This window comes from Nitrosovibrio sp. Nv4 (assembly GCF_900215485.1).
Lineage (GTDB): Bacteria > Pseudomonadota > Gammaproteobacteria > Burkholderiales > Nitrosomonadaceae > Nitrosospira.
The window spans coordinates 1,152,986-1,210,538 of the sequence record NZ_OCMZ01000001.1 but is presented as its reverse complement, the minus strand read 5'-3'; the positions used below and the strand labels follow the sequence as shown (position 1 = coordinate 1,210,538).

The following is a 57,553-nucleotide window of genomic DNA, read 5'->3' as shown; positions in this document are numbered from 1 at the left end:
GATCCCGTCAGAGCATTGCTGGACTGTCACCGACTGCGTATTGCAGCGATGCCCTTGGGAATTACTCGCATAGAAGCTGCTTCTGACTCCATACAGGTGCAATTCATCCCCAACCCGCCGGTAGACGCCGCAAGACTCGTCGCGCTACTCCAGCGCAGCCGGGACTACCAACTCTCAGGCCCCGATCGCCTGAAAATACAGACACGGATTGCGGGGGTTGGAGAGCGAGTGACGCGAATAAAAAGCCTGATCACCGAATTGAGTGCCTAAAAAGTCAATTGGATGAGGCTGTGCAACACCGGTATGCCTTGCTATTATGCATTTCCCATGCATATCGGTTCCTGCGGGTTTTGCTGCTCCTGAAAAATTCCATTTTCAATCGCTGCTTTTCAGGACAATCATCCTGAATTTGGGCCATGACTTGTCCGTTAATCTACCTTTCAGTACCGGAAAATCTATCTTGGCGTGGTTAAAGAGTATTAAAAGCAAAATTGTTGTGTTCGCCATCACGGCCACGCTTATTCCGTCATTGGGGCTGGGGCTGCTATCGTTTCGGCAGAATGAGGCGCAGATCAGCGACAATGTAACCCTCGAGCTTCGCACGCTGACAAATTATGCAAACCGGGAAATGGAACTCTGGATCGATAAGCGTGTGCACGAAGTGCACGTCACGTCCACGTCCAGCGCAGTCATAGATGGACTATCGGCAATTGAGCCGCTGGGAACGGATATGGTCGGCGAAGATCCGCGCGCCCTGGCACACTACCTGAGATCGGTACAGGAAAAACTCGACACCATACTGGAACTCACGGTCGTCAACGCGGCGGGGCAAGTCGTAGCGAGTAGTGCGGAAACCCCGGCTATGATGACGCTTCCGGATGATTGGCCGCAGAGCTCCCTCACAGAAGGACTTGTGGCCGTACCGGTTCACTGGAACAAGCAATACGCCACCGCGACGGTTAGCATCGCGATTCCGGTATTGTCATACGACAACATATTAATGGGCGCGTTAGTGGCCGTCCTGGATCTACGCACCCTGCAACCCGATCTGAAGAGTGCAACAAAATCGCCGCCGGGCGAAGTGCTTTTGCTCGATCCGGACGGCAGGACCCTTGTCAGCAGCCATGCTGATGCAGACGAGCTGATGCAACTGGATGCGTCCTCGCTGCAGCGTCTGCTCGCCCAGCCGGGCGAGTCCCTTGTCTTTGATGGCCTGACGCATCGCGAAGTCATCGGATTGGCCGATGTATCAGCCGAACTAGGCATCACGATATTGGCGGAACGTGATTACGCGGCAGTCTATGGCGCATGGATAGAACTGCGCAATATGTTCCTGGCGCTGGTAAGCGCACTGGTTCTGGTAATGGCAGCAGTGGCCTTCCAGATGGGCCGCTCGATTGTTGTGCCTTTGCAGCGGCTGATCCGCGCGGCGGACCGCATCGCCAGTGGCGATCTTGAGGTGCGCCTCTCCGCAACGCGGCACGATGAACTTGGTCATCTTACGCAGGTATTCGACCAGATGGCGGATAGGCTGCGCCGGAGTCACGCGGACATCATGGCCGCCAATGAAGCCATGCAGCAACAAAATCAGGTGCTGGAAACGCTCTCCATCACCGATAGCCTTACCGGTCTGCACAATCGCAGCAAACTTGATGCAATTCTGAACGACGAGCTCGCGCGGTTTAGACGCACCCAGCGGCAATTTGCGTTGCTAATGCTGGATATCGATCACTTCAAGACACTTAACGACACCTACGGCCATGTGGTCGGCGATGAGATTCTGGCTGCTGTCGCCCGAATACTTCTTCAGTCTATTCGCAGTATTGACTATGCAGCGCGGTATGGGGGCGACGAATTTATTATTATTCTGGTCGAAACCTCGGCGGAGCTGGCACTGAAAACTGCGGAGCGCATTCGCTCCCATGTAGAAAGCATGTGCTACAGCGTGAGCGATTCGACAATCACGGTAACGGTGAGTATCGGCGTTGTGCAGTGTCAACCCGACGATATAACACCAACGGCGGTTTTCACTCGCGCTGACCATGCTCTCTACGAAGCGAAACGAGCCGGCCGCAATCGAGCGTGTCGCGCTCCATAGGGCGATCATCGGGAAGCGCGTCAATGGCCTACCAGCTGCGCCTCCACCAATGAACTGAAAACCCATCCCGATCGCCCGTCAGCCGTAAGGATTTGCAGCCAGTCGCCTCTGTAGGCCTCCGCGAGTACCGTCGAATCTTTTTTCAGCATCCCGAGCACCGCGGCACGTAGGCCTGGCTTCTGGCGAAGATTGCTGTTGGCTCTGGCACGCAGCGGGATCGGGACCTGGAACGAAACAGTCACCTGCTGCGGATCTGAAGCTTTGCGGGCGCGATTATTCCTTATCATGTCGATAAACTCGCGAGCCTGCGCGGCATAGTCCATGGCAGCAGCATAATTATCCTGCGCATATGCCGTCGCCGCCGCATTCAACAGGAGCTGTGCCTGAGTATGCAATACCTGCTCGGAACCCGTGGGCGGGGAAGACTTCAAGTTCTCCATAACCATTTCAACCTCCGCAATAGTCGAGGCAGCGGCAGGGCGGGTAGCCAGGCGCCGAAGTTTCACCTTGGCGTGTGCGGCCTGACTGGTGCTTTCCTGCAGCGCCTTCGCCTGATCCTGCTGCCGAGCCTCCTGACTTCGGATATAAGTATCCTTCTCCGCCAGCAACTTCTGCAGGCGTTCGATTTCATGTTGCTGCGCCTCCTTTTCAGTCAGCAGCTTTGCGTATTCAATTTCACGCTGCCCCTCCGTGCGGGATTCCGAGAGCGTGTCCTCAGCCTCAGCTTCCAATTGATGGGCTTTCGGAAGAATATTGCATCCCATCATATTCAAACCAAGGAGCACCAGAACCAGCCGACCCAGCATTTGTTCCGGCCGGATCTTTGGCGTTCTGTAGAGCTTGATCGATTGTTTCAATGGTCCCATTACCTTGTTCTCCCGATCCTGATATCCATGCTATTAGAATGCCTATTATGCCCGCAGTTCAGGTTTACGTGATGCACGTTATCATTCCTGGCGTTCGATTCAGCGATTACTTCAGCCAACGCTGGTGTAGCGCGTCTGCCTCGCTCTGCCAGCGTGAGAAAGGCCGAGGCTGCGATTATATATTCCGGTATTTTGGAGCATATGAATTCTTTAAGAAACCGGCTTGAACCCGGATAACGCCCTTGAGCGATGCTAACCAACCCGGTATGGAAGTTAATGCCAATTGCTGGCAAAATACGGGGTTGTCTCAAAAATACCGGCTTTCACACAAATGTCCTCCCCCGCAACGTTGCTGCGGTGGTAAACCACTGGAACTGGGCAAACAGACATACAAAGCAGATGCTCCATCTGCTTTCTGCCAAGCGGAAAGACAACTCTGCTGATCAGGTTGTCCTCAGTCACTTCTTGCCCGGACTGGAAGCATTCTTAACAATAAATTGGAACCGTTACATGAACCTCATCATACAAGGGCTGGAGATCGAGAACAGGGATTTACGAGAGTTGGCGAAGCTCGCGGGCGCTAACGGAATCGAACGAATTACAGGTCAGGCTTTCCGGCTGAGAAACGCAAGCCGGCGGGACGAGGTCCCCGAATACTGCGTGGACGCGGGACTGGATTTCGCGTTCGTTGAGCAAACGGTGCGGCTGTCCGATTTTGGCCTGGTTGCAATGGATATGGATTCCACCCTGCTTGCGATCGAGTCCATTGACGAAATAGCCGACATGCAGGGTGTAAAACCGCAAGTGGCGGAAATCACACAAAGAACGATGCGCGGCGAAATTGTCTTCGCGGAAAGTTTGAGGCAGCGTACGGCTCTGCTGCAAGGTCTTGCTGAGGATGCGCTACAGCGGGTATACGATGAACGGGTTCGATTGAGTCCCGGTGCAGAAAAAATGCTGCAACAGATGAAGTCGGCCGGCCTCAAAACAATGGTTATTTCCGGGGGTTTCACCTTCTTCACGGATAGAATCAAGACAAAACTGAGTTTGGACTACGCAGCGGCCAACACATTCGAAGTTGCGAATGGCAGACTTACCGGAAAGGTACTGGGGGAAATAATAGGTTCCAGCGGAAAAGCGGAAGTGTTAAAAAAAGTGCGCGAGGAACTGGGACTGAAACGGGAACAGGTAATCGCTATCGGCGACGGCGCCAACGATCTCAAAATGCTGGAGGAAGCTGGTGTCAGCATCGCCTATCATGCCAAACCCATCGTGCAGGAGAACGCCACCTATGCGATTAATCATGTCGGCCTGGACGGGGTGGTAAACCTGTTTGGCTAATCCACACGGCATCTGATCTTCTGGGTCTCAGTCCCGATGCGAATGGTAACTCGCATCGGACATCCCGACCTTCGGTAGCAGCCTCTGCAATACCCAGTATCCGAACTAATAACTAAACGCGGCTTCAACAAGATAGGTTCGTTGCGGATAGGGATGAAAGACAAACGCCTTATCATTGTTCAGGTTGGTAATGCCAAATGAGACCCGGCTTCTCAAGCCGTTTTGCAGCCTAAAGCGGTAGCTGGTCTTGAAGTCCATGAAAAAGAAGTCGCTCTGAGAGCCAAACACGTTATTCACATGATCCTTATTATCGATATCATTGAAGGAATCGCTGGTATAGCGGCCCGAAAGCGATATATCCCATGCTTCAGTGGCATGATAAGTGGTAAAGAAATTTGCTCGCCAGTGGGGTAAGCGGATGCGTTGCTTACCAGTCAAATCAACATCGGCTGGCGCACCTGTCGACTCTCTGAAGCTGATCACCGGCCCTTTTTCGACTTTCGCATTCATCCAGGTGCCATTAAAACTTAAGTCGAATTTTGAACCAAGAATGCGCCGCTGGTCGTAGATCAACTCCACGCCAGTCGTACTGATCTCGCCTATATTCTGAAATGCGCTTGTCGTAAGTACACCCGAGGCCGTTCTTACTTGTTGGATGGCATCCTTGATATCATCCCGAAAAGCATTCACGCGAATGTAGCCCTTGGGCAAGCCGTATTCAATCATGAAGTTGTGATGGACGCCATTCTCGGGTTTGAGCAGGGCATTGGCAGTGATGATACTGGTTGGCGAGCTCAGCGATTGATACAGTTCGGCTATCACCGGAAAACGATGAGCGCGGCCGAATGAGTAACGGTATTTCCACAGCCCGGGCTCATAACCCACCGAGACCTTGGGCGAGGTTTCTGCCATGGAGCGGTCTGGCACGCCGACATTTCCAACTACGCCGTTCATTGCCGACCACCATTCCTGACGCACTCCGGCGGTAACATCCCAGCCAGGCAGAAAGCGAAAGGCGGATTGGGCAAAGACTGCATGAGTTGAAGTTTGACCATCATTGTTCCGGTTGGCCTGCAACGCCCCGCGAGCCATGGTGGAGTAGTCGATCAGATCATATTGCCGGAAACTCAGATTGTATTGATCGAAATGGTAGCCAGCCAGAAACGATAGCTTATCGTTGCCAAGCAATACCGGCGCGCTCAGCTTGAGATCATAATTAAGCCAGCTGAATTTCCGAAAGTCCTGAATTTGCCCTGCGCCCGAATTTTCCGGATCACCCTGATTGAAAAATGCTGAGGCACGGATATCCTTCAGGACATCAAAATGACTGATAGTCGTATCGATATTCCAGTTAGGGGTAAGCGCACCACGAAGCTGAAGCCCTAGATTCAGTGTCTCGCGCTTGTCTCGGCTACCGCCAAATCCGCGCTGTTCCACATCGAAACGCGTTCCATCCAGTGACGCGTCACCGGGAACTCCACAGGTAGCGACAGAATTGCAGGTAGGCGGAGGCCCTCCCCAGAACAGCCCTCCGGTTGCATCTCGTACATAGTTGCGTGGGCGGTTCTGGTTGCGCGTGCGATCTTCATAAGCCACTGTAAAGAGGGCTTGAAGATCAGGATTGATGTCGTAACCGAATTTGCCCTTGAACAGGTGAGTGTTTACTTTCTCCGGACCGGTATCGCCATAAATTATGCTGGGGGTTCCGCGGGTATCATTCGTCCGGATACCGCCCATGACGGGAGTTCCTCCCGCAACATCATGCAGCCCCGTATTGTCGATGAAATAGGACTGAGGATGACCCTGCGCTTCGAGTCGGTTGTAAGCCAGGAATACCGTAAATTTGTCCTGAATCCGATTGCCATAGGATATGTATTGTCGATCCCCAATGAACGTTCCTTTATCCGGTCCATAAATCTTGTAAGGCTGAATAAAGAGACTGCTCTCGACATAAAATTCCTGTTTGACGGGCATGCGGGTCTTTATGTTGACCACGCCTCCAATAGAATTGCCGCTATATTCCGCTGAGAAGGGCCCATAAACGACATCGACAGAATCGATTTCATTGGGGCCGACCAGTGACCATCGCGGGGCACCGTTGAAGGATGCCTGAAGGAAATTATGCAGCGGTAAACCGTCCGCGTAAACCATATTGCGGGCGGTGGAAAACATGTCTGCGCCACGGATGCCCAAGACGCCGTTGGGATCGCCTACATAGCGCTGGCGAATCTGCAGGCTGGGCATGTACTTCAGCACCTCTTCCGTAGTTTGTGCATTTTGCCGCTCGATCTGTGTCCGGGTCACCCGGGCAGAAGGCGATGTGTAATGCGAGTCGCGTTCGGGCTCGCCAGTGATAACCATTTCCTTGAATACAGTTTCCTTTGTTTTTTCCGGTATCGGCTTATCCTCGTCTTTATTTGGGCTCTTATCCTTGTTCTTGTTCTCGTCGGCAACTTCACTCGGTATTTTCTCGTTGGCGGAACGTGGAGCCGGAGAAGGAACCAAATTTGGCGTAACCTGACTCAACTGAATCATACTTGGAGTCAACAAGGGAATCGCAGCGTTCGATTGAACAGTTACCCCTTCGATTTGGTCTCGCGACAAAAATGTTTCAATGAGCGAGTGCGGCCCCAAGAGGCCCTTAGCGGTTTTTTCCGGCAGAGGTTTTATCGGCTCTCCTGAGTCTGCCGCCAAGGCTGAAGACGTGCACAGCAAAGCCGCAAGCACGAGTGAGATCGGTTTCATATTATTATTCGGTATCCTCGCTCGTTCCTATCCATAGACAACCAGACAACTCAACCAGACGCCCTACCCCCGCGGGCATTTAAAATACGGATCGATCAACCCGGCGATTTATCGCAGAGCATTGCGGGTCAGCTACGCCCAAGTACGAATCAGCGCCTGGCTGTAACCCGTTCAATTGGCATAGTACGCAGACCTTCTTTCGCCGTATTCCAGACTACCAATATCTTTTTATCATCAATCAGCGGTACGGGATAATCTGTCGCGCCCATGGATGTCATTAAACTCGCGGGCTCGTTCCAGGACTCCCCGCCATTTGTCGAGTACATCATCCGAACTGAATAGGACTGTCCATCAAATTCTCGCCAGGTAAGGAGAACGATCTTGCCCGCTGCAACAACAGAAGCATGATTTGCCTGAGCTGCGGGATTGCCGACGGGCAGCGGCTGCGATTCCCAATCACCATCAATACTCTTATAGAACAGTCCCTGGCGAACCGCACCATTGGTAAACCACACCAGATGCAACTTGCCCCAACGGTCAGCCGCAATGCTTCCCCCATTATGCGGACATGCATTAACCTGCCATTCATCGCGCGTTGCACGTCTCACTCCACCCTTGTCCAGATTCGCAATGGCGAAATCCCGGGTGTTGGTATCGAAAATATTTCGCCATAAGACAACCGGTCCTTCCTTTGTCCAGGTGAGCGCCGTCCGGCAACATTCGCAGGTATGTTCCTTAAAACTGCGGTTCCGGCCGAAACTCGCACCGTTATCGAAGGACTGCGCGGTAAATACCGACACGCCCGAAAACACTTCGCCTCTTTCCTTTGCTGCATCCCGATCGCGTGCATCCAGCCAGGCGACTGCTACCCTGCCCTCGCCATCGATTGCCAGCGAATCAAAACGGTGGCTGGTGAGCTTGCCGTCGTCATTCAGGGTAATGGGTTCGGAAAAGGTCTGACCCGAGTCTGTCGAGCGCGCGAAGCGAACGTTGCCGGCATATTTCTGTGGCAGTGATTGTGTCCAGGTCAGCAGCACCGTGCCGTCGCGCGCAACGGCGATTTTCGGGCGGCTCTCCCCGTCAGACGATATATTTTCCGGTTCGGGTGTGACGACTACCGGCTTCGAAAAACTTCTTCCGTCGTCTTCCGACCGCGAAACCAGCAGCCGCTGATCCTCAACTTTTGCTAACCATAACCGTCCGTTCGCATCCAGCGTTGCTCCCACCGCCAACGTCGACTTTGGAGCCCGGGAAGCCTGGGACGAGTGGGACATCGAATGATCTGGTTCTTCTTTGACTGAATCCGGCTGACCCGCGAGCGCGGCGGCCGAAAAACTCACCAGCAAAATGGTGGCAATACGAAGAATCCGGGGCATCTCCCTCTCCCATCATAATATCGGTCGAGGATAATCCATTTGGAGAGACCTGGGAATGTGACAAATTGTCGCACCTTGCCTGTTACATTGTCTCCAATCCAGCGGTGGCGACTATGACATCGTACTTAACCAGGCGAATTTTCCGTCGTCTCGTTTCCAGATACGCCCTTTTCCAGGCTCGCTTTTATTAAGCCCGATATCAGTGACTCGCCGGATATGCCGTTGAATTATTTGCCGAGAGCGGGCGGATGATATGTCGACATATAATTGAGTTAACTACTGGAATGGGTGCGATCCTCACTTCTTACCCACTTCTGTACCACCAGGCTGCCTACCATATCACCCTCGACATTGACTGTGGTGCGGAATGTATCCAGCAACCGGTCAATGGGCAGCAGGATGGCAATGCCTTCTGCAGGCAGTCCCACGGATTGAAGCACCAGCACCATCGTCACCATGCCGGCGCTGGGGATGCCAGGCGCACCCATGGCGGCAAGCATGGCGGTCAAGAACACGATTATCTGCTGCATGAGGTTGAGCTCTATGCCGGCCAGATTGGCAATAAAAAGGGCGGCGACGGCCTCATACAATGCGGTGCCATCCATGTTGAGTGTAGCGCCCAGCGGCAGGACAAAGCCGGCAATATCGCGTTTGACATGCAGGTGCTGCTCGACGCACCGCAAGGTGACCGGCAACGTGGCGGAACTGGAACTGGTGGCGAAGGCCGTTATCAGCGCCTCGCGCGCGCCGCGCCAGAATTTGAGCGGCGTCATGCCGGTGACCAGATATAGGATCAGCGGTAGTACCACTACGCCATGCAGCAGTGTAGTCCCCACGACCACGGCGATAAATTCAATCAGTGTCGTGAGCAAGACCGGGTCCTGCGTCGCAACCAGTTTCATCAGCAGCGCCATGATGCCCAGCGGGGCCAGCCGCATGATCCAGCCCACCAGCATCAGCATCAGCTCCAGGAACTCCTGTAACAGAGTCAGTATATTGGCGTAGCGCTCGCCACCTACAACCAGGGCAATTCCGAGCAGCAACGCGAAAACCACCACAGCAAGCACGTCGCCCTGCGCAAGCGCCGTTATCGGATTCCGAAACAGCGAATGGAGTAAATGCGAAAAGAACTCTGACATTGGCATTTCAGCCGCTCGAAAGTCCTGCATGGCATCCTGAAACATTGCGAGCTGCAGTCCTTCGCCCGGACGGACAAGGTTAGCAGCGGTCAGCCCCAGCATGATCGCCAGCGCCATGGAAAATATAAAGAAGCCCAATGTTGCTTTCCAGACCTTGTGCATCTGCCTGTGCGCGCGTAAATTTGCGACCCCCACCGCAATGGAGGTAAACACGAGCGGAATCAGCACCATTTTCAACAAGTCAATAAACAACGTTCCTACGAGCTCAGCGATATATAGTCCACCCTGGACGACCGCCGATTCTTTTTCGAGCAGGGACAAGCCCAGACCCAGTAAAAGACCCGCCAGCACACCCCACAGAATTTGCGCATTAAGCGACGTTTTTTTCATTGCCGGATTCTTTATGAAATATTATTTTCTGAGCAAAATGGCGGCGGAAACTCTTATTCTCAATAACGTCACAGATACCACAAGTGAAAAGAGGCGCCGAAGCCAGCATATTCGCGAGTAACAATATCAGATTTCTCAACGATGAAAAGCCGGGTGAAAGCAAGCCTGAAGAGAGACTCAGATTGCCAAAAAGAAAACTCGAAATATTTTTCCGTCAGTTCAGCCATGAACGTTGCTTTCGCCGGCACTCCGCATTTGCAATCATCCTGATGTTCCCGGCATCGTGGTATTCTCAGCAGTTATAATCCGTTATCATGAATGCCGGCATGCCGTTTTCAATTGTCATAGCACCGTTCATTGCGTTTACGGTAGCCCTCGGCTTGATCTGGTATCTGATCAAGGGCAACGTCCTCAAGGTGCTGGACCATCCCAATCCTCGTTCCCTTCATAGCAAAGCTGTTCCTCGAACCGGAGGGTTGGGTTTGATGGCGGGAATACTCGCCTCATGGGCATTTCTCCCCGAGGCGTTGCCATTGTTTATATGGACAAGCGTTACCCTGTTGGTAGCAATATCATTCGCCGATGATATTTTCGGATTGCCGGTCTCGGCCAGATTACTGCTCCATGGAGCGGTTGCTGTCTGGTTCTCAGTAACGGCGCTGTCCGATACCCATGGCTGGATGGTCCTGGCCGTAACCACGGTCGCGATTACCTGGATGCTCAATCTTTATAACTTCATGGACGGTTCAGACGGCCTGGCAGGCGGTATGACTCTGATCGGTTTCAGTTGCTATGGGGTGAGTGCATGGTTAGCCGGGAATGAGCCGTTCGCTCTTATGAGTTTCTGCATCGCCGCGGCCGCCGCTGCTTTTTTGTTGTTCAATTTTCATCCCGCACGTATTTTCATGGGAGATGCGGGTGCAATCCCGCTGGGATTCCTGGCTGCGACAATGGGCATAATGGGCTGGACAAATGGCTTTTGGCCGCTGTGGCTGCCACTACTCGTATTTTCCCCGTTTATTGCCGATGCCTCTGTTACCCTCGCACGGCGCGGCCTGCGCGGGGAGAAAGTGTGGCAGGCGCACCGCGAGCATTACTACCAGCGCATGGTGCAAAGCGGTTTTGGTCATCGCAATACGGCTCTGGTCAGTTATCTTCTCATGTTGGCCGCGAGCACGAGCGCTATATGGGCAATGCGGCAGCATAGTGCAGTTCAGTTTGGAGTCGGTATCGCATGGGGTGGAATTTATTTACTTATGATGTGGGTCTTTGACCGCTATTGGAGGCGCCATTCCGGCAATCCATAACATGCCTGTATATAAACCCAACATACGCGCGGTAATCGCGTTCGTTCATGACCTGGCCGCCGCGATCATCGCGTGGTGGCTGGCTTATTCGTTTCGTTTCAATTTCGAAATACCGCCATTGTACCTTGGGTCATTGAAAGAAATTCTGCCATGGGCGGTTACGTTGCATGCGGTGGCTTTTTTATGGTTCGGCCTGTATCGCGGACTTTGGCACTATGCGAGCCTGCCCGATTTACGGCGCATCCTGTTTGCGATACTGGCATCGGCCGCCGCAGTGCCGCTGGCATTATTCATGTTGGAAATACATACAGGTGTACCGAGAACCGTTTTGCTGCTGGGCCCCATCCTGCTGCTGTTTATCATGGGTGGCAGCCGTCTCGCTTATCGTTTATGGAAGGAACATCGACTCTATGGACAAAAGAAGCCCGAACGCAATCTCGTCCTGGTGCTCGGCGCGGGTGACGCCGCAGTCGGGCTAGTGAAAGAACTGGCACGCAGCGTGCAATGGCAGGTGGTGGGATTATTGGATGATGATCCTGCAAAAACTGGTCTGATGCTGCACGGATTTAAAGTATTGGGCAGAATCAATGAATTGCCCGTTATAGCGAAAGAAACCGGCGTTGCCCATGCCATTATCGCCATGACCTCTTCCGCCTCGGATCGCCGGAAAGCCTACCGTTCTCAACTCGACCGGCGGCGGCCTGACCGCCTTCTCCGTGACCGCCGGCGGGCGCTGCAGATGTGTGCCGCCGCCGGAATAAAGGCCTTGACCGTTCCCTCTTACGACGACTTGATCAGCGGCAAAATTACGGTATCGCAAATTCGCACTGTCGAACCGGAGGATCTGCTGGGTCGAGATCCCGTGGTACTGGATAACGAAGGCTTGCATGACCTGCTAACAGGAAAAACCGTTCTGGTTACTGGCGCTGGCGGTTCAATCGGATCCGAGTTATGCCGCCAGATTGCCAAATTCGGCCCGGGGCGGCTGGTGCTGTTCGAATTAAACGAATTTGCCCTCTACAACATCGAACAGGAATTTCAGGTCAAATTCCCGGATATGCCGATGTCGTTCACGATAGGGGATGTCAAAGATCAGGCACGTTTGGCTCAAGTATTCTCACAATATCGGCCGGCGGTCGTATTTCATGCAGCCGCTTACAAGCATGTGCCGCTCATGGAGCACGAAAACGCCTGGCAAGCCGTAATGAACAATGTTTTTGGAACTTACGCCCTTGCACATGCCGCGATTACGCATGGCGTGGAAAGATTTGTAATGATCTCGACGGATAAAGCGGTAAATCCCACAAATGTCATGGGGGCAAGCAAGCGGCTGGCAGAGATGGTGTGTCAATCGCTACAACAATCGATTTCTTTCCAGCAAGCGGACGATTTGAGTTGCAGAATGCAGCGGCCAGGTTTTGTCATGGTTCGCTTCGGCAACGTGCTGGGCAGCGCGGGCAGCGTAATTCCCAAATTCCGCGAGCAGATCGAAAAGGGCGGCCCGATTACCGTCACTCATTCCGAAATCACGCGCTATTTCATGTCGATACCTGAGGCTGCACAGCTGGTTCTCCAGGCAGGGTTGATGGGAGGAAAAAACGGCGCTGGGGAAATTTTTGTACTGGATATGGGTGAGCCCGTGAAAATAGCCGACCTTGCCAGGGATTTGATCCGGCTCTCCGGCCTGAGTGAGGATGATATTCAAATTGTCTACAATGGGTTGCGGCCCGGGGAGAAACTCTACGAAGAATTATTGGCGGATGATGAAAGCACTTTACCTACACCTCACCCTAAATTACGCATCGCCCAGGCCCGTCCGATCGACAGGGAATGGCTGGCGGAACTGCTGGCGTGGCTGAGCGAGCATCCTGTACTAAGCGATGAGGAAGTAAAACAGGATTTGGCAAGATGGGTGCCGGAATACTCGAATCGGGAATCAATGCATTGAACCCCACGGCTCCTCCCTGTTGTTGATAGCGCTGCCTATCCTCCATCGACGTGGTTCTGGTTCAGGAAAGTCCGGGCAAGGCTGGTGTAAGCGCCGCCTCTTGCCAGCAGTTCCTGATGGCTGCCGACTCCAATGACCCTGCCTTTGTCCAGCAGAACGATGCGATCTGCTTTTTCCAGGGTGGATAAACTGTTGGCGATAACAAGCGACGTGCGCCCTTGCATGAGGGTGTCCAATGCAGCGTTCACATGATGAACAGACTCGTAATCCATCGGTCCGTACGCCTCATCCAGAACGAGGATAGGTGGATTCTTCAGCAATACTCGAGCAATGACGATACGCAACCGCTGTCCGCTCGTAAGTTTTACGCCTTGCTCCCCTACCAGCGTTTGCAATCCCTCGGGCATTTTCCGGATGAATTCGGATGCATGAGCTGCCTGTGCAGCAGCGGTGATCTTCGCTTCTGTTGCGCGACACGTAGCACCATAAGCGATGTTGGCTGCTATCGTGTCATTGAATAGCGTTGTCTCCGCGGATATCACGGCAATATTGGCGCGCAGACTAGCCAACTTGAGGCTCTTCAGATCATGACCATCAAGTAGAATTTTTCCCGATGTCGGGTTCGCAAAACGCGGCACCATATTCGCAAGAGCAGCGGCGCTGCCTCTAAAGCCCACCAGCGCCACCATCTCGTATGGCCGTATGGTCAGGGTGATATCCCGCAACGCTGAGCAGGGTTCGCCGCAGGAACCGATATTGGCTTCGGGGGTGGCTTCGGGGTCAGCGTGAATGTTCTTTTCCCGATCCCGACAAAAACTGACCTGCTCGAATCTCAATTCCCCTTGTGCACGCTCAATAATTATCGTCCCGTTATCCGGTTCAGCCTCCTGATCCAGCAGCGAAAATACGCTTTCCGCAGCTATCAGCCCGGATTGCAGAACTTGCCTCGCGCCAGCAATGCGCCTTACCGGCGCGACCAGCATCAGCATGGCTGCGGTGAGAGAGGCAAAGCCGCCTGCCGTCACCTCATTGGCAAACGCCTGCTGACCTGAAACATATATGATGATGGCCAGCGCAGCCGCAGTGGCAATCTGCGCCAGAGGAACGCAGAGAGACGCTATGGCCATCCGCTTCATCACAAAGCGGGACACTGTGTCCGCTTGCTCCCGCATGCGTTGATGTTCATACTTCTCACCGCCGTGCAGCTTGACTACCAGGTGGTTCTCGACAGAGTCCTGTACCGCACGGGAGAGGCCATCCACTGTTTGTCCAACTTCCAGTCCCATCCCATGCAGGCGCTCCGTGACTATCCGCATGATCAGCAGAATCACGGATACCATCAATAACGTCAGCAGCGACAATTCCCAGTTTAGATAGAGCATCCATCCCAGCAGTCCCAGAACAGTAAACGTGTCTTTGACCATCACGGTGACGAGGTCGGTGAAAGCGCGAGCGACTAGACTGGCGCCGGATGTGATGGTGAAAACGAGGCTGCCGCTCGGATGAGCGACGTAATAACATGAAGGCAATATCAATAACTTGTCGAACATCTCCGTCCGCAAGTCCACCGCCATTTTATTGCCTACCCAGCTGATCGCATAGGCGCCGATGTGGCCCGTTACGCCGCGCACGGCAAACAAGCCAACGGTTCCCAGCAGAACCAGTTGCATCAATTCCAGATTCTTGCCGGCAATAGCGCCATCCAGCATCGGCTGCACCAATGCAGTCAGCATCGGCACTGTTGCCGCCATCGCAATCATGCAGGTTAGTGCAAGTATGAGCGCGTCCCAATAGGGCGCGATATATCTCATCACGCGCTGGCATAACTGGCGGCTGGTGATGGTTCGCATGTCTTGTATGGCTGCGCAAGCAGAATCGGAGGAAAAGAAGCTTATTTCCGGGAATTCCGGAAAACCGTATTATGTCACCTGCCTCCCTGCGCGATAAGGTGTAAGGTGTATAGCGGAGTTGTTACCTGTAAATCCAGTTAACCTCAGTTGAACTGATATTTCATTGTGAACCAGACATTACGCTCGCGAGCCGGCAGTGCGTTAAAGCTCGTGCCTGCCGCGTTGCGGATTGCATATGAAAAGTATTTTTCATCAAATAAGTTATTTACCGCCATGCTCAGCAACAACTTCCTTACCTGATGAGAAACCTTGATATCCACTGTGACGTAATCCGGCATGCGGCGCGTGGCGGTGTTGGCCTGATCGTTATCAAATACCTGTTCGCCCACATAATTCATCATTGCCGCGATGCGCGTTTCAGGTGCAAGACGGAACGTACCCCCCGCCGCAGCGCTATGGCGGGGCACCAGTGGAATGACGTTTCCTGAAATATCCGTGCCGCCGAAATTTCCTTCACGAAAGCGCGCATCGGTGTAGGTATAGTTGCCAAATATATCGATTTTATTCGTAACAGCCCAGGAGCCTTCGATTTCTGCGCCCTGCCGCCGGGTAGGAGGGAGATTCGTATTGGCAAAGAACCTGAATGGGTCTACGTTCATGAAACCGATCTCGTTGTTGAGATTGATCCGGTAAAGCGCTGCGCGTCCGCGCACCGATCCTTTCTGATAATCCAGTCCGATTTCGCCGGTATGAGCGGTTTGCGGCTCAAGTATCCTGATCATGGAATCGAACGCCGGCCCGCCGAATTGATTGTAGTTTTCATCCACCGTGGCTATTCGGAAGCTTCGGCCAAATTTGCCATAGAATGAAAAAGCGGATCCCAGCGGTTGGCGCACTCCCGCATCATACGCATACACAATACGGCTCTGCCGATCACGGGCATGGGCTGCTGAATTGAAACGGTCAGCCGCTCTGTTGTCCACCCATTGCAGCCGCCCTCCCAGTGTGACGACCGTACCCTTGGGCAAGGTCGTGGAATGCTGCAGGTAGACTGCGCGATTCTCCTGCGTTGCCGCCACATCGGTCTGCAACATGTTGGCTGATATCGGGCCTGGTACAGTTTCCATTCCGGTAAAACGTTTGGCAGTATAATCCCACCATTCCAGATTTGCGCCCAGCACCAGTTCATGATTGATGCCGAAAGCCTGAAATGGCAGCTTCATCCGTGGATTGAACAACCACACGTTGGATCGTGAATTGACAAATGTTTTGGAATTGAAGGTATCGATACTGTAGTCGTCGAATAATGCCGTCCGATGGTTGTCTCGAAAAGACAGGTCTGCGGCAAGATCGCCAAATCCAGTGGTACGTTCTCCCCTGAGGGTTACAAATGCTCCCTCGCGAGTGGTGAAATCTCGTGGTGTTGAGGTCCCCTTTCGATCCGATATCAGTTGTGCTTCCGTGCGCGTAGCCGGTAATTCCAGTTTTTGATCATCCACGCCGAACTTCAGCAATGCCCTGCCATTGGTGAACTGATAGCGCAGATCTCCTTGCAGATTCATTTGATGAAGTGAATTGTTAACGCGATAATTATCTGTCTGCAGCGCATTCCCGGTGAGTGCCAGCGCAAGATTCCTTCCTGCCGCGTTTAATGCCCCGGTGAATTCCGTTCCGCCATAGCTGCCAAACGAAAGCCCACCGGTGCCCGACACGCGACCAGGCCCGGCGGCCCGCGTGACTATATTGATTACGCCCCCTGTGGCGCCAGCTCCATAGGTTACCGCGCCGCTACTTCGCAGCACCTCGATGCGCTCAATGGAATCAAGAGGAATTGTCGACCAGCGAATACCCACTAACTCATTTTCGTTCATCCGTTGCCCGTCAAGCAAAACAAGCGTGTTCTGGTTGCCGGTAATGCCGAATCCGCGCATGTCGATCTGCGGATCGGGGCTGCCATCGACGTTGCGGGTATGTATCCCGGCCAGTTGTTGTATTAACTCCGGCAAGGTCGATGCGGCACTGTTCTTGATCTGCTCCGCGCTGATAATGGAAACCCCTATCGGCAGTTTCTCCACACGCTGATTAAAGCGTGTCGCGGTAACAACGATCTCTTCGAGCTGGCTTTTCGGCGAATCATCGACGCTAACGGCCCATGAAGGCACAGGAACAGCAAAAAATGACAAAACAAGTTTGCGGAATAGGCTCACGGTATCAGCTTGTATTTGGGGATGCACATATCCCAGGTGATAAACAAGGAAATACCGCGGGGAATGACTCTGTGAGCGAAAAAGATATCGATCAGGATATCGCCCCACGCGATAAATTCCATATGGATTCAAGGCCGGTATCCGGGCTTGCAGGATTTGACGTATCGCCTTCCCATGAACTGGAGAATTCACAGTGGCCTGTTGATACGCCCACACCTGCTTACCGTTGCGGGGGCAGCCCAGGCATAAGAAACCGCCGACCAAGTCCTCTGCGGAGGACTGTTCGAAGATGTCCTACCTGGTTCCCGTTTAACTCGACCGCGCAAAGCGGTCGAAGCACCTCAAACGTGGCGCGCATTCTACCAGAATCATTGGTGTCAGAGAGCTGAAACCTTTGTGTGAATGTTTCGCCCCCGGAATACCGAATGTGTCGCTATGCGAATAAACATGGCGGAACGCGGCGGATTGCTTGAAACTACATTTGAAAAATCGTGTTCCCAGTTGACTCAACAAGGATTTCCAAACTATAGTGACCCGATGGAATCGGAACTAGACTCTCTTGAAGAGAAAATCAAACAATTCGTGGGCTTGTGCCAGCAACTGCGATCGGAGAATATCGAGCTGCGCCAGCAACTGGCTGGTGTCGTCAGTGAAAATAGACATCTGACGGAAAAAATAAGCACTGCAGCTTCCCGCCTTGAGGCAATTCTGTTGCAAATTCCCGAAAGCGAAGAATGAAGACTCCCCAGACCATTGATGTCGTCATCATGGGACGCGAATTCCGCGTCGCCTGCCCTGACGAAGAGCGCGAGGAGCTGCTGCAGGCGGTGGCTTATCTCGACAAGAAAATGCGCGATATCAGGGACAGCGGCAAGGTGGCCGGCTCCGAACGCGTCGCCGTTATGGCAGCGCTCAATATCACTCATGAATTGCTCACCGCACGAAACAGGGAGGGCTTTGACATGGAAGAATTTAAGCGTAGAATCGATCACATGCAGGCAGCACTTGATGCGGTGATGCCGGAGCAAGATAAGCTGTTTTGATCCGGCATCACGAAATTTTCAAGATCGGCTCGAACAGTTTTCACATTTGCGCGTTATTCTGAGTACACGCGACAATGGGCTAAAGTTGTTCCCTGCGGTGTTTGTTAAGACCTATATTCTTTGAACCAACTTTTTGAGAATTGGTTACAAACCAGAGCGATGCTGTTGTGCGCGTCCTACGCGGAAGCGCCTGATGCATCCGGTAAGTGACCACCTTGGACCTTAAGGTTCAAGATAAATGGTCTGACGGCATTTGCGGGGACTTTATTTGGAATACAAAAAAAGCGGTTATGCCGCTTTTTTTGTTGCCTCTCAGCCACCCAACCAGGAGCGGCTAAAAAGATCTGTGCTTTCAATTTGTGACTGAACTATGCATCATTGAGTCAGCCACACCACCTGCCCCTGGCACAGGTCGATCTTCGCATCCGCGCGGCTTCCGGCCACACCCCAACCTGCTGGGGTAAATTCACGCTCTTTGCCAAATCCATTTTCATGTACTAATCTGTTGATTGAGTCCCATGTCTATAACTTCTATCGGCAGGTTGAATGTCGTTTCAAGGGAAACGTCAATTTTAGGCTAAATCTGGTAAATCGCGGCGAGCCGAAACTGAAATTACGATAATGCACATGCTTGTCCTGCGAATTTTCCTGCGCGCTGCGTTTACTTCTCCGTTTTGAAAGGCATGCCTAACATGATCCCATCCAAATCCCGCATCGATCCTGACGGCAGCCGCCTCCCGATCAAGCTCGACACGACCTCGAATGGAGAGTTTGAACCGGTGCCGCTATCGCCTGTGAATTGCGCAGCGAACCGACTTGCCCATGAGGCGGCAGACAAGAACGCGAAGCGCTTGGCTGTTTCCCGGAGAAACTTTCTCGTCTCCGCCTGCGGTGCGGCTTCGACGCTTCTCGCTTTCAATGCCGCGAACGCCGCAGCGGGCAAGGTGGGAGGATTCTTCAATCTACCCGGGGAAGCTGCGCTCGACTCCGCGCTCGCGGAGGCGCGAATTGGTGGGGGCGAATTTATCTTCGACGTGCAGGGACACTTCGTGGATCCGAACGGCGCGTGGTTGCAGAAGCTTACCCCTGGCGCGAAACCATTGAGCCAAATGCCCAAGACCGGCTGCGCGCTCGCGTCCGAGCCCGGGGCGTACAGCTATCTGCGCTGCCTTGGCCCCGACGAGTTTATAAAAGACGTGTTCCTCGATTCGGATACCGATATGATGGTGCTCTCCTTCGTCCCCTCACGGCCGGATGCCGAGCCACTCACCATCCAGACGGCGGACGCAGTGCGCAAGATCGTCGATCGGATGGAGGGCATGCACCGGCTGCTGCTGCATGGACGGGTGAACCCCAATCAGACGGCTGACTTCGATTCGATGGATGAGCTGAAGGAGCGCTGGGGCGTATCCGCGTGGAAGACTTACACGCAGTTCGGGCCTCAAGGCAAGGGCTATTTTCTATCCGATGAGATCGGGACGCGCTTCATTGAAAAAGCGCGCAAGCTCGGCGTCAATATCATCTGTGTGCACAAGGGCCTGCCTTTCGGTAAACAATCCTACGAACACAGCAAATGCACTGATATCGGCGTCGTCGCCAAGCGCTTTCCCGACGTCGCATTCCTGGTCTATCATTCGGGCTTTGTCACTGGGGTCCCTGAACGCGCTTTTGAGGGCAGGGGTGCGGACGACGGCATCGATACGCTGATCCGCTCGCTCATAGAGAACGATGTGGCGCCAAATAGCAACGTTTACGCCGAACTCGGTAGCACGTGGCGCTACCTGATGCGCGAACCGGAAGCCGCAGCCCATGCATTGGGCAAACTTCTGAAGTACTGTGGAGAGAACAACGTACTCTGGGGAACGGACTCGATCTGGTATGGCTCCCCGCAGGATCAGATCCAGGCTTTTCGCGTGTTTCAGATTGCCCGAGACTTGCGCGACAGACACGGATACCCGGAAATTACCCCACGGATCCGGGCCAAGATTTTTGGACTCAACGCCGCCAGGGTATATGCGATCAGCCCAGACGAGGTACAGAAATACCTCAGGCGCGACGGTATCGCCCAGGAACGGCTTGGCTATCTCGAACACCCCGAACCGCATTTCCTTACCTATGGACCAAAGACGCGGCGCGAGTTTCTGAATCTACCAGGGGCGGGACAGCCCTGAGCCGTTGAGAAATATTCCCACAAAAGTGGGAATCCATGGTTTTGAGAACGTGGATTCCTGCTCCTGCTTTCGCAGAAATAACCAGCAAAATGATAATCGTACCGCTTCTTCGGTTGCACCTGCGCGACTTATTTCGGAACGTTTTTTGATGAATTCATACCACCCACCGCAGCATTAAAGTGTTATCAGCGCCCAGTTCAACCGAAGTACCAAACTTCTCACCCTCCCTTTTCAGAACATTCTTCAACCAGCGGGCGTCCTCCTCAGATGCGCGATAAAGCCTGAAGTGTTTAATCTGCATGGCGGTCATATCCAGACTGATCAGATTACCGCTTGAAGGGTCCGTACTTACGAAATACATTAGAACCAGATCGCCCCGATAAGTCTCATGCCCCGAAATCCCTTCATAGTCGTTCAGGAAATCACCACAGCCGTGAAGAATCAGTTTTCCTTTATAAACCTCGATCCCTTTCACATGGTGGGAAGAGTGGCCATGAACGATATCGACATTCGCTTCATCGATCAATCGATGGGCGAATTCCCGCTGACCGCGTGGAACCTCATAACCCCAGTTGCTGCCCCAGTGGATTGAAGCAATTGCAATGTCACCCTCCAGTTTCACTTGCTCGATGCTATTACCGATATCCCGGATCGTTCCGGCGGATAAGTCCGGTAACAGGTTTACCCCAGGTCTGTCCGGCGCTGCGGCCCAGCTCCAGGGTATGCCGCTTGTTTCCGAACCAAATGAAAAAACCAGCACCCGCCCTTTTCTCGAAACAGCGATCACGGCAGGGGCCCGGGCCTCTTGAATATTGTGACCTGCTCCTGTAGTTTTTATATTTGCCTGCTTCAGTGTCTTCAATGTTTCCGCAAGACCAGGGTACCCCCAATCGAGAACATGATTGTTCGCCAGAGTGCAACAATCTATTTTCGCCGCGGTGATACAAGGAATATTACCTGGATGCATTCGGTAATTGACCGCCTTGTCTTCCGCATCATTACTTCGAGTAACCGCGGTTTCCAGATTAACGATACGTATATCGGGCTTTCGCCGGTCCAGTTCGGCAAGTGCATCCCCCCAGATATAGGAAAATTCCACCGGCTTTGGTATCGGGCCATTTACCTCTTCGGCAAGCTCCACATAACCGATGGCGTTTTTCATGTAGCCCTCGAAAAGGACGGGGCTGCCGGGATGGGGCAAAATCTGATCAATGCCCCTGCCCGTCATAACATCACCGCATAGAAATAAACTGACAATACCAGGAGCCTGCTGCGATTGCGGCCCCGCAGCGTCTTGTTTATCATTCCTCGCGCTGGTCTCGTCTGTGCCGATGTTCACGCCCGCCCCATGAGTCGTCGTCTGCGCCCAAATCGGGCGAAGCGCAAGAGCGAATCCTGTAGCAACCGCAGAAACGATGAATTCGCGCCGTTCCAGTCGATGGTATGCATGTTTGGCGCTATGAGGATGCTTCATGACAGCAATACATTTTGACTGTAAGCTTTATCCAGGTGATTACCACGGGAACGATAGAGAACGTTCTCGCGTTGGCAAATTAACGCCAGGCGTTACCGGGCTCTCGTATTAGCTCAACCACCAGGTTTCCAGCCAGGTAAGGTCATGCCGATATACAAATCGGTGAGCGGGTCAAAACCAGCGTTCCTGTCCAGCATATCCTGCAGCGATCTTGTACTGTGAATTGCTTTCCACCCCGGCGTGGAAAACGTCTCTTCGTTATACACATGCCTGGAAAGCAAGGGATTGGTCAAGGCTTGGGAAAAAGCATCCACTGCTACCATTCGAAGCATCAATGGCGGCAAAGGCGAATCTTCCACGAGGTCTTCCGCAAACAAACCAACGTAGAAATCAATATCCTCCACGCGCCGGTATGTGTTCCTGAGAAAATCGACCACTCGGGAGTCCTCGGAAATATCTGAGAAATCCCGGGGCCGGGATAGCGACACATAATCACGATAATCAGTGTAGGGAGCGAGGTCAGCCAAGCGGCCCTGATCGATAGCGCGAGTTTCGATTTCCCATAAAAACTCGGCAGTGTTGAACGGGCCAAGCCGCGCGGCTCGCTGGCCACTCGTATCGGTAAACGCCCGCCGCAACCCTCCATCGATCAAGAGCCGATTGTTCATGGAGGTCGCCCCCAAAAGGTAGTCTTTGCCATTCCACGTGATCCGATTCGGGACAAGGGAATGCCAGCGATACAGCAAGCTGAATTCCGTTGTAATCCAGTTGGGCTTGTTCCATGGCGCGTCCCAGGCAACTGATGGGTCGACGTGATATCGAAACAAGGGGGAGATATGACTGATATATTCCTCCACCACAATCCTGATGAACAACACAATCACCGTATTTCTTGCAGTCTGAAAAATACGCTCATCATTCCAATCAGGATGACTCTGTTCAATCTCGCCTGCGAGCCTATTATGCTCTCGCAAAAACAGCGTATTCAGCATGGCAACTTGCGGCACGGCATTCGTTCGATCCCCTCCAAGGGCAAAAATTCGAGCACGTAACTCTTCGGGATTGGGCGCCCTCTCCAGAGCACTGTTCAGGCCGAGTGGTTTATCGAGGTCGACGAATTCCTCCTTTATCGTGTCCTTATCAAAGAGGAAAGGCGAAAACTCTTCCTCTCCGATCAATTGCGATTTCAAACGGCCGCGTTCTCCCGCAACTTCGCTTTTAAGCCGAAGGGCGTCCGTTTGTTTTGGCAACCGTCCATAGAGCGGGCACATGTCAATCTGATGGTTGGAGGTATTCTGTAGACGCACCTCCTCCGGCTCATTTGCCTCGGGCATGCGGGTGCGGATAAAACCGTCAGTCAGATACTGGGCAAAAGTTGGGAACAACAATGTCGATTTATCGGAAAGACGCTGTTCTCCATTCTGTTGTTTGAAAAGCCCGAGCAAGTCCCCGGATGTTGGCAGATTCGGGGTCTTTTTTGCACGAAGGTGACGCGCGCTCCACCGCTGATCTGTAAGAGAAGTCCATGAAGTATAGTCATGGACAGTACTCCAGGGATGGGGTCTGTGGCGGCAAACATTCACGGTCCTGTTGATGATCCATTCATTTAATTTCGTGTTTAGCCACGGCCAGTTTTCCGCGATACCCAACGCGAATCTGAGAAGGCGATTCATCAACTTATCAGTTATCATCGTTCCTCCCTCTAACAGGTATACACTGAGGATTTTGAAAAGCTTGCATAATCTCTTCTGCTCAAGGAATTGAAATCGTGTCTCTTTATCGGTGACCTCGGGAATAAACGCTTTGCTGCGGTGCAGCGACTCCGGACTCCACATCCACCTTCCACACAGTCCCAATCTCAGTATAGTAATGATCGGAAAAATATGCGTACCGGTATGAAACCGGATATCTTCCGGGTAAGCAGTGGGATGAACTTTGAAGTTGCCCAACCGCTAGCACGCGGCAAAGTGTGCATGCAGTTTTCAGCGCAATCAGAAGGGGTATCGGCGAGGGGTCTTTTATCATTCGAGCTGTGAGCAGCCGGGGGTTGGCTGTTATTGCCGAGGCTGGCAAGCTCGAGTACTTTGATCACCCGGTTCAAGCGGGCGCAAGAATTCAGTCAGTGCGTAGCACGCGCCGGATTCAACGCGAGTTTTCTATTTGTCAAAGGAGCGTGGACGCTGCAGTCACTCGCCGATTCATTGAGCCAGATTGGCGACCGTGATCGAGTGGACGTTCAGCGCTTTTTGACCGGTTCAGAGGTAGTTACGTTGACGAATTTACGAAAGATATCGTCAAGCTTGTTTCGGTATACATCTAGCCGCGGATCTTTCCTGTATTCGTCTGCAAGTTCCAGTACTGCCTTGTTAAAGCCTTCTTCACTCGAGGACATAGGCAGCGTTACTGATCCGTGAGTGGCGAACTCGTTATTCCAGCACGCACGTGCCGCTGCCCAGAACTCTGATGTCGACTTCCAATAGGCCTGCGCGGGCCCAAAGTCGTAACCTCCGATACGTCGGTACTCATTGAATCCGAACTCGCGGACCAATACCACGTCTTTTCCATCTTCAGCCCGCATTACCTTGGTATTGTCCTGTTCGTGCGTCCAACCCTGCGGCGCGATTGTGTGACGGTTCTCGCTATTGATCAGCTGATAGTCGGTGCGCTTGGTGTATTCGCGCCGGGGCAGCGGCCGCCAGCTGCGCTCCGAGGTCCAGGTCGGTATTCCGTACCTGTGATTCCACTTACCGCTGCCGGAATACCGCGGTGCGTCGTTTACTTCGTAGACCAATTGCGTCCAGGTGCCAGGTATGGCGGCAGCGTCCCGTTCCCGCTGCTCGAAGCGCTGATTGCCAACATAAGTCCAGTGCCTCGGCATCTCGTATACCCAATCCTGGCGCCAGTGCTTGGTTACGTTATCGCCCATCACGAGAATGTGCTGTAATGAGATTTTCTTGCCAGTGTCCTCAACCAGCACAACGGCCTCAAAGCCAATGCTGCGCTTGGGTTGCTTGCGCTCGTAGCCCGGTTTTAGCACTACCGTCTCGTCGAATTTGAATTCAACCTGATACTCGCCCAGCATTGAAAGAATAGCACGACGATCGCAGTCGAACGCACGTTGGCCGGCGGCACAGCCAACAACGGGGCGTTCAACCGTGGGATAAGCTGGTGCAGCAGGTTTTGCGAGGTACGTTTTGCCAGCGCATGCGGTGAGAAGGGGCAGGATAAATAACCACATTGCGATGGCAAACGAATGTTTCATTAAGTATCTCCGTGTGTAAACGAGTCTTGCGTGACCAAAAAAAGTGTAGCCGGAACGTTATTCATCTCATTTTCGTTTGCCGCTGCGCCCGCTGACCCATATTTTATTTCTATCGTTGCGCCTTAAAGCATCTGGACGGTAAATACCGTGATTGATCAAGCCGTCTGGCTAGAGCTGCTGAGGAGGTACGCGTTGCGGCCTGTCCAATGAGAGCAGGCTTCTCATTATAAATGCCAACGGCCGGTATTTCTCATGTATGCGCAACGTGGCTTCTCTGGACCGTATCATTTTCATTCCTGAATAGCTGGGTCGCTGGCTGAAGCTTCCCAAGATCCTTATCCGATAATAATGATTATTATTTACTATGTAAATAGCAATAGCGCCCCTAGTCCCTGGTAGTCGTTCCGTTATACTATTCACGTATGTTGCCTGGATAAAAAGTGTCGACAATATTTTTTATGGATAGATAATACATGCGTTACTGGCTGATGAAGTCGGAGCCATCCGATGTAAGCATTGATGATCTCGCGGCGATGCCTCAACAAGCCGTGGCGTGGTATGGCGTACGCAATTATCAGGCGCGCAATTTCATGCGCGACCAGATGGGCGTCGGTGACAAGGTTTTTTTCTATCATTCCAGCTGCGCTGAGCCGGGAATCGCGGGCCTTGCGGAGGTTAGCAAGCTTGCATACCCTGATGCTACCCAATTCGACGCCAGCAACAAGTATTTCGATCCGAAAGCCACATCGCAGAATCCGCGCTGGTTCAATGTGGATGTGCGGTTTGTCAAAAAAACCCGACTGGTCGGTATCAAGGAACTGCGAGACTACCCCGAACTTGCCACCCTGCGCATTCTGCAAAAGGGAAATCGCCTGTCCATTACACCGATAGACCCGGCGGAATGGAATTTCATCATGAAAATCCTGTAATGACGCTCTTGCGGCGAGCTTCCCTATCAAGTAACTGGCGCGAATCGCTGCAACCACAACATTACGGCAAAGCTTGAAGTGGAGTGGTGGCCGGCTTATCTGCTGTTGGGTACGATTGTAGGTTTCTTCGCCGGGCTGCTGGGTATCGGGGGTGGGCTAATGATGGTTCCGGTGCTCACTTTTATTTTCGGTGCCCAGCATTTCCCTCCAGACCGCATCCTGCACCTTGCCCTGGGCACCACCATGGCTGCAATCATATTCACGGCCGCTTCCAGTCTGCGCGCTCATCATGCTCACGGCGCGGTGAACTGGCAAGTCGTGAAATATATTACTCCAGGAATCATCTTGGGCACGCTGGGGGGTGCGACGCTGGTAAGCATGCTGTCCAGCCAAGTTCTCAGTATCATTTTTGTTGCGTTCATTTATTTCGCCGCGACGCAAATGTTACTTGGAATAAACCCAAAACCCAGTCGTAAGCTTCCGGGTAGATTGGGAATGCTCGGAGCAGGCAGCGTGATCGGTGTGGTTTCCAGTTTTGTCGCGATTGGAGGGGGATTGCTGACAGTACCGTTTCTTTCTATCTGCAACATCAGGTTGCAGCATGCGATCGGCACCTCCGCCGCGGTAGGCTTCCCTATTGCTGTAGCCGGGGCAATCGGCTATATCGTCAATGGTATGGCGCAATCCCAACCGCTGCCGGAATACAGCCTGGGATATATTTATCTACCCGCGTTGGGATGGATCGTGCTGGCCAGTATGCTGACAGCACCCCTGGGTGCGAAAACCACGCATATCATGCAGACCGCGACACTCAGGAAAATTTTTGTGGTGCTGCTTTACTTGCTGGGAACAAGGATGCTGATCGGGCTTTTTTAGGCGCACAAACAGATGGGGGTCCCCGTCGCCCGCCACACGTGGCCATACCGCGCAACGTATTCGCTTATTGCCTGCCCACTAACCGACTAATCGCCGCAGCGCTTCCTGATATTTCTCTCCGGTCTTGGCCAGCACATCGGGAGGCAACGCGGGTGCGGGTGCTTTCTTGTTCCAGTCCTGCGCTTCCAGCCAGTCACGCACAAATTGTTTGTCATAGCTGGGCGGATTTCTTCCCGGCGCATACCGGTCGGCCGGCCAAAAGCGGGAGGAGTCGGGAGTCAAGGCTTCGTCTATGAGATAAAGCCCGCCTGCGGGATCTTGACCGAATTCGAATTTGGTATCCGCGATAATGATGCCTTTTGTCATCGCGTAATCAGCGGCTTCCGAGTAAAGCGCGATGGCCTTGTCGCGCACCTGCGCAGCCAATCCGTTGCCCAGCAGTTTTTCTGCGTCGGTAAATGGGATATTTTCATCATGTGCCCCCCCCGCAGCTTTGGTTGAAGGCGTAAAGATCGCCCCGCCAGGTATCCTGGCAGCTTCCTGCAATCCGGCCGGGAGGGTGATGCCGCAAATCGTGCCGGTGTTTTTATAGTCCTTCCATCCTGAACCGGCAACGTAGCCGCGAACGATGGCTTCGATCAGCAGCGGCTTCAGCCGCTTCACCACAAATGCGCGGCCAGCCACTTGTTCGCGCTCGCCCTCGGCCACCACTGATTCCGGCGCAATGCCGGTCAGGTGGTTAGGGACGATATGAGCAAGTTTTTCAAACCAGAAACCGGATAACGCGGTCAGCAGCATTCCCTTGCCCGGGACCGGCGTTGGCAGAATCACATCGAACGCGGAAAGGCGGTCCGTCTGCACTATCAACAGCTTGTCTTCCTCCACCGCATATATATCGCGTACCTTTCCGCGGTGCAGGAAGCGCAGGCTTTGTATGGTTGTTTCAAACAGTGCGGTTTGAGCAGTCATGGCTTTTTATCTTTTGCGCATGTACTAATTTATTGGCGTCCGGTGTTCCAGCAACTGTTGTTCCAACGATTGTTTGATTTCCAGCGCAAGCTGCAACGCGGCTTCAACCGTTTCCGCGAGCACAGTATAGTGGCCCATTTTTCGTCCGGGCCGGGCATCAAGCTTGCCGTATAAATGCAATTTGACATACGGATGCCGCAGCACCTGTTCCCACTTCGGCTCCCCCCTCTGCCACAGATCGCCCAATAAATTCACCATCACCGCCGCCCCATGCATGGCGGTACTGCCGAGCGGCATGCCACAAAGTATTCGCACCTGTTGTTCGAACTGAGAGGTAACGCAGGCATCAATTGAATAGTGGCCGCTGTTATGCGGGCGGGGCGCAATTTCATTTACCAAGAGCCGGCCGTTGGCAAGAACAAAAAACTCCACGCATAATACACCTCGGTAATCGAGCTTCTCGGCAATGCGGATCGCAATTTCCCGGGCATTTTGAATAATTGCGGGCGATGCCCTGGCGGGAATAATGCTGACATCGAGTATGCCGTTGCGATGCTGATTCTCTGACACGGGAAAAGTGGTCACTTCACCATCGAATCCGCGCGATACGATGACCGACACCTCGCTCTCCAGCGGCAACTGTTTTTCCAGCACGCATGGCTCCCGCTTCATGCCGGCAAGTGCCCTGTCGAGTTCTACTGAGTTATTTACTCTTGTCTGGCCCTTGCCGTCGTAGCCGAACCGGCTTATTTTAAGAATACCTGGAAATAAACCAGGAAACAGTTCAGGTTGCTTATGCGATAACGTTCCGTTCAGATTGTGCGAACTGTTCGAATTTTGCAAATTCTGAATCACCGCATATGGCGCGACCCCGAACCCGTTGGCCGCGAGAAAATTCTTTTCCAGAATGCGATTCTGTGCAACCGCTACACTGTTTGCAGCCGGACTGACCACACAGTATTCAGCAAGTATTCTGAGAGATTCAGCGGGTACGTTCTCGAATTCCGTGGTAACGCCCGCGCAGGTGGACCCCAGCTCACGCAGCGTATCGCTGTCGAGGTAATCGGTACGCAAATGCCGGTCGGCTATGCTGGTGGATGGACTCCTATCGGACGGATCCACTACAGTGACGCGGTAACCCATGCTTTGAGCGGCCATGGTAAACATGCGGCCGAGCTGGCCGCCGCCGAGAAGCCCCAGCATTGCTCCCGGCATGATGCTCATAACCTGGGAAGCGTCATTGCCGCAACCTTCGCTGCCTGAGTTTCGCGAAACCGGGCAAGAAGACTGGCAAGTTTTGTATCTTCTACCGCCAGCAGTGCGACGGCAAACAACCCGGCATTGAATGCTCCCGCCTCGCCTATGGCGAAAGTGGCGACGGGAATACCTTTTGGCATCTGTACAATGGAAAGAAGCGAATCAAGACCTTGAAGCTGCCGCGAGGCAACCGGCACACCCAGCACTGGCAAGGCAGTTTTGGCGGCAATCATTCCCGGCAGGTGCGCCGCGCCGCCCGCGCCGGCAATGATGCATTTGAATCCTCGTTCGACCGCGGTTTCCGCATACTGGAACATGCGGTCCGGCGTGCGATGCGCGGAAACCACCTCAGCCTCATAAGGCACATTGAAATCATTCAATATAGCGGCTGCGTGCTTCATTACTTCCCAGTCGCTATCGCTGCCCATGATGACGCCTACCAGAGGATTGTTCATTCAGCGCCTGCCATGTCAGTCTCGGAGATTGGTTTTTTTGGAAGCCTCCGCCAGATCCTCCAGGTCTTCCAGGTAGGGATAGCGCACATGTCCGTAGCGAATAACCAGCACAGCTAACGCGATAAGCACGATCGATGCCGCAACGCCCATCAAACGGATGTTATCCATTTCCTTGATGTCCACGGTCACATATCGCGCCATGGCCACCATTGCAATGTACAGGGGAAACCGTACCGGCAGTTTGCCTGACTCGAAATACAATCCAACCATGGTCAGGATTTCCAGATAGAGAAACATCAACAGCAGATCCGCCAGCGTAACCCTCCCGTTGTGAACCATCAGCATGGTTTCCTGGTAACCCGCGAATATGGTGGCAAGCGCGATTACGATGAGTCCCGCCCCTTCAAAGAGGTGAAGCGCCCGGCGGGAATAACTAACTGTGCGGGTATGCAACATTGTTTTTGTTGTCAGGAATTGTCAGAGCAAGTAATTGGCGACAATACTACCTCTTCCAGATGACAATTCCAATTTCGGTTTGATCGGATTTTCGATTGAAAATTCTATGACTCATCTGATAGTTCTTTTCTGACTGATCTATTCGACAGATCCCTGCGGACGTTCATCTTTTCAGCGTCACCAGCAATTCCGCATCCACCCAACCGCTATGCGGCACATTCCCTTCAAGTACAGTGAAAGGCTGCGTCGGCTCCCCGAGGTCTGACAATACAAGCGCCGCTCCGCTGAAGTCCTGCGATCGAGTGTAATCGCTCACAGTAATGACTGTATCGAGCCCCGCCGCAAGCGACGCTCTCAGCCCGTTTTCCGAATCTTCTATTGCTATGCATTGTTGTGCCGGCAATCCCAATTGATCAAGAACCCAGTGGTAAATATCCGGTTCAGGCTTTTTTCCACGGACGATATCGCCTGCGCCAATAACTTCAAACCAACCGGGAGAGTCTTCCCCTAATGTAGATTTTAAAAGCGCGGTTACGTTTTCCGGTGTCGTAGTGGTGGCGATGGCTATTTTTATGTTCGCATCGCGCAAGTGCCGGATGAGGCGCGCTACGCCGGGACGCAGTGGAATCCCGCCGCTTTCAAGCAGGCTCACATAGTGCTTCGTTTTAACCTTATGCAAGCCGGCGATCCAGCCATCGAGTCCGCTTCTGCCCAACTCGGCAGGGGTATGGTTTTCCATATAATGACGGATACGCTCTTTGCCACCCGTTATCGCAAGCAGCTCGCCATAAAGCGCTACGTTCCAATTCCAGTCAAGGCCCAATTCTTCGAATGCGGCATTGAATGCAAGACGGTGACCGTCGCGCTCAGTATCAGCCAGTGTGCCGTCAACGTCAAACAGTACCGCTCGAACTGTAGTATTCATTTTATTCCTGTTTCCCGTCCATATACGGACTCATTTGCGTCATTCTGTCCTCTCGCAGAATCATGATCCTCAATTAGACCTTTGACATCCGGCGTGCGACCCGCGCGTCGCAATCGATCCGCGATTGCAATCCAGGCGGGTTTATCTGGAGGCGTTTCTACCAGCAAACAGTCGAATCGCTCTTGGTCCGCCCGTCTTAAAGTTGCATACAGTTGATGGCCATACCCCATTGGTTCAGCGGGCATGGAGAAATACACGATCTCTTCATGTCCTCGCTCCGAGTGCTGGAGACATTGGGCTGACCAGCCCACTATTGCGGCGCGCCAGCCTTTCTCCGCCAACTCGAAAGCGCGCCGCCATATATTGTCCGACGGCCAAAGCTCCAGTGGCGTTAGCGGGGCGTAATGGGAAGAGAGAGCGCCAGGTACACGCACGGTTCGTTTTTCTCCTTCGGGTATCACAATCTTTCCATCCAGTACTTCTGCCAGCGCTGCCAGCGGGATGCCGCCCGGCCGTAATATGGCGGCAGTGTCGCCGTCGAAACTGACAATTGTGCTTTCCAGGCCCACTCTGCACGGCCCGCCGTCCAGAACCATGTCTGCTGCTTCGCCCAATTCCTCGCGCACATGTGCTGCCATTGTGGGACTTATATGGCCAAACCGGTTGGCCGACGGTGCGGCAAGGGCTTTCTCATGCCCCAATGCGTTCAGCAAAGCAAGCGCGACGGGGTGATCCGGCACGCGCAACCCCACCGTATCCTGGCCTCCCGTTACATTTTCCGGTACATGGCGACTACGCGGCAATATCAGTGTCAGCGGACCGGGCCAGAAGTGTTCAGCGAGTTGCCACGCCTGTTCCGGGACTTCTTGCGCCCAGTGAGTCAAGCGGGATGAATCGGCGATATGGACAATGAGCGGATGATCCGCGGGCCGTTTTTTGATTTCGAAGATGCGTTGCACGGCGGACGGGTGAGAGATATCCGCACCAAGGCCGTAAACCGTTTCCGTCGGGAAGGCCACGATACCCCCTGCTTTCAGCAGGGCGGCGGCGGCAACAATCTGGCTATTCATTTCCGCCATCATCTACGTACCATCTGCGCCGACAAGACCGCATGATCGGAAATTTTTGACCAGGGATGACCTTGATGCACCTGTGCCTTTTCCACGTGAAAGCCGCGGACATAGATGCGGTCAAGGCGAAATAGTGGCAACATGGACGGAAAACTTCGCGCCACTCTTCCCCCCGTCAATTCGAACGCTTCGGTCAGCTCAAGCCGTTTAACCAGAATCCCGCTGGCAAGTTCACGCCAATCGTTGAAATCCCCGGCTATCACCAGGGGCGCATGGCGCGGGACGAGGCGCTCGATGTGCTGCTCCAACGCTTGTAACTGCTGCGACTGTCCGCGTTTGAACAGTCCCAGGTGAACGCATATGCAATGCAGATTTTCCGGCCAGTCGGGAAGGCAGATTTCGCAATGGAGCATGCCGCGATTCTCGAAACGATGCGCCGAAACATCTACATTATCCCAGCGCATGATGGGGTAGCGGCTCAAGATCGCATTGCCATGATGTCCTTCATCGTACACGGCATTTTTTCCATAGGCGAAATCCGGCCAGATCGAATCGGCCAGAAACTCATACTGGGGATTGTGTGGCCAGTTCTCGAAACGCGCCGCGTGCCCCTTGTGCTGGCCGACCACCTCCTGCAAAAAAATGATATCGGCATTTATCGAGCGTAAACTGTCGCGCAACTGATGCACCATTACCCGCCGGTTGAAATGAGAAAAGCCTTTGTGAATATTGTAGGTGGCAATATGCAGTCTATCGAGCATATAGTGAACAGCAGGCCTGAGCCAGAAGGTCGCCTGAAAACTTGGAATACTGGCTACCCGAGAATCCCCGTCCCCAAGCAGCAGTGGCGAAATAATGCTTTTTCATTATAGAGAAACCTCCAGCATCCGCTCCAGCGCGAGCTTTGCCAGTACCGCTTCGTCTGCCGGCACTTTGATCTGATTTACCACTTTTCCTGCTACGAGATTTTCCAGCGTCCAGGCAAGATGTTGCGGATCAATGCGAGCCATGGTGGAGCACATGCAGATCGTCGATGCCATGAATTGTACAATCTTGCCTTCGGATTTGAACTCCTCTGCAATACGGCTGACCAGATTCAACTCGGTGCCTACCAGCCAACGGGTTCCGGCCTCCGCCTCGCGGATGGTCCGGATAATATAGTCGGTTGAACCGACGTAATCGGAATTTTTACAGACCTCAAAACTGCATTCGGGATGTGAAATTACCTTTCCGTCTGGGTGCTGATTGCGAAACCGCAGTATGTGCTGTGGCTGGAACATCTGATGGACGGAACAATGTCCTTTCCAGAGCAGAATCCTGGCCTTTCTGATCTGCTCCGGAGTAAGCCCGCCCATCGGTTCATCAAAGTCCCACACCGCCATTTCGTCCACTGGAATTCCAAGCTTATGTCCGCTCCAGCGTCCCAGATGCTGATCCGGAAAAAACAGGACTTTTTCACGGCGCGAAAAGGACCACTGCAAAATCCTTACGGCGTTGCTGGAAGTGCAGACGATGCCACCGTGCTCGCCGCAGAAGGCTTTGAGATCGGCGGCGGAGTTGATGTAGGTGACAGGGGTGACCGCCTCATCGGGATCAAGCACCTCTGACAACTCGCGCCAGGCACGCTCCACCTTGAAACGACTTGCCATGTCGGCCATCGAACAGCCGGCGGAAAGGTCCGGCAGGATAGCAACCTGTTCCGGCTTGGAGAGAATGTCGGCTACTTCAGCCATGAAATGCACGCCGCAGAACACCAGATAATCTGCATCCGTTCCTGAGGCGAGGCGCGAGAGCTGCAAGGAATCGCCGGTAAGGCCGGCGTGTTTGTAAACGTCCGCACGCTGATAATGATGCGCGAGTATTACCGCGCGCTTCCCGAGCGTCGCCTTGGCCTCCACGATGCGTTGCGCGCAGTCGTCATCCTTCAAGGTATCAAAACGTTCAAACGCAATGGCTTCCGCTTGCATGGCTACTCCTGTTTTTCCTTTAAAAACCGTAAGTAAAGTAAAACATCAGACCAAAATACCGGACATTGGTTCGACCGGACCTTCACGCACCCAGGAATCTCAGGAACCTCAAGGAGCCTCTGAACCGTTTCCATCATGCTCATTGCTTCTGATTGTTGCCAGCTTCCTTATCGCCTCCGCATTGCTTGGCGAAAAAACCTTTCCCGCCGCTTCCTGCCAGGGAAGCCAGATATAGCGCAGGTGCTCTCGTGCCGCCACCAGCACCGGGACAGGTTCCGGCACGAGTAAACCAAACACATGCTCGGTATTGCGGGTCACCTCGGGTGCATAGCGCCAGCGCCATTCGTCATAAATTTCGTATTCGTTCTGGATGTTCCAGTCCGTCAACTGATAGCGGCCAGCATCCAGTCCCGTTTCTTCCGCTACTTCCCGCATGGCGGTTTGCACAAGTGTTTCTTCCTGATTCTGGCTCCCCGTTACCGATTGCCAATAACCAGGATGATCGGCCCGTTCCAGCAGCAGAACCTGCATGTCGGGCGTATGGATAATTACCAGAACGGAAACCGGCGTCTTATAGTTATAGATTTTCACGGCGAAGTAGCCACCGAAAGGAATAGAGATTGGAAAACCATTCCGGCTCCCGAACAATGGTTGTTTTTTATCCGGATCTCCGCGCTTCTATGCTCCCCGACTTTTATTTTTTGACGTGCTACATGTGGCGAAGCTTGATGTGCAGTTCCCGTAATTGCTTTTCATCCACTGTGCTAGGTGCATGGGTCAGCAGACATTGTGCACGTTGTGTTTTGGGAAAAGCGATAACCTCACGGATTGATTCCGCGCCCGCCATCATGGTAACGATACGGTCGAGGCCGAATGCAATGCCACCGTGAGGCGGCGCGCCATATTGCAACGCTTCCAGCAAAAAGCCGAATTTTTCGCATGCCTCATCAGCGCCGATATTCAAGGCCCGAAATACTTTCGACTGAACTTCCTGACGGTGAATACGCACCGAGCCTCCGCCGATTTCCGAACCGTTCAGCACCATATCATAGGCCTTGGATAACGCCCTCTCGGGATCGGTCTCAAGCAAATCCTCGTGACCATCGGCAGGCGAAGTAAACGGATGATGTAAAGCCTTCCATCGATTTTCTTCGTCGTCGCGTTCGAACATCGGAAAATCGACTACCCATAAAGGCTTCCAGCCGGACTCCGCAAGCCCGAGATCATGCCCGACCTTGGCGCGTAATGCACCCAATGCCTCATTCACTACCTGGGCCTTGTCGGCCCCGAAAAATATGAGATCGCCATTTTTTGCTTCGGTGCGCTCCAGAATAACCTGCACTACCGTCTCCGGAAGGAATTTCAGTATCGGCGACTGCAAGCCTTCAAGGCCCTTCTCCAAGGCATTCACTTTAATGTACGCAAGCCCCTTCGCACCGTATATCGCTACGAAAATGGTGTAATCGTCGATCTCCTTGCGCGATAACGTCCCACCCCCAGGCACTCGGAGAGCCGCCACACGCCCGTTCGTTTTAAGCGCAGCCTCGCGGAAAACCTTGAATTCCACCCCCTGCATCACGTCGGTAAGCTCGGTCAGAATCAGCTTGACCCGTAAGTCGGGCTTGTCGGAGCCGTAGCGAGACATTGCTTCGGTATGTGTCAGGCGGGGAAACGGATTTGGCAGATCAATATTCATTACGCTTTTGAACACGCCGCAAATCATCTCTTCCATAAGCGCCATGATTTGGGCTTCATTCAGGAAGGATGTCTCGATATCGATCTGCGTGAATTCAGGCTGGCGATCGGCACGCAAATCTTCATCGCGAAAGCATTTGGTAATCTGGTAGTAGCGATCGAACCCGGCAACCATCAATAACTGTTTGAACAATTGCGGCGACTGCGGCAGCGCAAAAAAATGTCCCGTATTGACGCGCGACGGCACCAGATAGTCACGCGCACCTTCCGGCGTCGATTTGGTCAACATCGGTGTTTCCACGTCTATGAAGCCATGCTGGTCAAGAAACACGCGAACTGCCATCGCCACCTTGTAGCGTAGTCTCAAGTTTGCCTGCATCTGTGGGCGCCGCAGATCGAGGAAGCGGTGCTCCAGCCGCACGGCTTCGCTCAGGTTTTCGTCATCCATCAGAAAGGGCGGCGTCAACGAGGTGTTGAGAATTTCGATGGACTGCACCAGCACTTCGATCTCACCGCTGACGAGATTAGGATTAGCTGTACCGGCCGGACGATGCCGCACCTTGCCCATGACTTTAAGCACGAACTCGTTGCGAATTTTCTCCGCGATCTGAAAAGCTGACGCATTGTCGGGGTCGCATACCACTTGCACCAAGCCTTCACGATCGCGCAGATCCACAAAGATGACCCCGCCATGGTCGCGGCGCCGATGCACCCAGCCGTAAAGGGTCACCGCCTGGTTCAGATATTGGGCATTGATGAGGCCGCAGTAGTTAGTGCGCATGACGAGTCTGTAATCAGAAAAGATAAAGTCAGGATTTGTCGCTTGATGCGGAACCGACGGAACCGGTACCGTGCAACAATACTGCCTGGGATGGGCCGGGATTTTTTTTGCCGTTGCCGGGTGTGACGACGCCCATGGAAATAATGTATTTCAGCGCCGCATCTACGCTCATGTCGAGTTCGATCACATCGCTTTTCCGCATCATCAGAAAAAAACCGGAAGTGGGATTAGGTGTGGTCGGCACATAAACGCTTACATACTCCCCCTTGAGATGGTTGACTACATCGCCACCCGGGTACCCTGTCATGAATGCAATAGTCCATGAACCCTCGCGCGGATATTGCACCAGCAGCGCCTTGCGGAAGGCCTCGCCCTGGCTGGAAAACAGCGTGTCGCTGACTTGCTTTACACCGTAATAGATCGATTTCACCACCGGAATGCGCCATAACACGCCTTCCCAGAAAATCACCAGCCGCTGCCCTATGATATTTGTCGTGAGCAGACCCGTGAGGAAAACCACCAGCAACGTCAGCACCACGCCCATGCCGGGAATATACATGCCCACCACGGTTTCAGGATGCAGGCTGGCCGGCAGGAGCAGCAGCGACTGGTCCATCGTGCTGATCAGAAATTTCAACGCCCAGGCGGTGATACCGAGAGGTACCCAGATCAGGAGCCCAGTGATGAAATAACGTTTCATATTCAGCAGTATCCGCCTTTAATCGGTAGGGCAGGCGGGGCAAGCGGCCCCGGCGGCCGGGGGGGTTGGCGTAGCGGTTTCAGCCTTCGCAACCACTGGTGCTTCACTATCCGGCTTCGCTTTCGGCTTCGCACTATTCTTGAAATCGGTTACATACCAACCACTGCCCTTCAATTGAAAGCCCGCAGCGGAGATAAGCTTGGCATAAGCATCGCTGCCGCATGCGGGACAAGCCGCAACCGGCGCATCGTTCACCTTTTGCAGATATTCCTTTTCAAAACTACAGGACCCGCAACGGTATTCATAAATCGGCATGACAGCCCCTCCAATAAAGCAGAATCGAAAAAAATGGAATTATACCTCAACCACTTGCTTAACCGGGAAATATGGGCTGCTAGCGGGATTACAAGATATGGATGCGGCAAGACGCATCGATAAAGATGCCGGGATAGCTGACCTGGGGATTCAGTGTAATGGATGATAAAACATCCGTACAGAGATGTTTGTATCTCTAGATATCAAAAAATAGATGGAGCCTATTCACGCTGATCCTGCACATGGATTGTGTAGTCATCGCGATTGTGAGAGCGATAAGGACTCTCCTCGCAAAACCGAATAAATGCCAGATCTCGAGCGACACTTTCTGAGCTGGCTTCGATATCGTAAGCTGCAAGAACGCCACTGAAATTGGGCCCGTCATTTATTGATGGTTCGACCGGTGCAATAAGGACTTTGTATATCATTCATAGCTCCTTTTTTATGTTTCGTCATCCTGTTGCCTGCCGGTCTCTGCATCAGCGGATAGAGAGTATTCGGCTGCGAAAAAGCAATTAGTCGGTGAGTCGATACGACGGTATCCAAGAAAGATCGTGAGATGAATAATCATTATAGCCATCTCATCAGCCAAATGTTGTACCAGCGCTGTCGTACTTTAGATACACGGTTGAGGACTTCCAGTAAACGAATCAGGAAGCGCCGCCCGAAACTCGGGTGTCGTTCCAGATTGCCGATGGTTGTCTGATCCAGGCGCGGGACTAACAGATTTAGCTTAGACGTTGAAACGAAAATGCATCACATCGCCATCCTTGACCACATACTCCTTCCCTTCCAGCCGCATCTTTCCCGCTTCCTTCGCCCCCTGTTCACCTTTGCAAGCGATGAAATCGTCATAGGCGATGACTTCCGCGCGAATGAAGCCTTTCTCGAAATCGGTATGGATTACCGCAGCTGCCTGTGGAGCAGTGTCACCCTTTGATATGGTCCAGGCACGCACCTCTTTCACGCCAGCGGTGAAATAAGTCTGGAGCCCGAGTAACTGGTAGGCGGCGCGAACCAGACGGTTCAGTCCTGGTTCTTCCAGATTCATGTCGGCAAGAAAAATCTGCTTGTCCTCATCCGGCATTTCTGCAATTTCCGACTCCAGGGCGGCGCAGATCGCGACTACCGGCGCGCCTTCGCGCGCGGCATATTCTTCCACACGCGCCAGTAGCGGATTTTCGGTGAAGCCCTTTTCGTCGACGTTGGCTACATAAATGGCCGGCTTGGCGGTCAGCAGGCAGAGTGGCTTCAATAATTGCTGTTGTTCCCTATCCAGTCCCAGGCTTCTCACAGGTTTACCCTGGTCGAGGTGTGCCAGCGTTGCTTCCAGTAGCGCCACGAACTTGACCGCCTCCTTATCGCCAGACCTGGCTAGCTTGGTTTCGCGTTGCAGCGCCTTTTCCACGGTCGTGAGGTCGGCAAGCGCCAATTCGGTCTGTATGGTCTCGATGTCCGAAACCGGGTCGACATTCCCGGCAACGTGCACGACGTTGTCATTGACGAAGCAGCGCACCATATTGACAATGCCATCGGTCTCGCGAATGGTGGCAAGAAACTTGTTGCCCAATCCTTCGCCTTTTGATGCGCCCGCAACAAGACCGGCGATATCGACGAACTCGACGATAGCGGGCTGTACTTTTTGCGGCTTGACAATCTCCGAGAGCGCAGCCAGACGCTTATCCGGGACTTCGACGATGCCGACGTTAGGCTCGATGGTGCAGAATGGATAGTTTTCAGCGGCTATACCGGCTTTGGTCAGCGCATTGAACAGGGTGGATTTCCCCACATTGGGCAAACCAACGATACCGCATTTCAGACTCATAAGTTTTTTAAACTACAAAGATTAGATTCCAGGACTATGAATGCCCGAAATGTGGAAGATGAGATGAACTGCTGTTCTTTCTCAATGCTTATCGTTCATTCTTTATTTTTTGTATGTAATTTCATCATCGCTGCCTGACAGTTGCCTTCCGCGATGAGTGGCCAGACTTTCAGGCTACTGTGAATGGCCTCGTCTATCAACGCCGCTTCTTCCTTGCGCGGAGGCTGCAATACGTAATTTACCACAGCATTTTTGTCCCCGGGATGACCGATGCCGATGCGCAGGCGCCAGAATTCCCGGGTGGCTAGGTGGGCAGCGATGTCCTTCAAACCGTTGTGTCCACCGAGTCCGCCGTCCAGCTTCAGTCTGGAGACTCCCGGTGGCAAATCCAGTTCATCATGAACCACGAGAATCCGTTCGGGCTGGATTTTATAAAAACGGCACAGAGCCGCAACTGCTTTTCCGCTGGCATTCATGTAAGTCTGGGGATTGAGCAGCCACAGCTCTGAATCGCCCTGGCCGGCGCGCGCGCACAGACCATGAAACCGTGCTTCCGCTTTCAGCGTGATACGCAGCTCATCCGCCAGGCGGAATAACCACCAGGCGCCGGCATTGTGGCGAGTAGCCGCGTATTCCTTGCCCGGGTTGCCAAGACCGACGATGAGTTTCATTGAACGTAACAGAAAGAAGAATACGCTTGCTCAGTAAAGGAAAAGCCCACCGGAACCGATATGACTCCAGCGGGCCCACATGAAAAACCTGCCGGTATTATTTCTTTTTCCCGGCGTCCTTTTTCTCACCTTCCTTTGCCACGCCTTCTTTCTTCTGTACTGTCGTCGGAATATCCGCAGCCGCCACCCCGGCTGCCGCTTCCTCGGCTGCCACTGCCCGCGGAATCACTATGGTTGCCACCGGCAAATCATCGCCCTTGATAAGTGAGGGAATTTCGACGCCTTCGGGCAGCTGCAAGTCGCTCAAGTGGATGGTATTTCCCGCAGCCAGATCAGCCAGATCCACCGAAATGAACTCCGGCAGATCTTTGGGCAGACAGGAAACGTCCAGTTCGGTAAGCACGTGACTGACAATACCGCTGGAAAGTTTTACTCCCGGAGAAATTTCCGCATTTATGAAGTGCAACGGCACTTTCATATGGATTTTTTTATTCGGATCGACGCGCTGAAAATCGATATGCAGCACTTGAAGTTTGAACGGGTGCATTTGTATGTCGCGCAACAGGACCCGTTCTTTCTGCCCCTCTACCTCCATGGACAGGATGGAGGCATGGAAGGCTTCCTGCTTGAGCTGATGATAAAGACTGTTATGATCCAGCTGGATCGCTTGCGCCGGATTTTCTCCGCCATAGATGATTCCCGGCACACTGCCAGAACCACGCAGGCGGCGGCTCGCACCCTTGCCCTGCAATGTGCGCTTTTTGGCGCTGATTTCAATTTGCATCTGTTTTCTCCAAAATGTGGATCATCCGCGACCAGATGACCCGATTAATAAAAGCTTGTGAACTGTGTTCGAATCCAATTGCAATACGTCTCTTTCCTTCTTTTTCTGCATATGTACGAATCTTTTAGAGACCTTACTCCATGAATAAGGAACTCACCGAGTCTTCATTACTGATCCTCAGCATTGTTTCCGCGAGCAGGCTTGCCACGCTCAACTGGTAAATGCGATCGCAGGCTCTCGCGTCCTCTCGCAGCGGAATGGTATCAGTGACCACCAGCTTGTCCAGGGCGGAATTCTCGATCCGCTCCACCGCCTTGCCCGACAATACCGGGTGGGTGCAGTATGCCAGCACGCGCTCCGCCCCCTGCTCCTTCAAAGCCCGGGCAGCTTCACACAAGGTATTGGCGGTATCCACCATGTCATCCATAATTACGCAGGTGCGCCCCTCCACCTCGCCGATTATGTTCATTACCTTCGCCACATTCGCTTTGGGGCGCCGTTTATCTATGATTGCCAGATCGCATTCAAGGCGCTTTGCCATCTGCCTGGCCCGCACTACCCCGCCTACATCGGGAGAAACCACTACCAGATTCTGATAATCGCTTTTCCATAGATCGCCCAACAGAATCGGCATGCTGTAAATGTTATCCACCGGAATATCAAAAAACCCCTGAATCTGGTCTGAATGCAGATCCATCGTCAAAAGCCGGTCTATCCCTACACTCGTCAGCATATTTGCCACGACTTTGGCAGTGATCGGGACCCGTACCGAACGTGGCCTTCTATCCTGACGGGCGTATCCAAAATAAGGCATCGCCGCCGTAATCCGCCCGGCGGACGCCCGTTTCAACGCATCGACCAATACCAGCAATTCGACCAGCGTATCGTTGGTGGGCATGCAGGTGGACTGCAAAACAAATACATCCTTGCCCCGGACATTCTCAAGAATTTCAACCATTACCTCGCCGTCGCTGAAGCGGCCGACCGTTGCGCGTCCTATACGGATATTCAGATGCCGCACAACATCCTGCGCCAGCTTGGGATTGGCGTTACCGGTAAAAACCATCAAGCTATCGTAGGCCATGACTGGGAGCGGTAAGTTTGAAAATATGAATCGGGAGCCGGGGGATTCAAGCGAATGCACGCAAATACAAAGAGCTTAACCACCATCCGGCTGTCTGGCCGGTCTTGAATCTCAAGACCTGAAAATTGGCTGGGGAGGTAGGGATCGAACCTACGAATGCCGGAATCAAAATCCGGTGCCTTACCACTTGGCGACTCCCCAATTACTGTTCCGCAAAATCATGCATGGGATGACGATCCAATCCCTGTGCCACAAAACCATTCATGTCGAATGGAAGCTGCGCCTGCGCTGCTTTTGCTGAATGCTCCGTAGCGAACTCCGCAAACACACAGGCGCCGGAACCCGTCATTGCCGTCATCCGTGAATTGCCGAGCCGTTTGAGCCACTCCAGGTGGCGTGCCACTTCGGGATATGCCCGGCAAACTACCGGCTCAAGATCGTTGTGTCCTCGCTCGACGGAAAAGGGCGGTATTTTGATCGGAATCGTGTTTCGTGTCAATTCCTTACTGGTAAAAACCTGCGCAGTTGAGACGTGTACGGATGGGGTCAGGATCAGATACCACGCGGGAGACAGGGCAATGGGCGAAAGTTTTTCGCCAATGCCCTCAGCAAAGGCATTCTGGCCAAAAATGAACACGGGCACATCCGCCCCCAGTCTGAGCCCCAGCTTTAAAAGCCGGCTCCTTTGCCAGCCCAATCCCCATAAACGATTGAGCGCCAGCAATGTCGTGGCGGCATCGGAACTACCGCCCCCCAGCCCGCCTCCCATTGGAATTCGTTTTTCCAGAAAAATATCCACACCCGCCGAAACGCCGCTTTCCTGTTGCAGCAGTCTGGCCGCACGCACGCACAGGTCCTTGTCTTCAGGCACCCCGGCAGTTGGCGTATGCAACTTGACCGCGCCATCTGTCCGGAGCGCAAAATCAAGTTGATCCGAAAAATCCACCAATCGAAAAACCGTTTGCAATAGGTGATAGCCATCCTCCCTGCGTCCGACCACATGAAGGAACAGGTTAAGCTTTGCCGGCGCGGGGCAAGAGAGTTTCGCCATCGAATTTACATGGGCTTCAGTGAGTTCCAGCATCCCAATCATCTATCACGAGTTTTATCTGAAGGCCGTCGCGTTTAAGCATCAATAACCGGGGGGACGCAGTCCGGGCTTGGGTAGTCTGTACCGGCACAATCGGGGGATAACCGAAATAGCCGATCTCCCATCCATCCTGACGAATAGCCATTACGCGCCCGTCCATGTCCAGGTCTATTGCGGATACCGTAGCGGGCGAGTTCATGCTTTGTACCCAGTATTGCAAACCCATGAGAGGCAACCGCCAACCCAACACCTGGTCGGTCAGGCTTTCCACGTCGGCAGCATAATAACTCTCCTGTTCCGCGGTCGTCAGATACACGCCTTCAGGCCGCCGCTGAATCTGGGCCAAAGTCTGCCCCAATGGTGAAAGCAGAAGAATTTCGTCGCCTCTTTCTGTATGACGCCATTGTACTCCACCGGAAAAACTTTCTTTGCCACCCTTCACCGAGACCCGGCCGACAAGCCCAAAATCGGCCGCCCTTGCATCAGCCATTCCCGCAACAGGCTCAGTGACGAGGGTACGAGCTACATTATTTTTATGCGGAAGGGCTGTACAACCTGAAAAAAAAGGTGGCACACATAAAATGAGACCCCACCAGAGGAAAATAAAGCGATTTCTTAACAGCGGGAACACCTTGACCACGGAATGAAGCGGCGTTATACCAACATGAGAAATGATGTTTCCGACGTGTTGCACTACTTCATGAATTTCTTCATGGTGCTGAGCAACACCTCGTTATCGGGGTGGTTCTTGAGCGCTGACTGCCAAACTTCTGTCGCCTCTTCCTTTGTCCCCTGCACCCATAAGACTTCACCCAGGTGAGCCGCGATTTCCGGATCCGGAGTCAGCCCGAAGGCCTGTTTCAGGTAGCTGAGCCCTTGATTGAGATTGCCCATGCGGTAATGCACCCACCCCAGACTGTCCATAATGTAGGGATCGTTCGGGGAAAGCTTGATGGCCTTTTCAATAAGCTCCAGCGCTTCCGGCAAGCGGTTGCTGTGTTCCGCAAGACCATAGCCCAGCGCATTGTATGCGTGAGCATGATCCGGCCTTAACTGGATCAGCTTACGCAAGTCCTGCTCCATGATGTCGGATTTGCCGATTTTTTCTGCCGCCAAAGCTCGATCATAGAGCAGCTCAGGATAGTCGGGAAGCTTTTTCAGACCACTGCTCAACAGCTCAAATGCTTTCTGGTAACCCCCAGCTTCCCGCAGCAATTGCGCCTCGGCGATTATCAACTGCGCAGTTTGCTGATCATTCGTGACCGGCAGACTGTGCAGGTGCTGCAGGCCTTCGTTCATTTTGCCTATTCTGCTCAGCAGGATGGCGTATTTGATTTGTGCCGGAATATATTGACTACCACTCGTCACTGAGCGATACCAGTCCATCGCTGTATCAATCTGCCGGGTTTTTTCATTGATGCCGCCGAGATAAAAGCGGACCATGCCTGGATCTCTGTAGCCCAACTCCAATGCTCTCTTGAAATTCGACTCGGCCTGGTCATATTCTTGCAATTCCATGGATAGCAACCCCACAGCCACCGCGACATCGGCATTGTTGGGGTTCTCCTCCAGCAATTGCTGGAACTGTTCGCGTGCCTTGCTATAATTCTTTTCCGACAGCAATAACCGGGCATAGGTAATTCGCGTATCGTTGGCTTTAGGATAATCCTCGAGATAGTCTTCAAAAAATTCAAGCGCACTGGCATTGGAGTTCCGCGCCAGTATCCGCCCTTGATAAATTGCCGCTATCTCCCACTCCGGACGAAGCGCCAATGCCCGTTTCATCTCTGTCAGTGCGATATCGAAACGTTCGGCAAACCATGCTGCCTGGGATACCGCAAAATGGGCCTCGGGTAGTTTTGGATAGGGTTGGGCAAGTTGCTTCACCAGTTCGAACGTCGTATTTTTGTTGGTATTGCGTACTAGGAGGCTGTTCAATTGCATAAAAGCCTCATCGATATTATCTCCCGCAGAGGCCAGCAGTTTTTCGAGATGGGGCCGGGCTTCATCCAGTCTGTCGAAATTTACCAGAAGCGCTGCCAGGGTCTGGCGGGCGCCAACCGAATTCGGATCAAGTTCAGCCCAGATTTGCGCCGCTTCAAGTGCCGGCACGGGCTGACGTGCTTGAAGCGCAATTTCCGTGGCACGCTGGGCAACACGCGGATCGCGAGTGGTTTTCGCGAGCTTGAGATAAGTACGAATCGCAATTTCCGTGTCACCACGCTGCAGAGCCGTTTCCCCCAGCAAGAAATCGAACAGCATGGGGCCAGTCAAGTCCTGACTGGGTAATTTTGACTGTCCAGCTCTGGCCTTCTCTACCGGCTTATCCGCTTTGACATCGGATTTGGCAGGAATCTGCGAGCAGGCAGCAAGAAAAAGCAGCGGCAATGCGCCAGGAATTTTAAGACTCATGGGAAGATCCAGACAAGGTTCGAAAAAGGCTGTAAATGGCGGGTTATCCGTCAGTACAGTCCGCATATTAGGTATATTTTACGCTTATCACAAGTGGACAAACCGAACCAGGACGTTGCAAGCACTTTATAGGGACAGTTCTGCAAGTCAAAGTTCCATATGAGTTCTCTTATCACGTTAAGAAACGTGGAAGCCGGATATAAGGAGCGGTTTTGACAAATTCGAGTTTATCGAGGCGTTCCAATGGTTGAACAAATCGGCCCCCCAGCCATCCTGGCCCGCGGCCTGTGCCGCTATTTCGGTACTCGGGTCGCCGTGCATGACATCAACCTGGAACTGAGGCATGGTGAAGTGCTGGGATTTCTCGGCCCCAACGGGGCAGGCAAAACAACAGTCATGCGCATGCTTACCGGCAACCTGGCCCCGAGCGCGGGCAGGGTTGAGATCTGCGGTATAGATTTGCTGCTCAAGCCACGAGACGCCAAAGTCCGGGTCGGGTACCTGCCCGAGATACCGCCACTCTACCGGGAATTAACGGTAAACGAATACCTGCGGCTTGCCGCCAGACTGCATCGGGTGGAAAACGGGAACATTCATTCGGCATTAGCTGGGGTCACGCAACGGTGCGGACTGAGCAATACAGGCGAACAATTGATTGGTTCTCTGTCAAAAGGCTATCAGCAACGGGTAGGAATTGCCCAGGCAATCATTCACGATCCTGATGTCATCGTGCTTGATGAACCGACAGCGGGGCTCGATCCCAACCAGATGCGAGAAATGCGCAGCCTCATTCGTGAACTCGGCGCGGAGCGCAGCGTCATTCTTTCGACGCACATCCTGTCTGAGGTAGAAAGTGTGTGTGATCGGGTCCAAATCATGCATGAGGGGCGAACGGTGTTTGACGATTCCATAGCCCGGCTGAAACAAAAAGGAACAAGTCTGGAGGAGTCATTCGTACGCCTCACCATGAATCATGCAACCGTATAAGTCGGGTTCCCTATAGTTCTCGTGCAGCGCTCACTCGTTTGAAGGCTGAGTGACAACCGGGTTGACAACCAAGCCGGCAAAATCGGATTTATCAGGTCTCCGCGAGAAACAAGGTTTAATTATCATGATCCTAGCCGTTGCACAGAAGGAACTGAAAATATTGTTCAGCTCACCGCTGGCCTGGCTGATACTTGCGCTGGTGCAACTGGTGTTGACATGGGTTTTCCTGGCGCATCTCGATACCTTTCTGGAAATTCAGCCGCAACTGATCAAGATTGCCAACCCGCCCGGCGTGACTGAAACGATTATTGCGCCGTTATTCGCGACGGCTGCGATCGTATTTTTAATGACGACTCCCCTTTTAACCGCGCGTCTCATCGCTGAGGAGCGCCGCAATCACACCCTGCCTTTCCTTATTTCCGCACCGATTTCGATAGCCGAAATCGTGATAGGAAAATTTCTTGGCCTGCTGATTTTCTTGTCCGCCCTGATTGCCCTGGTTGCCGCATTATCACTTTCTCTGCTGGCAGGGGGCCGGCTGGATTTTGGTTTATTGCTGAGCAATATCGCTGGCCTGTTCCTCGTATCCGCCTGTTTCGTCTCACTCGGACTTTATATTTCCTGTCTCAGCGCCCAGCCTGCAACCGCCGGTGCCGGTGCGATGGGCGCGCTGCTCGGGCTATGGGTGATGGATACCTTAGCTGCGGACGAGGATGGCATAGGCATAGCGCGCAACTTTTCTCTACTCGCCCATTATGAAAGTTTCAATCGCGGGTTGATAGACACTTTTGGCCTGGCATACTTCGCACTTTTTACTCTGATCTTTCTGATGTTATCCGTTCGCAGGCTCGATAACGAACGATTGCGTGGCTAATTCTCTGCACATCTCCGATAGTGATCATGATTAACGACAAGCTGCGGTTGCACTGGCTGGTGCGAAACGGCGTGTTTGTGATAATGCTGATATTTCTGGTTGGATTGCCAGGTTATCTGGCATGGGAAACACGCACCCAATGGGATGTCAGCCAGAATGAACGTAATAGTTTAAGTCAGGAAAGCGTAGAGGTGCTGGAGAAGATTGACGGCCCACTCGTGGCAACTGTCTACGCCAGTCAGGATGCGCAGCTTGGGAATATTCCCAAAAAAATCAGAGACTTTCTGTCACCTTATCAGCGTATCAAGCCCGATTTCGACGTCACATTCGTTGATCCCGCCGAACAGCCAAAACTCGCGCAAGAGGCGGGAGTCCAGACTAATGGAGAAATGGTGGTTGAATTGAATGGCAGGCGCGAACACCTCATCAGCTTTAATGAGCATGCGCTAATCAATCTGCTGATGCGGCTGGCCCGTTCCGGCGACAAACTGGTGATGGCTCTCAGCGGCCATGGCGAGCGCAAGCTCGATGGGGCTGCCAGCGCTGACCTGGGCGAATTTGGCAAGCAATTGACAGCCAAGGGTTTCAGGATTCAAGCGCTTAACTTTGCTATTGCCGCGGATGTGCCGCCTGATACGAGCGTGCTGATTATTTCTTCGCCGCAAGTGGACCTCCCGGAAGGCGTCGTGGAGAAACTGCTGGCGTACATCGAGAGCGGTGGCAATCTTTTATGGCTATTGGACCAGGAGCCGCTGCACGGGCTGCAACCGTTGGCCGAGAAACTGGAATTGACCCTCACACCGGGCGTCGTCATCGATCCTCAAGCGCAGCAATTAAAGGCACCTATCACTTTCTCGGTGGGCGCCAATTATGGGCAGCATCCCATCACAAATAATTTCGATTACATTACTGTCTTTCCTTTTGCCCGTCAGATCACTATCAATGACAACGAGGAATGGCGCAGCGTCTCACTGGTGGAAGCCGCCCAAACCGGGTGGGTGGAAACCGGAAAGCTGGATGCGGGCATTGTCTTCGATACCATGTATGATGTGTCAGGGCCTGTCAGTATCGCCGCTGCGCTGAGCCGCAGCTTGCATGAGCGCGAGCAGCGTATTGCTGTCATTGGCAGTGGCTATTTTCTTGCCAATACCTATCTGGGCCATGGCAAGAACCTGGATTTCGGCATTAATCTCGTCAATTGGCTCGCCGGCGATGAAGACCTTATCGCCATTCAACCCCGTGCGACAGTCGACAGCAGCCTGTCCCTGGATGAGTCAACGCTCACCATCATGGCCTGGTGCTTCCTCATCGTTATGCCGCTGATTTTTCTGACCAGTGGGATGATAATATGGCGGAGGCGGAGAAGGAGATAACCCGGTGACGCATCGCCGTAGAAGAGCAATTGTTGCGCTGCGTTCTCCAGCCGTGCAGTGCTTCGGCTGTTAAAATTTCTTGAGCAATCCCTCATCCCCTTATGCCGGACATTTCAGTTGCCTGAATTACCTGAAGTCGAAGTTATCCGCCGAGGCATCGCACCCCAGCTTGAGGGACACTGCATTGCCGCGGTCACGATACGAAATCCGAATTTGCGCTGGCCGGTGCCGCTCGACCTGGGGCAAACACTTTGCGGGCTGAAAATCGGAAAGGTGATGCGGCGCGGAAAATACCTCTTGTTCGACTGTGGCAAAGGCACGCTGATCCTCCATCTTGGCATGTCGGGCAGCCTGCGGTTACTGCCGGCTTCATCTACAGCATCAGCGATAACGGCACCGCAGAAGCATGATCACGTGGACCTGATTCTGGAGAACGGCATGACTCTCCGCTTCAAGGACCCTCGCCGCTTTGGCGCAATGCTGTGGTCACCCGCTGAAGTCTGTTGTCATAAGTTGTTGGCCCAGCTTGGGCCCGAGCCACTCACGGATGCGTTCAATGGAAATCTGCTATACAAAAAAACCCGGGGCCGTAGCGCCAGCATCAAAGAGGTATTGATGAATAGCCGCATTGTAGCCGGCGTCGGAAACATCTACGCCAATGAAGCGCTCTTCCGCGCAGGCATCAATCCCACAACTGCCGCTGGCCGGCTTGGAGTAACCAGATGCGAAAGACTGGCGCGGGCGGTAAAGGAAATACTCAGTCTCGCAATTGAAGCGGGGGGAAGCAGCTTGCGCGATTTCGTTGGCAGCGATGGAAATCCCGGCTATTTCCAGCAGCAATACTGGGTTTACGGTCGAACCGGCCAGCCCTGCCGGAAGTGTGGTACAAAGATTGAGCAAATCAAACAGGGACAGCGTTCAAGCTTTTATTGTCCACATTGTCAAAGATAAGCCAGCGGAGCGTCCGGCACTGGAAGCGTCTGCATATTCATCACGGTTAAGTTCACAAGCAAGAGGATGTACATGAATATTACTTTCATCGGCGGCGGCAATATGGCGCGCGCCTTGATAGGCGGGCTACTGCAACAGGATTACTCGCCTGCGCAGATACGCGTAGCGGAAATAAATGCAGAAACGCGCGAGAAAATAAAACAGGATTTTCGTATAGAAGCCGTGGCCGACCTTGCCCAAGGCGTGGCAAATACTGACGTAATCGTGCTGGCGGTAAAGCCGCAACAACTTGCGATCGTGGCAAGGGAGCTTGCGCCGCTGCTCAAGAATCATCTGGTCATTTCCATCGCTGCCGGTATTCGCGCAAAAGATATCTCCCGCTGGCTTGGCTCCACGCGCATTGTGCGAGCCATGCCGAATACGCCCGCATTGATTCGCGCGGCTGTTACCGGCCTGTATGCAATGGCCGGTGTAAGCAAAGAGGAAAAACAAAATGCGGAGGCCATACTTGGTGCGGTAGGCACGGTACTATGGGTTGAAAGTGAGGAGCTGCTGGATGCCGTTACAGCCATCTCCGGCAGCGGCCCGGCCTATATATTCTATTTTATGGAGGCGATGCAGAAGGCGGGGCGTGAATTAGGGCTGCATCCGGCTCAGGCACGGCAGCTGAGCATCGAGACCTTTCTCGGGACGGCGAGGCTCGCGAGCCAAAGCGATGAAGATGCCGTTGTCCTGCGCGCACGAGTCACTTCGCCGGGCGGGACCACCGAACGTGCAATACAGTCACTTGAAAATGAAGAGGTCAGAAATGCAATCGAACATGCGATTCATTTATCGCACCAGCGCTCGGGCGAACTGGGAGATGAATTTGGTAAGACATAAACGTACCGCGGGTTTTATTTAGGATATGCTCAGCCAAATGTTGATATTTCTGCTCGATACCATGCTGGGGCTGTTTTCTCTGGCGCTGCTGCTGCGTTTTTATATGCAACTGCTGCGCGCGCCCTATCGCAACCCGTTGTCGCAATTTCTCATCGCAATTACGGATTTTTTGGTAAAGCCTGCAAGGCGCATAATCCCGAGCTTCAGAAGCATGGATCTTTCCACCTTGCTGTTGGCATGGCTTGCACAGATCATGCTGCTGGCCGGCATACATATGCTTCAGGGCTATGATTTCAGCTCGACTATCGGCATCGCAGCCGGAGGGCTATCGCTACTGGCGTTGGTGGAAATCATCAAGATGACGCTCTATATTGTAATGGCGGCGGTAATCATGCAGGCTGTGCTCTCCTGGTTTAATCCACACAGCCCGCTAGCCCCTGTGCTCGATAGCTTTACCCGGCCATTTCTGGGTCTTTTCCGGCGGTATATTCCTCCCATCGGCAATATCGACTTGTCCCCGCTGTTTGTGCTGGTGATTATTCAATTACTGTTGTTCGTGGCGGGCGGGATGGAGAGGGAAATTTCCCGTCTGTTCTAATGCCTGAACCTGACGTGGCGCCTTATCCATGGTGCCGCAGTGACAGCGACGGCGGGTTGCTTATCCTCACCCTGCACATACAACCCGGTGCGAAACGCACCGAAGCCGTTGGATTACATGGCGACGCACTGAAAATCAGGCTTTCCGCTCCACCGGTGGAAGGCGCAGCCAACGCCGCGCTGCTGGAATTTCTTGCCGAGACTTTTGACGTTCCGCAACGTCAGGTGACGCTCAGACAAGGACTAAAATCCCGGCGAAAAGTGGTTGAAATCAGGCAACCGAGTCGTGGACCCGATGCGCTAGGTAAAAAGACTATCGATTAAAGAGGCTCAATTCCAATTCCAGCTACCGGGCAGCCATAACGACTCTCCGGGGAACACATTATTTTGCGATGGTGATACTCGGCACGCCAACGCGGGGCAAATCGGTAATAGTCATTTGAAACAGCAGGTATAACATCTGGAAAGCATCCTGGTTCCAGCGGGCCAGAGGGCCTACCGTGTTTACGGCATAGTACCGGTCATGGGAGCGAATCGACAGGTCCGCTTCCCGGGGTGAAGAGTCCGACACAATGAGTTCCATCGTGGCAACCGGGTTTTCATCCCGCTTGACGGGCGGAGTGCGTGGATCTTTCTCGACATGATACTCCGGCTCGTCCCCGATGGAACGGCCGAGGAAACCGAGAATTGCATGGAAGCTTCTGAGCCGGAAGGTTCCTTTGATGGGCCATTCCCCACCTGAACGGTTGGGGCGGATATCGAAGGCAACGTCATTGGTAATCCACTCCGTTGCCTCCTCACTCAACTGCGTGCGCTCCTCCGGAGATAGCGTGTCGGGATCATAATTGGTAATGAGAATCGGACCCGGCACTTGTTTGCGAAGCGTATAGGTATTCTCCTGCTTGTTATAGACCACGAGAAACTCTTTCTCCAGGGCTTGAAAGCCTTCCGCCGTAACCGAACTGGCGGAGATTGTCCAGGTGCGGTCCAGGATCAATGGTTCGGCGTAGAGTTGATTCTGGTCCTGAATGGCTGAGAGATGAAGCACCACGCGACGGAACATCTCGTAGCCCGGCGAATCGGATGGAGTATTACGATAGGCGACCTGCCCGGTTGGGTCCTGAATGCGGACTTCCTGCGCCATCAATCTCAACAAGAGATCGATATCGTAGCGCTGACGGAGCAGAAGGGTGAGCTTGCTCTGCTGAAATGGAGTGAGAAGCCGTTTGGTGAATTCTTCGCCCTCGATCGGAACAATGCTGATAGTGGGATTTTCAGCGACACTGCCGCCGAATATCGGCATCAGCACCTGTCCGGCCAGTCCACCCAGCGCTGGCGTAGCCCCCGCATTGAATCGAAAATCGAATGTAGCCGCTACGTTCGAGACGCCGGTGAAATGGATGGGCTGACGGTGATGAGCGCGGGCAATATTCATCAACAGCTGCTTGGATGCTGCGCTGGTGATGGCGTCGTCATAGGCCCCGACTGCGCGGTTGAGGGTAATGGGGGATACACAGCCGGAAAGTGCGAGCAAGAACCCCAGGGGCCCGATACACAGCAGCGAACGCAGCAAACGTTGCGGGTGAAAGATATCTGCGAGTCCTATTTTCAACGAAGTATTCACCGAAGTATCTCTTCAGAACCCAAGGCGTTCACCCGCCCCAAGCAGTGTTGCAACACCAATGATCGCAAATATTGCCGCGGCAATACCATGTACGAGACGCACCGGGATACGATTTGCCATGTGTTCCCCCAGATGAACCGCCGGAACATTGGCAATCATCATTCCCAATGTGGTACCAGCCACAACTGCGAAAAATAATTGATATTGCGCGGCAAGCGCAATGGTTGCGATTTGTGTCTTGTCGCCCATCTCGGCAAGGAAGAAAGCCACGAGAGTAGTAACAAACACACCATATTGCGCGAGGGTGGCGTCAGTCTCATCGAACCGGTCGGGAATGAGCGTCCAGATTGCCATGCCGATAAACAACAACCCAAGCACCCAGCTCAGGATTTCAGGCCTAAGTAACGTAATAACCCATGAACCGATAGCGCCGGCAAAAGCATGGTTTAACAAAGTAGCGACGAGTATACCGAGCACTATGGGAATCGGTTTGCGAAATTTTGCGGCAAGGATAAAAGCGAGAAGTTGCGTTTTGTCGCCAATTTCCGCGAGCGCAACAACGCCAGCCGAGACGAGGAAAGCTTCCATGCATTCGCACTCCCTGGCCGGATAAGAACAATGACCACACTTCTCCCGGCCAGTCCGGAGACAATGTGGTCAAAGGTCTTGCCAGGCATGAGAACCGCTTGCACCACGACCTGACGGTCAAGTATGTTGATGCAAGCCCTTTCAAAGGTAATGAAAGGAGACTACTCCCCAGTGACGAAGCATATTGTACTTGTCCCATTGCAGAGTGTCTATCGGCGTATGCAGGGTTATGATTATGACGACATTCAGCCCGCTCCCAAGGTCGGAGCGCATAATAAGGCCCACGGATCGAGAGTAACTTCGATCAGTGCTGGTTCTCTATCGGTCTGCGACTGCTGTTTTCTGTTTTTCTGTCATGATACGCTTATCAACGATTACGAAACGAGGAGTCCGTAATGCTCAAGAAGAATCTTTCCCGGAATAATAGGAGTCTCGAGAATGAAGTGATCCTGGCCGTGATTGTGCTGTATCTATTGCTCGCACTTGTGATGACGGTAGTGCACTACGTACAACCTGCGGAGCAGCAAACGGTAACGTCGTCAATGTCGCCTTCCCATAACGAAAAGAACCCCGCAAGCCTGAAGGGGCGTAACTGAGTCTGCGCCGCAACCCCGTGCCAGGGGAAGAGAAAGAGGAATTTATCATGATTCACACCATCATCAGGACCAATCAATCGCTTTCTGTCATTCATGGACTGCCACAGCTTGAAAATCGCAACGAGGTGGTTTGGCTGGAGATCAATGCGCCGACCGCTGAAGAGACTGCGAATCTGGGCCAGCGATTCGGCATTGATACCCGGCCCCAGAGCAGCAGTGTCGCAGACGATGGAACGTTCATGTATATGCGTTCCAAGCTGCTCAAGTTAGGTATCGACACGACCCCGAGTTTCGGTGATGTAACCTTTCTTCTGGGCGAGCAACTGGTTGCTATTCTTGATGAAGATCCTGATTTTCATCCATTCGAGTTTGCCTTGCAACGCATGAACCGCAAGCTGAATCATGTCAAAAGCCCCAAGGCGGTACTGCGCTTGTTATTGCAGGTGGCCAATGATGGCGCCGACGCTGTAATAGACCGAATAGCAGATGAACTTGAGCGGAATGCCAAAGAGATTTCCGAAATATCCGATGGATACAACGCACACGGAAGGGAGCTGGGCGTGCCGGATCTCATCGGCACGATGCAAAGTCTTAACGAAAAGGAAGAGTTGATTTCGCGCTGTATCGAGGCTCAATTGTCGTTGGCGCGCGCAGTGCGTTACCTCAACGGCGAGATTGATAACGTAACCGAAGCGGAATTACAGGTATTGACAACCGAACTCGCTGAGGATGTGGCGGGAGTCAAAGAGCATGCTTACTTCGAACACGAGAAGGTGCGTTACCTGCAGAATGCCGTCACGAATATTCTCAACATCAAACAGAACCAGATCGTCAAGGTTTTCACTATCATTACCGCCGTTTTCCTGCCACCCACACTTGTGGGTACCTTCTACGGAATGAATTTTGCTGTAATGCCCGAACTTTCCTGGGAGCATGGATTCATTTATTCGATGGTCCTGACCTTAACGGCTGCATTACTACCGCTTTTATACATAAAACGCAAAGGTTGGTTACGGTAAGCAATGGTAGTCGGCAGTGACTGGCGGGAAACAGGAACTCTCGAGGCATTTTTCAGTCTATTAACGGCAATAATCGCACTCGTACCGTTGGAATGGAGCATCAAGCGCTCGTTATCATCTTCATACTGGTTTTTTTACCTGAAGCGAGCCGAAACTGGACCTGAAAATGTCGGAATTACTGGGATCGTATGCTGTTTCCACCGTCAAACAACAAAATGTGTGCGAGAAAGCCTCACGCTTCATCGCTATTTTGCGTTAAATTGGGCGACTGTCGCTTTTTTTGCTATATTGGCATTGGGATAACACCGATAATAAAATTGATGCGCTAAAGAGGGTTTTGCTGGGATCTCTACAGAAAGGAGAATCACATGAAACAGCTTTTGATCGCATCTGCTTTAACCGTGAGCTTGATCTCAACCGGGGCCCTTGCCGATGAGATATCCGACTCTGTCGGCAGCCCCGGCGATCCGGGCCAGGCTTCGCGCACCATTGAAATAACAATGGTGGAGAATCGCTTCAAGCCTTCTGAAATAAATGTGAAACAGGGGGAAACAATAAAATTTGTGCTTAAGAATAACGGGAAAAAGAAGCATGAGATGATGCTGGGGACGCCGGAAGACATCGATAAGCACGGAAAGATGATGAAAAAATTCCCCGACATGGAACATCCGGATGAACCCAACATGATCACCGTTAACCCGGGGGAGACCGGGGAACTGGTATGGCATTTTACCGAAGCCGGTACAGTCAGCTTTGCCTGCCCATTACCAGGCCATTTCAAAGGCATGAATTTCCCAGGTATGAAAGGAACAATTACAGTGGAAGCCAAATGAAAATATCAAAGCATATATCAGTATTAGCCGGATCCGTCCTCATCAGTTCACTGATGGGGACCGGCGTTTATGCCTCTGCAACGACGGTTGAGGTCTACAAGAGTGCGACTTGCAAATGCTGCGCCAAGTGGGTCGACCATATGCGCGCACATGGGTTTACTGTCAACACTCACGATGTCGGCAACAAGGAAGCCCGCGAGCAAGCGGGGATTTCTACGAAACTCGGTTCATGTCATACGGCGCTGGTAGATGGCTATGCAATTGAAGGCCATGTGCCCGCGCAAGATGTCAAGCGCCTTCTCAAAGAACGTCCCCGCGCCGTTGGGTTGACCGCTCCAGGCATGCCCCATGGCTCTCCCGGAATGGAAGGCGCGCGCAGCGATCCTTACGACGTGCTTTTAATAAACAAACAAGGTGATACGGCGGTGTACAGCCGCCATCTTCCGTCTGATCCGAAAGAATCCGTGATGAGACTGAAATGAGGAGTATGAAGTCTCTTGTTACTGTCGGCGCGTATCAGAAAAAGAAACGTTTAACCGTTACTATCTTGCCAGGGGTCCAGGATTCGGACTCGGTAAGCACAAAAACGGTGCAGTCATGACCGTCCGGCTTTTTCTCCTGATCAGTATGACGATTGGACTCATTGCGGGCTGCGGGGATACAAAGCCCCCTGCTTCGACATCGACGCCGCCAGCCACGACCTCCGAAACAGTTGTGACGCCTGAGCCGCCTGCCGTCGTACCCCCGCCTCCTGCTGACGTGAGCCAGCCTGCTGCAGAGCAGCAAGCTGCTACCCCACCAGTGGAGCAGCCCAGAAATCTGGCGGCGCGTAAATTGGATCCGGAAAAAATCAGGCGCGGTGAAGATGTTTATCGCAAGAATTGTGCAAGCTGTCACGGTCCAAACGGTGAAGCCACTCCAGGATGGCGCATCCAGGGACCTGAAGGCAGGTATCCACCGCCACCATTGGACGGCAGCGCGCACGCGTGGCATCACTCAACCGAAACCTTGGAACAAATGATCCGTGAAGGTAGCCCGGCTGGAGGCATGCCGGCCTGGGACGGCAAATTGACAAATCAGCAGATCGATGACGTGATTGTCTGGATCAAATCCCTTTGGCCGGATGAAGTTTACGATATCTGGTATAAGGAAATTGAAAACAAGCCGCAACCGAAACAGAATTGAAGGATTATGGCATAAGTATCGAAGGGGCATAACGCAGGACTACGGGCAGGACTACGCCAGAATCTCTGCCCTAACGATCAGCTTGACAAGTTGTTACCAACGTGCTACCAACGTGCGGCCGTCGCTCAATTTTTTTGAGCGTGAGTCGCCGCTGAATGGCCAATGAGCAAACCGATACAAACCTCAGGCCAACTCGGCCTTTGGAATTCCTTTCTCCCCGTTATTTCCCTTTTTTACCGTAGCGCGCGCAGGAAGCTTCTCACGAATACGAGCGGACTTGCCAGAGCGGTCTCGCAGGTAATAAAGTTTGGCACGGCGGACGTCGCCGCGACGCTTGATTTCTATGCTCGCGATCAGCGGCGAATAAGTCTGAAAAGTCCGTTCGACACCCTCGCCGCTGGATACCTTGCGTACGGTGAAGGCCGAATTGAGACCACGGTTGCGCTTGGCAATGACGACGCCTTCGTAAGCCTGTATCCGTTTACGCTCGCCTTCCACCACCTTGACGCTAACGATTACGGTATCCCCGGGCGAGAAATCGGGAATTGTTTTGCCGAGGCGGTTGA

Annotated in this window: 55 protein-coding genes, 1 tRNA gene, 1 other RNA gene and 2 riboswitches (2 of these 59 cut by a window edge); of the genes, 23 read left to right on the top strand and 34 right to left on the bottom strand. The window is 53.1% G+C overall.

The window, feature by feature from the left end:
- Together mfd and CRO05_RS05425 are read left to right on the top strand one after the other, a co-directional pair.
- Positions 1–270, top strand: partial view of a transcription-repair coupling factor gene (mfd, locus tag CRO05_RS05430; protein WP_097066135.1) — the 3' portion only. The gene continues 3,192 nt to the left of window position 1, outside the view; only the last 270 of its 3,462 coding nucleotides appear in the window; its start codon lies beyond the left edge, outside the window; its stop codon occupies positions 268–270.
- Positions 271–496: 226 nt separating this feature from the next.
- The gene (locus CRO05_RS05425) at positions 497–2,098 is read left to right on the top strand and encodes a diguanylate cyclase (RefSeq protein WP_235001299.1); all 1,602 of its coding nucleotides are present in this window, start codon (positions 497–499) and stop codon (positions 2,096–2,098) included.
- A gap of 20 nt (positions 2,099–2,118) precedes the next feature.
- On the opposite strand, the gene CRO05_RS05420 is transcribed toward CRO05_RS05425, so the two are convergent.
- The gene (locus CRO05_RS05420; RefSeq protein WP_235001298.1) at positions 2,119–2,964 is read right to left on the bottom strand and encodes an SH3 domain-containing protein; all 846 of its coding nucleotides are present in this window, start codon (positions 2,962–2,964) and stop codon (positions 2,119–2,121) included.
- 510 nt (positions 2,965–3,474) lie between these two features.
- Here CRO05_RS05420 and serB point away from each other — a divergent pair.
- Entirely contained in the window at positions 3,475–4,305 is an 831-nt protein-coding gene (gene serB / locus CRO05_RS05415; protein WP_097066693.1) for a phosphoserine phosphatase SerB, read from the top strand.
- Between the two features lie 105 nt (positions 4,306–4,410).
- Here serB and CRO05_RS05410 read toward each other — a convergent pair whose 3' ends face one another.
- From CRO05_RS05410 to CRO05_RS15465, 4 genes are all read right to left on the bottom strand, one after another.
- Positions 4,411–7,050, bottom strand: coding sequence for a TonB-dependent receptor (locus tag CRO05_RS05410; protein WP_097066133.1), 2,640 nt, complete (start codon positions 7,048–7,050; stop codon positions 4,411–4,413).
- 149 nt (positions 7,051–7,199) lie between these two features.
- Entirely contained in the window at positions 7,200–8,426 is a 1,227-nt protein-coding gene (locus CRO05_RS05405) for a sialidase family protein (protein ID WP_097066132.1), read from the bottom strand.
- 272 nt (positions 8,427–8,698) lie between these two features.
- Positions 8,699–9,955, bottom strand: a complete 1,257-nt coding sequence (locus tag CRO05_RS05400) for a dicarboxylate/amino acid:cation symporter (protein WP_097066131.1) — start codon at positions 9,953–9,955, stop codon at positions 8,699–8,701.
- 68 nt (positions 9,956–10,023) lie between these two features.
- Positions 10,024–10,182 carry a hypothetical protein gene (locus tag CRO05_RS15465; RefSeq protein WP_159462699.1) on the bottom strand — a complete coding sequence of 53 codons (159 nt, stop codon included), beginning with the start codon at positions 10,180–10,182 and terminating at the stop codon, positions 10,024–10,026.
- 99 nt (positions 10,183–10,281) lie between these two features.
- On the opposite strand from CRO05_RS15465, the gene CRO05_RS05390 reads away from it, so the two are divergent.
- Both CRO05_RS05390 and CRO05_RS05385 read left to right on the top strand, forming a co-directional pair.
- A complete protein-coding gene (locus CRO05_RS05390) occupies positions 10,282–11,262 on the top strand; it encodes a glycosyltransferase family 4 protein (RefSeq protein ID WP_235001297.1) in 981 nt (326 codons plus the stop codon).
- A 1-nt stretch (position 11,263) separates the two neighbouring features.
- The gene (locus CRO05_RS05385; RefSeq protein WP_097066128.1) at positions 11,264–13,210 is read left to right on the top strand and encodes a nucleoside-diphosphate sugar epimerase/dehydratase; all 1,947 of its coding nucleotides are present in this window, start codon (positions 11,264–11,266) and stop codon (positions 13,208–13,210) included.
- A 35-nt stretch (positions 13,211–13,245) separates the two neighbouring features.
- On the opposite strand, the gene CRO05_RS05380 is transcribed toward CRO05_RS05385, so the two are convergent.
- Together CRO05_RS05380 and CRO05_RS05375 are read right to left on the bottom strand one after the other, a co-directional pair.
- Positions 13,246–15,060: an ABC transporter transmembrane domain-containing protein gene (locus tag CRO05_RS05380; protein WP_181319737.1), complete on the bottom strand. Its 1,815-nt coding sequence runs from the start codon at positions 15,058–15,060 to the stop codon at positions 13,246–13,248.
- 143 nt (positions 15,061–15,203) lie between these two features.
- Positions 15,204–17,267: a TonB-dependent receptor gene (locus CRO05_RS05375; protein WP_143860888.1), complete on the bottom strand. Its 2,064-nt coding sequence runs from the start codon at positions 17,265–17,267 to the stop codon at positions 15,204–15,206.
- Between the two features lie 114 nt (positions 17,268–17,381).
- A riboswitch (cobalamin riboswitch) is annotated at positions 17,382–17,626 on the bottom strand.
- Between the two features lie 88 nt (positions 17,627–17,714).
- On the opposite strand from CRO05_RS05375, the gene CRO05_RS05365 reads away from it, so the two are divergent.
- The 4 genes from CRO05_RS05365 (at position 17,715) to CRO05_RS05350 (ending at position 20,481) form a co-directional block, all read left to right on the top strand.
- Positions 17,715–18,005, top strand: coding sequence for a hypothetical protein (locus CRO05_RS05365; RefSeq protein ID WP_235001296.1), 291 nt, complete (start codon positions 17,715–17,717; stop codon positions 18,003–18,005).
- On the top strand, positions 18,002–18,310 hold the full coding sequence (locus CRO05_RS05360; RefSeq protein WP_097066126.1) for a cell division protein ZapA: 309 nt from the start codon (positions 18,002–18,004) through the stop codon (positions 18,308–18,310). The genes CRO05_RS05365 and CRO05_RS05360 overlap by 4 nt, the downstream gene beginning before the upstream one ends.
- Positions 18,311–18,396: 86 nt before the next feature.
- Positions 18,397–18,576, top strand: a non-coding RNA gene (ssrS, locus tag CRO05_RS05355) — 6S RNA.
- 426 nt (positions 18,577–19,002) lie between these two features.
- On the top strand, positions 19,003–20,481 hold the full coding sequence (locus CRO05_RS05350) for an amidohydrolase family protein (protein WP_097066125.1): 1,479 nt from the start codon (positions 19,003–19,005) through the stop codon (positions 20,479–20,481).
- Between the two features lie 154 nt (positions 20,482–20,635).
- Here the strand turns inward: CRO05_RS05350 and CRO05_RS05345 are convergent, their stop codons facing one another.
- The 3 genes from CRO05_RS05345 to CRO05_RS05335 form a co-directional block, all read right to left on the bottom strand.
- A complete protein-coding gene (locus CRO05_RS05345; protein WP_097066124.1) occupies positions 20,636–21,955 on the bottom strand; it encodes a CapA family protein in 1,320 nt (439 codons plus the stop codon).
- Positions 21,956–22,068: 113 nt separating this feature from the next.
- Complete coding sequence (locus CRO05_RS05340; RefSeq protein ID WP_097066690.1) at positions 22,069–23,646, bottom strand: peroxidase family protein; 1,578 nt, start codon at positions 23,644–23,646, stop codon at positions 22,069–22,071.
- Between the two features lie 545 nt (positions 23,647–24,191).
- Positions 24,192–25,217: a DUF6607 family protein gene (locus tag CRO05_RS05335; protein ID WP_097066123.1), complete on the bottom strand. Its 1,026-nt coding sequence runs from the start codon at positions 25,215–25,217 to the stop codon at positions 24,192–24,194.
- Between the two features lie 473 nt (positions 25,218–25,690).
- On the opposite strand from CRO05_RS05335, the gene CRO05_RS05330 reads away from it, so the two are divergent.
- Both CRO05_RS05330 and CRO05_RS05325 read left to right on the top strand, forming a co-directional pair.
- Complete coding sequence (locus tag CRO05_RS05330; protein WP_097066122.1) at positions 25,691–26,146, top strand: EVE domain-containing protein; 456 nt, start codon at positions 25,691–25,693, stop codon at positions 26,144–26,146.
- Positions 26,147–26,224: 78 nt separating this feature from the next.
- Positions 26,225–27,022, top strand: a complete 798-nt coding sequence (locus tag CRO05_RS05325) for a sulfite exporter TauE/SafE family protein (protein ID WP_097066121.1) — start codon at positions 26,225–26,227, stop codon at positions 27,020–27,022.
- Between the two features lie 78 nt (positions 27,023–27,100).
- Here the strand turns inward: CRO05_RS05325 and CRO05_RS05320 are convergent, their stop codons facing one another.
- The 21 genes from CRO05_RS05320 to CRO05_RS05220 form a co-directional block, all read right to left on the bottom strand.
- The gene (locus CRO05_RS05320; protein WP_097066120.1) at positions 27,101–27,991 is read right to left on the bottom strand and encodes a phosphoribosylaminoimidazolesuccinocarboxamide synthase; all 891 of its coding nucleotides are present in this window, start codon (positions 27,989–27,991) and stop codon (positions 27,101–27,103) included.
- 24 nt (positions 27,992–28,015) lie between these two features.
- Positions 28,016–29,215 (bottom strand): 5-(carboxyamino)imidazole ribonucleotide synthase, encoded by a 1,200-nt coding sequence (locus CRO05_RS05315; protein ID WP_097066119.1) that lies wholly within the window; start codon positions 29,213–29,215, stop codon positions 28,016–28,018.
- Positions 29,212–29,703, bottom strand: coding sequence for a 5-(carboxyamino)imidazole ribonucleotide mutase (purE, locus tag CRO05_RS05310; protein ID WP_097066118.1), 492 nt, complete (start codon positions 29,701–29,703; stop codon positions 29,212–29,214). The genes CRO05_RS05315 and purE overlap by 4 nt, the downstream gene beginning before the upstream one ends.
- 15 nt (positions 29,704–29,718) lie before the next feature.
- Entirely contained in the window at positions 29,719–30,159 is a 441-nt protein-coding gene (locus CRO05_RS05305; RefSeq protein ID WP_097066117.1) for a phosphate-starvation-inducible protein PsiE, read from the bottom strand.
- A gap of 163 nt (positions 30,160–30,322) precedes the next feature.
- A complete protein-coding gene (locus CRO05_RS05300) occupies positions 30,323–31,084 on the bottom strand; it encodes an HAD family hydrolase (protein WP_097066116.1) in 762 nt (253 codons plus the stop codon).
- Positions 31,081–32,154 carry an L-threonylcarbamoyladenylate synthase gene (locus CRO05_RS05295; RefSeq protein WP_339389984.1) on the bottom strand — a complete coding sequence of 358 codons (1,074 nt, stop codon included), beginning with the start codon at positions 32,152–32,154 and terminating at the stop codon, positions 31,081–31,083. The genes CRO05_RS05300 and CRO05_RS05295 overlap by 4 nt, the downstream gene beginning before the upstream one ends.
- An 8-nt stretch (positions 32,155–32,162) precedes the next feature.
- The gene (locus tag CRO05_RS05290; RefSeq protein WP_097066114.1) at positions 32,163–32,915 is read right to left on the bottom strand and encodes an endonuclease/exonuclease/phosphatase family protein; all 753 of its coding nucleotides are present in this window, start codon (positions 32,913–32,915) and stop codon (positions 32,163–32,165) included.
- Positions 32,916–33,020: 105 nt separating this feature from the next.
- On the bottom strand, positions 33,021–34,121 hold the full coding sequence (nadA, locus tag CRO05_RS05285) for a quinolinate synthase NadA (protein ID WP_097066113.1): 1,101 nt from the start codon (positions 34,119–34,121) through the stop codon (positions 33,021–33,023).
- 108 nt (positions 34,122–34,229) lie between these two features.
- On the bottom strand, positions 34,230–34,706 hold the full coding sequence (nudB, locus tag CRO05_RS05280; protein WP_097066689.1) for a dihydroneopterin triphosphate diphosphatase: 477 nt from the start codon (positions 34,704–34,706) through the stop codon (positions 34,230–34,232).
- 124 nt (positions 34,707–34,830) lie between these two features.
- Complete coding sequence (gene aspS / locus CRO05_RS05275) at positions 34,831–36,597, bottom strand: aspartate--tRNA ligase (protein ID WP_097066112.1); 1,767 nt, start codon at positions 36,595–36,597, stop codon at positions 34,831–34,833.
- 28 nt (positions 36,598–36,625) lie between these two features.
- Positions 36,626–37,297 (bottom strand): DUF502 domain-containing protein, encoded by a 672-nt coding sequence (locus CRO05_RS05270; protein WP_090880075.1) that lies wholly within the window; start codon positions 37,295–37,297, stop codon positions 36,626–36,628.
- Between the two features lie 18 nt (positions 37,298–37,315).
- Positions 37,316–37,612 carry an FmdB family zinc ribbon protein gene (locus tag CRO05_RS05265; protein WP_097066111.1) on the bottom strand — a complete coding sequence of 99 codons (297 nt, stop codon included), beginning with the start codon at positions 37,610–37,612 and terminating at the stop codon, positions 37,316–37,318.
- A gap of 221 nt (positions 37,613–37,833) precedes the next feature.
- The gene (locus CRO05_RS05260; protein ID WP_097066110.1) at positions 37,834–38,040 is read right to left on the bottom strand and encodes a hypothetical protein; all 207 of its coding nucleotides are present in this window, start codon (positions 38,038–38,040) and stop codon (positions 37,834–37,836) included.
- Positions 38,041–38,345: 305 nt separating this feature from the next.
- Entirely contained in the window at positions 38,346–39,437 is a 1,092-nt protein-coding gene (gene ychF, locus CRO05_RS05255; RefSeq protein WP_097066109.1) for a redox-regulated ATPase YchF, read from the bottom strand.
- Positions 39,438–39,532: 95 nt separating this feature from the next.
- Positions 39,533–40,108: an aminoacyl-tRNA hydrolase gene (pth, locus tag CRO05_RS05250; protein WP_369831596.1), complete on the bottom strand. Its 576-nt coding sequence runs from the start codon at positions 40,106–40,108 to the stop codon at positions 39,533–39,535.
- Positions 40,109–40,205: 97 nt separating this feature from the next.
- Positions 40,206–40,892: a 50S ribosomal protein L25/general stress protein Ctc gene (locus tag CRO05_RS05245; protein WP_097066107.1), complete on the bottom strand. Its 687-nt coding sequence runs from the start codon at positions 40,890–40,892 to the stop codon at positions 40,206–40,208.
- A 133-nt stretch (positions 40,893–41,025) separates the two neighbouring features.
- Complete coding sequence (locus CRO05_RS05240) at positions 41,026–41,976, bottom strand: ribose-phosphate pyrophosphokinase (RefSeq protein ID WP_097066106.1); 951 nt, start codon at positions 41,974–41,976, stop codon at positions 41,026–41,028.
- A gap of 126 nt (positions 41,977–42,102) precedes the next feature.
- A tRNA-Gln gene (locus CRO05_RS05235) sits at positions 42,103–42,177 on the bottom strand.
- 1 nt (position 42,178) lies between these two features.
- Positions 42,179–43,027, bottom strand: a complete 849-nt coding sequence (ispE, locus tag CRO05_RS05230; protein WP_235001295.1) for a 4-(cytidine 5'-diphospho)-2-C-methyl-D-erythritol kinase — start codon at positions 43,025–43,027, stop codon at positions 42,179–42,181.
- 16 nt (positions 43,028–43,043) lie between these two features.
- Entirely contained in the window at positions 43,044–43,556 is a 513-nt protein-coding gene (gene lolB / locus CRO05_RS05225) for a lipoprotein insertase outer membrane protein LolB (protein ID WP_143860887.1), read from the bottom strand.
- A gap of 203 nt (positions 43,557–43,759) precedes the next feature.
- Positions 43,760–45,478, bottom strand: coding sequence for a tetratricopeptide repeat protein (locus CRO05_RS05220; RefSeq protein WP_097066688.1), 1,719 nt, complete (start codon positions 45,476–45,478; stop codon positions 43,760–43,762).
- Positions 45,479–45,721: 243 nt separating this feature from the next.
- Here CRO05_RS05220 and CRO05_RS05215 point away from each other — a divergent pair, with 243 nt between their 5' ends.
- The 7 genes from CRO05_RS05215 (at position 45,722) to CRO05_RS05185 (ending at position 51,466) form a co-directional block, all read left to right on the top strand.
- Positions 45,722–46,465, top strand: coding sequence for an ABC transporter ATP-binding protein (locus CRO05_RS05215; protein ID WP_097066103.1), 744 nt, complete (start codon positions 45,722–45,724; stop codon positions 46,463–46,465).
- A 124-nt stretch (positions 46,466–46,589) separates the two neighbouring features.
- Positions 46,590–47,339, top strand: a complete 750-nt coding sequence (locus CRO05_RS05210; protein ID WP_097066687.1) for an ABC transporter permease — start codon at positions 46,590–46,592, stop codon at positions 47,337–47,339.
- A 26-nt stretch (positions 47,340–47,365) separates the two neighbouring features.
- Complete coding sequence (locus tag CRO05_RS05205; RefSeq protein WP_097066102.1) at positions 47,366–48,712, top strand: GldG family protein; 1,347 nt, start codon at positions 47,366–47,368, stop codon at positions 48,710–48,712.
- Positions 48,713–48,829: 117 nt separating this feature from the next.
- On the top strand, positions 48,830–49,663 hold the full coding sequence (gene mutM, locus CRO05_RS05200) for a bifunctional DNA-formamidopyrimidine glycosylase/DNA-(apurinic or apyrimidinic site) lyase (protein ID WP_097066101.1): 834 nt from the start codon (positions 48,830–48,832) through the stop codon (positions 49,661–49,663).
- A gap of 72 nt (positions 49,664–49,735) precedes the next feature.
- Positions 49,736–50,545, top strand: coding sequence for a pyrroline-5-carboxylate reductase (proC, locus tag CRO05_RS05195; RefSeq protein WP_097066100.1), 810 nt, complete (start codon positions 49,736–49,738; stop codon positions 50,543–50,545).
- A gap of 37 nt (positions 50,546–50,582) precedes the next feature.
- Complete coding sequence (locus CRO05_RS05190) at positions 50,583–51,143, top strand: YggT family protein (protein WP_369831595.1); 561 nt, start codon at positions 50,583–50,585, stop codon at positions 51,141–51,143.
- Complete coding sequence (locus tag CRO05_RS05185; protein ID WP_097066098.1) at positions 51,143–51,466, top strand: DUF167 domain-containing protein; 324 nt, start codon at positions 51,143–51,145, stop codon at positions 51,464–51,466. The genes CRO05_RS05190 and CRO05_RS05185 overlap by 1 nt, the downstream gene beginning before the upstream one ends.
- A gap of 58 nt (positions 51,467–51,524) precedes the next feature.
- Here CRO05_RS05185 and CRO05_RS05180 read toward each other — a convergent pair whose 3' ends face one another.
- Positions 51,525–52,712: a hypothetical protein gene (locus CRO05_RS05180; RefSeq protein WP_369831613.1), complete on the bottom strand. Its 1,188-nt coding sequence runs from the start codon at positions 52,710–52,712 to the stop codon at positions 51,525–51,527.
- Between the two features lie 66 nt (positions 52,713–52,778).
- Positions 52,779–53,354: a TMEM165/GDT1 family protein gene (locus CRO05_RS05175; RefSeq protein ID WP_097066097.1), complete on the bottom strand. Its 576-nt coding sequence runs from the start codon at positions 53,352–53,354 to the stop codon at positions 52,779–52,781.
- Positions 53,355–53,360: 6 nt separating this feature from the next.
- A riboswitch (yybP-ykoY riboswitch) is annotated at positions 53,361–53,541 on the bottom strand.
- A gap of 208 nt (positions 53,542–53,749) precedes the next feature.
- On the opposite strand from CRO05_RS05175, the gene CRO05_RS05165 reads away from it, so the two are divergent.
- The 5 genes from CRO05_RS05165 (at position 53,750) to CRO05_RS05145 (ending at position 56,987) form a co-directional block, all read left to right on the top strand.
- Positions 53,750–53,950 (top strand): hypothetical protein, encoded by a 201-nt coding sequence (locus CRO05_RS05165; protein WP_097066095.1) that lies wholly within the window; start codon positions 53,750–53,752, stop codon positions 53,948–53,950.
- A gap of 47 nt (positions 53,951–53,997) precedes the next feature.
- Positions 53,998–54,969, top strand: coding sequence for a CorA family divalent cation transporter (locus CRO05_RS05160; RefSeq protein WP_097066094.1), 972 nt, complete (start codon positions 53,998–54,000; stop codon positions 54,967–54,969).
- Positions 54,970–55,337: 368 nt separating this feature from the next.
- Positions 55,338–55,802, top strand: a complete 465-nt coding sequence (locus CRO05_RS05155) for a cupredoxin domain-containing protein (protein ID WP_097066093.1) — start codon at positions 55,338–55,340, stop codon at positions 55,800–55,802.
- Complete coding sequence (locus tag CRO05_RS05150) at positions 55,799–56,284, top strand: DUF411 domain-containing protein (protein WP_097066092.1); 486 nt, start codon at positions 55,799–55,801, stop codon at positions 56,282–56,284. Before CRO05_RS05155 ends, CRO05_RS05150 begins: the two co-directional genes overlap by 4 nt.
- A 115-nt stretch (positions 56,285–56,399) precedes the next feature.
- Entirely contained in the window at positions 56,400–56,987 is a 588-nt protein-coding gene (locus CRO05_RS05145) for a cytochrome c (RefSeq protein ID WP_097066091.1), read from the top strand.
- A 183-nt stretch (positions 56,988–57,170) separates the two neighbouring features.
- Here the strand turns inward: CRO05_RS05145 and rplS are convergent, their stop codons facing one another.
- On the bottom strand, positions 57,171–57,553 hold the 3' portion of the coding sequence (rplS, locus tag CRO05_RS05140) for a 50S ribosomal protein L19 (protein ID WP_097066090.1). It continues 34 nt past the right edge of the window; the window shows 383 of its 417 coding nt (coding positions 35–417); the start codon falls outside the window, past its right edge; it ends in the stop codon at positions 57,171–57,173.

Bases quoted from the DNA above. Each gene is read 5' to 3' on its own strand.
- ychF (WP_097066109.1), bottom strand. From the start codon at position 39,437: ATGAGTCTGAAATGCGGTATCGTTGGTTTGCCCAATGTGGGGAAATCC.
- CRO05_RS05365 (WP_235001296.1), top strand. From the start codon at position 17,715: ATGGCGGAACGCGGCGGATTGCTTGAAACTACATTTGAAAAATCGTGT.
- CRO05_RS05190 (WP_369831595.1), top strand. From the start codon at position 50,583: ATGTTGATATTTCTGCTCGATACCATGCTGGGGCTGTTTTCTCTGGCG.
- CRO05_RS05240 (WP_097066106.1), bottom strand. From the start codon at position 41,976: ATGGCCTACGATAGCTTGATGGTTTTTACCGGTAACGCCAATCCCAAG.
- CRO05_RS05335 (WP_097066123.1), bottom strand. From the start codon at position 25,217: ATGAAACATTCGTTTGCCATCGCAATGTGGTTATTTATCCTGCCCCTT.
- CRO05_RS05340 (WP_097066690.1), bottom strand. From the start codon at position 23,646: ATGATAACTGATAAGTTGATGAATCGCCTTCTCAGATTCGCGTTGGGT.
- CRO05_RS05290 (WP_097066114.1), bottom strand. From the start codon at position 32,915: ATGCTCGATAGACTGCATATTGCCACCTACAATATTCACAAAGGCTTT.
- CRO05_RS05165 (WP_097066095.1), top strand. From the start codon at position 53,750: ATGCTCAAGAAGAATCTTTCCCGGAATAATAGGAGTCTCGAGAATGAA.
- CRO05_RS05305 (WP_097066117.1), bottom strand. From the start codon at position 30,159: ATGTTGCATACCCGCACAGTTAGTTATTCCCGCCGGGCGCTTCACCTC.
- CRO05_RS05345 (WP_097066124.1), bottom strand. From the start codon at position 21,955: ATGAAGCATCCTCATAGCGCCAAACATGCATACCATCGACTGGAACGG.
- CRO05_RS05270 (WP_090880075.1), bottom strand. From the start codon at position 37,297: ATGAAACGTTATTTCATCACTGGGCTCCTGATCTGGGTACCTCTCGGT.
- CRO05_RS05260 (WP_097066110.1), bottom strand. From the start codon at position 38,040: ATGATATACAAAGTCCTTATTGCACCGGTCGAACCATCAATAAATGAC.
- aspS (WP_097066112.1), bottom strand. From the start codon at position 36,597: ATGCGCACTAACTACTGCGGCCTCATCAATGCCCAATATCTGAACCAG.
- CRO05_RS05410 (WP_097066133.1), bottom strand. From the start codon at position 7,050: ATGAAACCGATCTCACTCGTGCTTGCGGCTTTGCTGTGCACGTCTTCA.
- CRO05_RS05330 (WP_097066122.1), top strand. From the start codon at position 25,691: ATGCGTTACTGGCTGATGAAGTCGGAGCCATCCGATGTAAGCATTGAT.
- CRO05_RS05420 (WP_235001298.1), bottom strand. From the start codon at position 2,964: ATGGGACCATTGAAACAATCGATCAAGCTCTACAGAACGCCAAAGATC.
- CRO05_RS05210 (WP_097066687.1), top strand. From the start codon at position 46,590: ATGATCCTAGCCGTTGCACAGAAGGAACTGAAAATATTGTTCAGCTCA.
- CRO05_RS05185 (WP_097066098.1), top strand. From the start codon at position 51,143: ATGCCTGAACCTGACGTGGCGCCTTATCCATGGTGCCGCAGTGACAGC.
- CRO05_RS05205 (WP_097066102.1), top strand. From the start codon at position 47,366: ATGATTAACGACAAGCTGCGGTTGCACTGGCTGGTGCGAAACGGCGTG.
- CRO05_RS05385 (WP_097066128.1), top strand. From the start codon at position 11,264: ATGCCTGTATATAAACCCAACATACGCGCGGTAATCGCGTTCGTTCAT.
- CRO05_RS05320 (WP_097066120.1), bottom strand. From the start codon at position 27,991: ATGACTGCTCAAACCGCACTGTTTGAAACAACCATACAAAGCCTGCGC.
- CRO05_RS05405 (WP_097066132.1), bottom strand. From the start codon at position 8,426: ATGCCCCGGATTCTTCGTATTGCCACCATTTTGCTGGTGAGTTTTTCG.
- CRO05_RS05145 (WP_097066091.1), top strand. From the start codon at position 56,400: ATGACCGTCCGGCTTTTTCTCCTGATCAGTATGACGATTGGACTCATT.
- serB (WP_097066693.1), top strand. From the start codon at position 3,475: ATGAACCTCATCATACAAGGGCTGGAGATCGAGAACAGGGATTTACGA.
- ispE (WP_235001295.1), bottom strand. From the start codon at position 43,027: ATGGCGAAACTCTCTTGCCCCGCGCCGGCAAAGCTTAACCTGTTCCTT.
- pth (WP_369831596.1), bottom strand. From the start codon at position 40,108: ATGAAACTCATCGTCGGTCTTGGCAACCCGGGCAAGGAATACGCGGCT.
- proC (WP_097066100.1), top strand. From the start codon at position 49,736: ATGAATATTACTTTCATCGGCGGCGGCAATATGGCGCGCGCCTTGATA.
- CRO05_RS05160 (WP_097066094.1), top strand. From the start codon at position 53,998: ATGATTCACACCATCATCAGGACCAATCAATCGCTTTCTGTCATTCAT.
- CRO05_RS05315 (WP_097066119.1), bottom strand. From the start codon at position 29,215: ATGAGCATCATGCCGGGAGCAATGCTGGGGCTTCTCGGCGGCGGCCAG.
- CRO05_RS05380 (WP_181319737.1), bottom strand. From the start codon at position 15,060: ATGCGAACCATCACCAGCCGCCAGTTATGCCAGCGCGTGATGAGATAT.
- CRO05_RS05265 (WP_097066111.1), bottom strand. From the start codon at position 37,612: ATGCCGATTTATGAATACCGTTGCGGGTCCTGTAGTTTTGAAAAGGAA.
- nadA (WP_097066113.1), bottom strand. From the start codon at position 34,121: ATGCAAGCGGAAGCCATTGCGTTTGAACGTTTTGATACCTTGAAGGAT.
- CRO05_RS05400 (WP_097066131.1), bottom strand. From the start codon at position 9,955: ATGAAAAAAACGTCGCTTAATGCGCAAATTCTGTGGGGTGTGCTGGCG.
- CRO05_RS15465 (WP_159462699.1), bottom strand. From the start codon at position 10,182: ATGGCTGAACTGACGGAAAAATATTTCGAGTTTTCTTTTTGGCAATCT.
- purE (WP_097066118.1), bottom strand. From the start codon at position 29,703: ATGAACAATCCTCTGGTAGGCGTCATCATGGGCAGCGATAGCGACTGG.
- CRO05_RS05175 (WP_097066097.1), bottom strand. From the start codon at position 53,354: ATGGAAGCTTTCCTCGTCTCGGCTGGCGTTGTTGCGCTCGCGGAAATT.
- CRO05_RS05215 (WP_097066103.1), top strand. From the start codon at position 45,722: ATGGTTGAACAAATCGGCCCCCCAGCCATCCTGGCCCGCGGCCTGTGC.
- CRO05_RS05150 (WP_097066092.1), top strand. From the start codon at position 55,799: ATGAAAATATCAAAGCATATATCAGTATTAGCCGGATCCGTCCTCATC.
- lolB (WP_143860887.1), bottom strand. From the start codon at position 43,556: ATGGCTGATGCAAGGGCGGCCGATTTTGGGCTTGTCGGCCGGGTCTCG.
- CRO05_RS05300 (WP_097066116.1), bottom strand. From the start codon at position 31,084: ATGAATACTACAGTTCGAGCGGTACTGTTTGACGTTGACGGCACACTG.
- CRO05_RS05360 (WP_097066126.1), top strand. From the start codon at position 18,002: ATGAAGACTCCCCAGACCATTGATGTCGTCATCATGGGACGCGAATTC.
- CRO05_RS05155 (WP_097066093.1), top strand. From the start codon at position 55,338: ATGAAACAGCTTTTGATCGCATCTGCTTTAACCGTGAGCTTGATCTCA.
- CRO05_RS05390 (WP_235001297.1), top strand. From the start codon at position 10,282: ATGCCGTTTTCAATTGTCATAGCACCGTTCATTGCGTTTACGGTAGCC.
- CRO05_RS05295 (WP_339389984.1), bottom strand. From the start codon at position 32,154: ATGAATAGCCAGATTGTTGCCGCCGCCGCCCTGCTGAAAGCAGGGGGT.
- CRO05_RS05350 (WP_097066125.1), top strand. From the start codon at position 19,003: ATGATCCCATCCAAATCCCGCATCGATCCTGACGGCAGCCGCCTCCCG.
- CRO05_RS05245 (WP_097066107.1), bottom strand. From the start codon at position 40,892: ATGCAAATTGAAATCAGCGCCAAAAAGCGCACATTGCAGGGCAAGGGT.
- CRO05_RS05220 (WP_097066688.1), bottom strand. From the start codon at position 45,478: ATGAGTCTTAAAATTCCTGGCGCATTGCCGCTGCTTTTTCTTGCTGCC.